51 protein-coding genes and 3 tRNA genes (1 of these 54 running past the window's edge) are annotated in these 57671 nt (G+C 58.9%); 14 read left to right on the forward strand and 40 right to left on the reverse strand.

The window, feature by feature from the left end; all coding sequences use genetic code 11:
• The first annotated feature begins 730 nt into the window (after positions 1 to 730).
• Positions 731 to 1150, forward strand: coding sequence for a hypothetical protein (locus tag L6966_RS03145; protein ID WP_237225333.1), 420 nt, complete (start codon positions 731 to 733; stop codon positions 1148 to 1150).
• Positions 1151 to 1223: 73 nt separating this feature from the next.
• Positions 1224 to 1562: a hypothetical protein gene (locus tag L6966_RS03150; RefSeq protein WP_237232860.1), complete on the forward strand. Its 339-nt coding sequence runs from the start codon at positions 1224 to 1226 to the stop codon at positions 1560 to 1562.
• Positions 1563 to 1654: 92 nt separating this feature from the next.
• On the opposite strand, the gene ald is transcribed toward L6966_RS03150, so the two are convergent.
• The 6 genes from ald to L6966_RS03175 all read right to left on the reverse strand — a co-directional run bounded on the left by ald (position 1655) and on the right by L6966_RS03175 (position 5422).
• A complete protein-coding gene (ald, locus tag L6966_RS03155; RefSeq protein ID WP_083090652.1) occupies positions 1655 to 2743 on the reverse strand; it encodes an alanine dehydrogenase in 1089 nt (362 codons plus the stop codon).
• A 170-nt stretch (positions 2744 to 2913) separates the two neighbouring features.
• Positions 2914 to 3582, reverse strand: coding sequence for an Abi family protein (locus tag L6966_RS03160; RefSeq protein WP_272878782.1), 669 nt, complete (start codon positions 3580 to 3582; stop codon positions 2914 to 2916).
• Positions 3566 to 3886 carry an Abi family protein gene (locus L6966_RS12080; RefSeq protein ID WP_272878783.1) on the reverse strand — a complete coding sequence of 107 codons (321 nt, stop codon included), beginning with the start codon at positions 3884 to 3886 and terminating at the stop codon, positions 3566 to 3568. The genes L6966_RS03160 and L6966_RS12080 overlap by 17 nt, the downstream gene beginning before the upstream one ends.
• A 180-nt stretch (positions 3887 to 4066) precedes the next feature.
• A complete protein-coding gene (locus L6966_RS03165) occupies positions 4067 to 4483 on the reverse strand; it encodes a DUF3151 domain-containing protein (RefSeq protein ID WP_237232861.1) in 417 nt (138 codons plus the stop codon).
• 41 nt (positions 4484 to 4524) lie between these two features.
• The gene (locus L6966_RS03170) at positions 4525 to 5145 is read right to left on the reverse strand and encodes a Fic family protein (RefSeq protein ID WP_237232942.1); all 621 of its coding nucleotides are present in this window, start codon (positions 5143 to 5145) and stop codon (positions 4525 to 4527) included.
• Complete coding sequence (locus tag L6966_RS03175) at positions 5123 to 5422, reverse strand: hypothetical protein (protein WP_237232862.1); 300 nt, start codon at positions 5420 to 5422, stop codon at positions 5123 to 5125. The genes L6966_RS03170 and L6966_RS03175 overlap by 23 nt, the downstream gene beginning before the upstream one ends.
• Before the next feature lie 292 nt (positions 5423 to 5714).
• Between L6966_RS03175 and L6966_RS03180 the strand changes: the two genes are divergently transcribed.
• Positions 5715 to 7814 (forward strand): PhoX family protein, encoded by a 2100-nt coding sequence (locus tag L6966_RS03180; protein ID WP_237232863.1) that lies wholly within the window; start codon positions 5715 to 5717, stop codon positions 7812 to 7814.
• Between the two features lie 219 nt (positions 7815 to 8033).
• Here L6966_RS03180 and fbaA read toward each other — a convergent pair whose 3' ends face one another.
• The 7 genes from fbaA to L6966_RS03215 form a co-directional block, all read right to left on the reverse strand.
• A complete protein-coding gene (gene fbaA, locus L6966_RS03185; RefSeq protein ID WP_083090583.1) occupies positions 8034 to 9059 on the reverse strand; it encodes a class II fructose-bisphosphate aldolase in 1026 nt (341 codons plus the stop codon).
• A gap of 292 nt (positions 9060 to 9351) precedes the next feature.
• The gene (locus tag L6966_RS03190) at positions 9352 to 10962 is read right to left on the reverse strand and encodes an SLC13 family permease (protein WP_237232864.1); all 1611 of its coding nucleotides are present in this window, start codon (positions 10960 to 10962) and stop codon (positions 9352 to 9354) included.
• Between the two features lie 215 nt (positions 10963 to 11177).
• Positions 11178 to 12680 carry an MFS transporter gene (locus L6966_RS03195; protein ID WP_237232865.1) on the reverse strand — a complete coding sequence of 501 codons (1503 nt, stop codon included), beginning with the start codon at positions 12678 to 12680 and terminating at the stop codon, positions 11178 to 11180.
• A gap of 121 nt (positions 12681 to 12801) precedes the next feature.
• Positions 12802 to 13458, reverse strand: coding sequence for a TrmH family RNA methyltransferase (locus L6966_RS03200; RefSeq protein ID WP_083090585.1), 657 nt, complete (start codon positions 13456 to 13458; stop codon positions 12802 to 12804).
• On the reverse strand, positions 13459 to 14040 hold the full coding sequence (gene pyrE / locus L6966_RS03205; protein ID WP_237225328.1) for an orotate phosphoribosyltransferase: 582 nt from the start codon (positions 14038 to 14040) through the stop codon (positions 13459 to 13461). It lies immediately after the preceding gene.
• Between the two features lie 141 nt (positions 14041 to 14181).
• Positions 14182 to 15606 carry an anthranilate synthase component I family protein gene (locus L6966_RS03210; protein WP_237232866.1) on the reverse strand — a complete coding sequence of 475 codons (1425 nt, stop codon included), beginning with the start codon at positions 15604 to 15606 and terminating at the stop codon, positions 14182 to 14184.
• A gap of 191 nt (positions 15607 to 15797) precedes the next feature.
• Positions 15798 to 16127, reverse strand: a complete 330-nt coding sequence (locus L6966_RS03215) for a rhodanese-like domain-containing protein (protein WP_237232867.1) — start codon at positions 16125 to 16127, stop codon at positions 15798 to 15800.
• Positions 16128 to 16333: 206 nt separating this feature from the next.
• On the opposite strand from L6966_RS03215, the gene pgm reads away from it, so the two are divergent.
• The gene (gene pgm, locus L6966_RS03220; RefSeq protein ID WP_237232868.1) at positions 16334 to 17971 is read left to right on the forward strand and encodes a phosphoglucomutase (alpha-D-glucose-1,6-bisphosphate-dependent); all 1638 of its coding nucleotides are present in this window, start codon (positions 16334 to 16336) and stop codon (positions 17969 to 17971) included.
• A 401-nt stretch (positions 17972 to 18372) separates the two neighbouring features.
• On the opposite strand, the gene mnhG is transcribed toward pgm, so the two are convergent.
• The 6 genes from mnhG to L6966_RS03250 are packed head-to-tail and all read right to left on the reverse strand — an operon-like array spanning position 18373 to position 25004.
• On the reverse strand, positions 18373 to 18729 hold the full coding sequence (gene mnhG, locus L6966_RS03225; RefSeq protein ID WP_083090590.1) for a monovalent cation/H(+) antiporter subunit G: 357 nt from the start codon (positions 18727 to 18729) through the stop codon (positions 18373 to 18375).
• The gene (locus L6966_RS12170; RefSeq protein WP_083090591.1) at positions 18729 to 19148 is read right to left on the reverse strand and encodes an MrpF/PhaF family protein; all 420 of its coding nucleotides are present in this window, start codon (positions 19146 to 19148) and stop codon (positions 18729 to 18731) included. The genes mnhG and L6966_RS12170 overlap by 1 nt, the downstream gene beginning before the upstream one ends.
• A complete protein-coding gene (locus L6966_RS03235; protein WP_237224964.1) occupies positions 19145 to 19753 on the reverse strand; it encodes a Na+/H+ antiporter subunit E in 609 nt (202 codons plus the stop codon). Before L6966_RS03235 ends, L6966_RS12170 begins: the two co-directional genes overlap by 4 nt.
• Positions 19750 to 21366 carry a Na+/H+ antiporter subunit D gene (locus L6966_RS03240; RefSeq protein ID WP_237224965.1) on the reverse strand — a complete coding sequence of 539 codons (1617 nt, stop codon included), beginning with the start codon at positions 21364 to 21366 and terminating at the stop codon, positions 19750 to 19752. The genes L6966_RS03235 and L6966_RS03240 overlap by 4 nt, the downstream gene beginning before the upstream one ends.
• Before the next feature lie 3 nt (positions 21367 to 21369).
• Positions 21370 to 21882 (reverse strand): Na(+)/H(+) antiporter subunit C, encoded by a 513-nt coding sequence (locus tag L6966_RS03245; RefSeq protein ID WP_083090594.1) that lies wholly within the window; start codon positions 21880 to 21882, stop codon positions 21370 to 21372.
• Positions 21883 to 21884: 2 nt separating this feature from the next.
• Positions 21885 to 25004 (reverse strand): Na+/H+ antiporter subunit A, encoded by a 3120-nt coding sequence (locus tag L6966_RS03250; protein ID WP_237224966.1) that lies wholly within the window; start codon positions 25002 to 25004, stop codon positions 21885 to 21887.
• A gap of 420 nt (positions 25005 to 25424) precedes the next feature.
• Here L6966_RS03250 and L6966_RS03255 point away from each other — a divergent pair, with 420 nt between their 5' ends.
• Positions 25425 to 26747, forward strand: coding sequence for a uracil-xanthine permease family protein (locus L6966_RS03255; RefSeq protein ID WP_237224967.1), 1323 nt, complete (start codon positions 25425 to 25427; stop codon positions 26745 to 26747).
• A 77-nt stretch (positions 26748 to 26824) separates the two neighbouring features.
• Here the strand turns inward: L6966_RS03255 and L6966_RS03260 are convergent, their stop codons facing one another.
• From L6966_RS03260 to L6966_RS03275, 4 genes are all read right to left on the reverse strand, one after another.
• The gene (locus L6966_RS03260; protein ID WP_237224968.1) at positions 26825 to 27634 is read right to left on the reverse strand and encodes a glycerophosphodiester phosphodiesterase family protein; all 810 of its coding nucleotides are present in this window, start codon (positions 27632 to 27634) and stop codon (positions 26825 to 26827) included.
• A gap of 210 nt (positions 27635 to 27844) precedes the next feature.
• The gene (locus L6966_RS03265; RefSeq protein ID WP_083090598.1) at positions 27845 to 28669 is read right to left on the reverse strand and encodes a Cof-type HAD-IIB family hydrolase; all 825 of its coding nucleotides are present in this window, start codon (positions 28667 to 28669) and stop codon (positions 27845 to 27847) included.
• Between the two features lie 10 nt (positions 28670 to 28679).
• Positions 28680 to 29204 (reverse strand): YbhB/YbcL family Raf kinase inhibitor-like protein, encoded by a 525-nt coding sequence (locus L6966_RS03270; RefSeq protein WP_083090599.1) that lies wholly within the window; start codon positions 29202 to 29204, stop codon positions 28680 to 28682.
• A gap of 125 nt (positions 29205 to 29329) precedes the next feature.
• Positions 29330 to 30274: a carbohydrate kinase family protein gene (locus tag L6966_RS03275; protein ID WP_237224969.1), complete on the reverse strand. Its 945-nt coding sequence runs from the start codon at positions 30272 to 30274 to the stop codon at positions 29330 to 29332.
• A 225-nt stretch (positions 30275 to 30499) separates the two neighbouring features.
• Between L6966_RS03275 and L6966_RS03280 the strand changes: the two genes are divergently transcribed.
• On the forward strand, positions 30500 to 31945 hold the full coding sequence (locus L6966_RS03280; RefSeq protein ID WP_237224970.1) for a glyceraldehyde-3-phosphate dehydrogenase: 1446 nt from the start codon (positions 30500 to 30502) through the stop codon (positions 31943 to 31945).
• Positions 31946 to 32056: 111 nt separating this feature from the next.
• Positions 32057 to 32860: an exodeoxyribonuclease III gene (locus L6966_RS03285; RefSeq protein ID WP_237224971.1), complete on the forward strand. Its 804-nt coding sequence runs from the start codon at positions 32057 to 32059 to the stop codon at positions 32858 to 32860.
• 191 nt (positions 32861 to 33051) lie between these two features.
• On the opposite strand, the gene L6966_RS03290 is transcribed toward L6966_RS03285, so the two are convergent.
• The 5 genes from L6966_RS03290 to L6966_RS03310 all read right to left on the reverse strand — a co-directional run bounded on the left by L6966_RS03290 (position 33052) and on the right by L6966_RS03310 (position 36033).
• A tRNA-Phe gene (locus L6966_RS03290) sits at positions 33052 to 33124 on the reverse strand.
• A 63-nt stretch (positions 33125 to 33187) separates the two neighbouring features.
• Positions 33188 to 33261, reverse strand: a tRNA-Asp gene (locus tag L6966_RS03295).
• Positions 33262 to 33311: 50 nt separating this feature from the next.
• Positions 33312 to 33384: transfer RNA gene (locus tag L6966_RS03300), tRNA-Glu, on the reverse strand.
• A gap of 374 nt (positions 33385 to 33758) precedes the next feature.
• Complete coding sequence (locus L6966_RS03305; protein ID WP_237224972.1) at positions 33759 to 34769, reverse strand: universal stress protein; 1011 nt, start codon at positions 34767 to 34769, stop codon at positions 33759 to 33761.
• Between the two features lie 406 nt (positions 34770 to 35175).
• Positions 35176 to 36033: an LGFP repeat-containing protein gene (locus L6966_RS03310; protein ID WP_083090604.1), complete on the reverse strand. Its 858-nt coding sequence runs from the start codon at positions 36031 to 36033 to the stop codon at positions 35176 to 35178.
• Positions 36034 to 36330: 297 nt separating this feature from the next.
• Between L6966_RS03310 and L6966_RS03315 the strand changes: the two genes are divergently transcribed.
• A complete protein-coding gene (locus tag L6966_RS03315; RefSeq protein ID WP_237224973.1) occupies positions 36331 to 37665 on the forward strand; it encodes a D-arabinono-1,4-lactone oxidase in 1335 nt (444 codons plus the stop codon).
• Positions 37666 to 37766: 101 nt separating this feature from the next.
• Here the strand turns inward: L6966_RS03315 and L6966_RS03320 are convergent, their stop codons facing one another.
• The gene (locus L6966_RS03320) at positions 37767 to 39173 is read right to left on the reverse strand and encodes an FAD-dependent oxidoreductase (protein ID WP_237224974.1); all 1407 of its coding nucleotides are present in this window, start codon (positions 39171 to 39173) and stop codon (positions 37767 to 37769) included.
• A gap of 173 nt (positions 39174 to 39346) precedes the next feature.
• On the reverse strand, positions 39347 to 39796 hold the full coding sequence (locus L6966_RS03325; protein ID WP_237224975.1) for a hypothetical protein: 450 nt from the start codon (positions 39794 to 39796) through the stop codon (positions 39347 to 39349).
• Positions 39797 to 40251: 455 nt separating this feature from the next.
• On the opposite strand from L6966_RS03325, the gene L6966_RS03330 reads away from it, so the two are divergent.
• The 4 genes from L6966_RS03330 to L6966_RS03345 all read left to right on the forward strand — a co-directional run bounded on the left by L6966_RS03330 (position 40252) and on the right by L6966_RS03345 (position 43991).
• Positions 40252 to 41034, forward strand: a complete 783-nt coding sequence (locus L6966_RS03330) for a hypothetical protein (protein WP_237224976.1) — start codon at positions 40252 to 40254, stop codon at positions 41032 to 41034.
• Positions 41034 to 41345, forward strand: a complete 312-nt coding sequence (locus L6966_RS03335) for a hypothetical protein (protein WP_237224977.1) — start codon at positions 41034 to 41036, stop codon at positions 41343 to 41345. Before L6966_RS03330 ends, L6966_RS03335 begins: the two co-directional genes overlap by 1 nt.
• 1242 nt (positions 41346 to 42587) lie before the next feature.
• The gene (locus tag L6966_RS03340) at positions 42588 to 43328 is read left to right on the forward strand and encodes a sensor histidine kinase (protein ID WP_237224978.1); all 741 of its coding nucleotides are present in this window, start codon (positions 42588 to 42590) and stop codon (positions 43326 to 43328) included.
• A gap of 12 nt (positions 43329 to 43340) precedes the next feature.
• Positions 43341 to 43991, forward strand: coding sequence for a response regulator transcription factor (locus tag L6966_RS03345; RefSeq protein WP_083090610.1), 651 nt, complete (start codon positions 43341 to 43343; stop codon positions 43989 to 43991).
• A gap of 87 nt (positions 43992 to 44078) precedes the next feature.
• On the opposite strand, the gene L6966_RS03350 is transcribed toward L6966_RS03345, so the two are convergent.
• The 10 genes from L6966_RS03350 to L6966_RS03395 all read right to left on the reverse strand — a co-directional run bounded on the left by L6966_RS03350 (position 44079) and on the right by L6966_RS03395 (position 55617).
• Complete coding sequence (locus tag L6966_RS03350; RefSeq protein WP_237224979.1) at positions 44079 to 45209, reverse strand: putative glycoside hydrolase; 1131 nt, start codon at positions 45207 to 45209, stop codon at positions 44079 to 44081.
• A 14-nt stretch (positions 45210 to 45223) separates the two neighbouring features.
• The gene (gene pelF, locus L6966_RS03355) at positions 45224 to 46966 is read right to left on the reverse strand and encodes a GT4 family glycosyltransferase PelF (RefSeq protein WP_237224980.1); all 1743 of its coding nucleotides are present in this window, start codon (positions 46964 to 46966) and stop codon (positions 45224 to 45226) included.
• 45 nt (positions 46967 to 47011) lie between these two features.
• Positions 47012 to 48214: a hypothetical protein gene (locus tag L6966_RS03360; protein ID WP_237224981.1), complete on the reverse strand. Its 1203-nt coding sequence runs from the start codon at positions 48212 to 48214 to the stop codon at positions 47012 to 47014.
• Positions 48215 to 48560: 346 nt separating this feature from the next.
• Positions 48561 to 50864: an FdhF/YdeP family oxidoreductase gene (locus L6966_RS03365; RefSeq protein ID WP_083090614.1), complete on the reverse strand. Its 2304-nt coding sequence runs from the start codon at positions 50862 to 50864 to the stop codon at positions 48561 to 48563.
• A 42-nt stretch (positions 50865 to 50906) separates the two neighbouring features.
• Complete coding sequence (fdhD, locus tag L6966_RS03370) at positions 50907 to 51785, reverse strand: formate dehydrogenase accessory sulfurtransferase FdhD (RefSeq protein WP_237232869.1); 879 nt, start codon at positions 51783 to 51785, stop codon at positions 50907 to 50909.
• Positions 51778 to 52077: a DUF6457 domain-containing protein gene (locus tag L6966_RS03375; protein ID WP_237232870.1), complete on the reverse strand. Its 300-nt coding sequence runs from the start codon at positions 52075 to 52077 to the stop codon at positions 51778 to 51780. Before L6966_RS03375 ends, fdhD begins: the two co-directional genes overlap by 8 nt.
• Before the next feature lie 145 nt (positions 52078 to 52222).
• Positions 52223 to 54121 carry a heavy metal translocating P-type ATPase gene (locus L6966_RS03380; RefSeq protein ID WP_237232871.1) on the reverse strand — a complete coding sequence of 633 codons (1899 nt, stop codon included), beginning with the start codon at positions 54119 to 54121 and terminating at the stop codon, positions 52223 to 52225.
• Between the two features lie 12 nt (positions 54122 to 54133).
• Positions 54134 to 54361 carry a heavy-metal-associated domain-containing protein gene (locus tag L6966_RS03385; protein ID WP_083090618.1) on the reverse strand — a complete coding sequence of 76 codons (228 nt, stop codon included), beginning with the start codon at positions 54359 to 54361 and terminating at the stop codon, positions 54134 to 54136.
• Positions 54362 to 54458: 97 nt separating this feature from the next.
• A complete protein-coding gene (locus L6966_RS03390) occupies positions 54459 to 55214 on the reverse strand; it encodes a Crp/Fnr family transcriptional regulator (protein ID WP_083090619.1) in 756 nt (251 codons plus the stop codon).
• A 52-nt stretch (positions 55215 to 55266) separates the two neighbouring features.
• A complete protein-coding gene (locus tag L6966_RS03395; protein WP_083090620.1) occupies positions 55267 to 55617 on the reverse strand; it encodes a DUF2218 domain-containing protein in 351 nt (116 codons plus the stop codon).
• Positions 55618 to 55849: 232 nt separating this feature from the next.
• On the opposite strand from L6966_RS03395, the gene L6966_RS03400 reads away from it, so the two are divergent.
• A complete protein-coding gene (locus L6966_RS03400; protein WP_237232872.1) occupies positions 55850 to 57325 on the forward strand; it encodes an NCS2 family permease in 1476 nt (491 codons plus the stop codon).
• A 136-nt stretch (positions 57326 to 57461) separates the two neighbouring features.
• On the forward strand, positions 57462 to 57671 hold the start of the coding sequence (locus tag L6966_RS03405) for a YchJ family protein (RefSeq protein ID WP_237232873.1). 213 nt of this gene lie beyond the right edge of the window; the window shows 210 of its 423 coding nt (coding positions 1-210); its start codon is at positions 57462 to 57464; its stop codon lies beyond the right edge, outside the window.

The following is a 57671-nucleotide window of genomic DNA, read 5'->3' on the forward strand; positions in this document are numbered from 1 at the left end:
AACCACAGAACCCCAACTCATCCGCGTCTGGCGCACCGAAGTCAGACTGGTCGATGGCACCTGCGCCCAAGAACCCACCGCCTGGGGCTGCCCCGACTCCACCGCCACACCCACACCCACCTGGTAAGAACCAAAGCACCCGGATTTCCGCGCGGCCCCTATGCCCCTGTACCCCTGTACTCCCCTGCACATGTTTGCAGGCTTCTCGTCTACGGCAAGAGGCTGGGCAAATTCCCAGGGAAACTTCACCCAGAAACTTTTTTCATAGGGTTCGCACAGGTTCCCTAAACTCCCTTCAAAGGTTGGGTTGCCATAGTTAAAGACATGAGGACGAGGAGAGAAAACCTCCACTCAAGAGACTGAGAATCTCACAGCGGCGATGGCCGCACCCTTTCAGAGAATGTGTGTAACCTCTGATGCTCCTCCCGTAAGGGATTAGGTGCGAAAATGTGTGTGTAGAAGAGAAGGCCGCAACCAGAAGGTTGCGGCCTTCTCTCTATCTCATAAAATAGTAAGCACTGACAGCTAGGGCGGTGGGCAGACAGCAAGGAGGTCACCGGCATGACAGCGCCCTCACAGACCGCCGAAAAGTTGGCTGCCAGGCTAACCGATTGCCCTGGATTCACACCAGCAGGCCCACCTCCCCCACTAAAAAATATGGGGGGGTAGCCCCTAGCCTGACAAAGGCCCACGATTCTACAATGGTAGAAATCTCAACGAGGAGACCACCATGACCGAACAGACCATCCAGTCCCGCCCGGCCGTACAGCAGGCATCCGCGCCCTACACCTACGAGGAGCGTATCGGCAGCAACTGGTCGCAAACCCTCACCAGCACAGCCCTCTTCACGGCTCTCTCAGCCAGCCTCATCTTCCAGGCCCACCTGCTCAATATGGTTCTTGTCTTCTGCTGCGTAGGTTTCGGTATCTACATCAGCCGCCGTCGAGCATCAGCAAAAAGAACCCTGCCTATCAGCTATGGTTTAGCCTCCCAGACGGTTTTCGCAGTGGCCGTCCTTGCCCTGCTCTACCCCGGCCTGGACGATCCCGCCAGCGCCGCCTGGCGCCTGCCCCTGCTTGCACTCACCACCCTGCTGTTCTACCGCTTCGTCACGCCCGGCTACCACCCCATGAGCAGGGAGCAGGGATGATAAGCATCCCATCATACACACCAGACAAAGACACCATTATCATCGGGGCTCCCCCCCCCCCCCCGCAGCAGCCTTGGTCACTGGTCTGGGCTACGGGTCTATAGCCTGGGGCATATACGCCGACAGCACCTGGCTGGGGTTTGTCTCAATCTTTCTCGGCGGTCTCGGCCTCGAAATGGCTCGTTTTCCTTGGCAGGGCAAGCATGTCTGGCAGGCAACCGGAATCCTCCTTCTCGGCCTGGCAGGTACCATGCTAGGAACCTTCCTCTTCTATTCCCTGCTCCCGGAGTCCATCGCACTCACGGCCTGGGGCACTGCGGCCCTCCACGCTGCACTCACCTATCTGCTCTACATCTTTATACGCAGGCTTCTACCGGTGCACCCACCCCACACAAGCAAGCACAGCACGTAGCTCCTGCACAGCAGGGACGCCCGCCCCGCTCCCCTGCCGCAGGGCAGGTAGGTGGGGCGGGCGTCCGCACCCTTGAAACTTGCGTCTAACGCCTAAGCGGCAGGCAGCTCGGGGAAGGCCTCAGCCACGCCGGCAAAGGTAATCTTGCCGGCATCGGTATTCAGCCCCAGGGCCAGGTCGGGGTTGTTGGCCAGGGCCTCGTCAACACCGGTAGCCAGCTTGAGCACGTAGGGCAGGGTTGCGTCGGTCAGGGCAATCGTCGAGGTGCGGGGCACAGCACCGGGCATGTTGGCAACGCAATAGTGACGGATGCCGTCCACCTCAAAAATCGGGTCAGCGTAGGTGGTGGGGCGGGAGGTCTCGAAGCAGCCGCCCTGGTCAATCGCAACGTCAATCAGCAGGGTGCCGGGCTTCATGGTCTTCAGATGTTCGCGGCGTACCACCTTGGGAGCCTTGGCACCGGGAACCAGAATCGAGCCGATCACCACATCGGCCTGAGTTATTTCACGCTCAATATTCGCGGGGGTAGAGTTCAGCACGCGCGCGCTGGAGCCGAATAGGTCAGACAGTTCACGCACGCGGGGGCCGTAGCCCTCAAGAATGGTGACCTCAGCGCCAGCGCCCACCGCCAGCTTAGCGGCGTGGGTACCCACGTTACCGCCACCCAGAACCACCACGCGGCCGGGGGCAACACCGGGCGCGCCACCCAGCAGAATACCCTGACCACCCTCGGTCGCCAGAGTGTACTGGGTTGCAGCCTGAGCCGCCAGGCGGCCCGCAACCTCACTCATAGGCAGCAGCAGGGGCAGGGCGCGGCCGCTCCGCACGGTCTCGTAGGCAATACCGCGAGTCTTGGCCCGCAACAGCGCCTCAGTCAGCGGCTTATCAGCGGCCAGGTGCAGGTAGGTGAAAAGGGTGAGATCCTCGCGCAGGTACTTGTACTCGGGTTCAATCGGCTCTTTGACCTTCACCAGCAGTTCAGCCTGGTTCCAGGCCTCGTCCTGGCTGACCAGGGCGGCACCCGCCCGCTCGTATTCCTCGTTAGAGAAACCGGCACCGGCACCGGCGTCCTTCTCAATCAGCACGTCGTGGCCCGCCTGAGTCAGGGCCAGCACACCGTCTGGAGTGAGGCCCACGCGCTGCTCCTGGGGCTTGATTTCGCGGGGCACACCAATGCGCATGAGGGGGTCTCCCATTCATTTTCGTCGCTGAAAACTATTGCGTTAGTCAGCCTACTCCCTTTTATTGAACAAAAACAAACCACCCCGGGTTTTCTTCATATTCATAGAAAACCCGGGGCGGACGGCGACTAGGCGAGCTCTTCCGGAGCAAAACTATGGGCCAATGCGAGCTATAGAGAAGGAAAAAGCATCCCCTCCTCATAGGCTGAATCGATACTGATAAGCTGCCATAGCTCAGTTGAGTACGTTTGGTTTCCCTGAATATGGTCAACCCAATCAGACAGCAGACGCAGAATATGAACGGGAGCTTCCACCGGTAAACCTGAATACTCTAAACCTTTTGCACCTTTCCACGGTGACTTTGCAACAGGACGGGTAAGACGCCTCCCCCACAGCCGGTTGTGGTGAGCGGCTAGATTCCGAAAGAAATTTACGTTACCAATAGCGCGTCTTAGCTCCTCAGCTCGTGTAAACCCTAGATCCTCCATCAACCGCTGTATCTGGTTAGTATCTTTCCAGGTGCTCACCATCTTAGAGAGATCCCCGAGAGACATCGCCTCAACCATTGCCCACAAAGGAACCTGCTGCCCCTGATTCACAAAGTGCTGAAGATACAGTTCTTCTCGATTCAAGGTGTCTTCAATGCTCCTCATCAAAGATTCACGGCTGCGAGTAAGACCCGCATGTTTAGCCTGCCAAGCGTCTAAGGGCATTCCACGAGGCGGCAAATTACTAGGGCGGGAGGGCTCATATGCGCTTCTCAAAAGATAGCGGGTAGGCCCATTCTCTGGCCCTTCAGCCAGACGAAAAGCTACCCGTGTTCTAATAACTTGGTTCAATCACCTGCACACCACGAAAAACCAGTAGCCGCATCTGATTATCGAGCGAGTAGACCGTTAGAAGCTGTTCGAGACTTGTGCCCGGCTTGAACTCGTCAGCCGGAGCAGGTTCCATAAACTGCTTAAAGTAGCCACTGAAACGGTAGTAATTCTGGTGCGCAAGGAAGTTAGCCAAAAGCGCCCGCTGTGAATCATCCAAAGGCAACCCACGCATCTCTAGTTTGGCTACCTGTTGGTCTATATCAAGCCATGGTTTGGTAGGCTGCGGAGGATGTTGTGATGCCAGATCTGAAGGCAGAATCATGTCTAAATTTTATAGAAAAATCCCCGTAGCGTACACGGCTAACGAATCAGCCAGTCCCAAAGGACCGTACGCAACGGGGATGAATGTTGCTCTATAGTCTACCCGATTTCTGTTCGAGTGTTGAGCCTACTCAAGGTAATCTGCTCAACATCTAGGGCTACGGGAGGACCTAGATGTAATCTAGGCCAGCTCGGCGGCGGCAGCCGGGTCGGAGTCGTCCAGGAATTTCTCGATACGCTCAGCCTCGTCCGCCTCACCAATAGCCGTAGCGGTCTGGCCCAGAATCAGCAGGGCCTTAAGGAAGCCCCGGTTGGGCTCGTGGCTGACCGGAATCGGGCCGTGACCGCGCCAGCCGTTGCCCCGCAGAGCGTCCAGGCCGCGGTGATAGCCCACGCGCGCATAGGCGTAGGCCTCAAGGGTTCTGCCCTCTTTCAGAGTTTCTTCGGCCAGCAGCGCCCAGGCCAAGGATGACTTGGGGAAGGCCTGCGCGAGATCAGCGGGGGCCTCACCGGCGCGGACGCGGGCCGTCAGCTCGGGCTCTTCGGGCAGGTAGGTGGGGGCGGGGCCATCCAACAGGTTCTTACCGGCAAGTGACATGGTTACTCCATTCAACTCAAATTCTTGTAACTACAAAAAGTCTACGCGTGCTCGGGAAAGAGCATCTCCAGCCCAGCTCTGCTGAGCCGGAAACGAAGGGGCCGAGAAGACGTCCTTTCTATAAGCTGTTGTTTCTCAAGTTCCTCAATATAGGCTCGCACTGTATTCCGAGACCTGTCCATGACCTGACTGAGAGTAACCCAGTCAAGACCTGCTCCCCCGCCAAAGAGATGGACTTGCCCTAGCACAAACAGAGAGTCCACGGCGCCTCGGGAGAGCTCCTCTCTTTCCTTGGGCAGGGCGTTAACGCGATCTGAAAGGCTACTCATGAGCTGCTTTTTAGCATAGAAATCACTAATAAGTTCCAATTGGGCGTCCCGGATAAAATCCAGCATCACCTGAGCAAAATAGGTGGCATCGCCCATATTCAAGGGGTCTTCCACCTCGCTAAAAGCCTTATAGTAGACAGCCTTTTTCTGATAGATGACTGCTGATAGGGTCAGCACGGTATAAGCCGAGAGCACCTCGTATAGCTGGGCACTCAGCATAAAACGCCCAAATCGACCATTACCGTCGTAGAAGGGATGTACTGCCTCAAACATGAAATGGGAGACTACCCGAGAGAGAAGAAAAGGAGCATCATCCTCTAAGTGCGTTAACATGGCCTGAAGCTGTAATTTCACGGATAATAAGCTCGTAAAGGTATCCTCTTTGAGCAGCTAGAGGAATATCAACAGCAAGTTGTCCAAGCGTTCGCTCGTTCAGGAGCACCTGCTCCTGTAAGACGAGAAGCTGAGGTGTGGAGGTATAGAAAAGTGAGTGATCGCCTACCTGAAAGGAAGTCTCAAAGCCACTGGCTTTCCTCCGACGGCCTTCTTCTTCGGCAGCTACAGCATCAAACTGGTGAAACACCGCTTTCAGGCTCTTGTACTTCTTCAAAGCCAACCCTTATCTCACAAAAATAGCTGTTTTTGGTATTTAGCTCCCATCATAGCCAGATGTATCTCCCAAAAACACCCCCTTCTGGGAGATAGCACCATCATCCAGAGCTCCTATCTCCCAAAAACCGCCCTTTTTGCGTTTCAGCAGGCGCGGGTGCCCTTCACCGGCTTTCACTCGCCGTTAACCGGCAGGAAACCTAGAGTGAGACATTAAGCAATCTACAGCTCCTACACTAAACCGTTGGGCATACACCCACGTCACACATTATTTATTCGCTTACCCAGAAAATGTGAGTACCCCCATGTCTCTTATCGGCAAAAATCTGCTGACCAACTTCTTCTCCTCACGCTCTTCACTCACCTGCACCTACAAGTGCGGTAACGCCTGTTTTGGTAGATGCAGCAACACATCCTCCAACGAATACTTCGGCGCTGTCACACGCCGATCTGCCCTGCGCACAGGCGGCCTGCTCACACTGGCCCTGGGCGGCGGCGCACTCGCCCCCACCAGCCCCGCAGCAGCCGCAGCAGCAGGCCCATCGACACGGTCAGGCCCCGGGAGCTCCTTTTACCAGCCGAGCAGCCCCGGCCTACAGTTCACCCCCGTCCTCCCCAACACCAGCGACAGCGTGACCGTCCCTGACGGGTACACCTACAACATCTTAATGTCATGGGGAGACCCCCTCTTCAGCGATACCCCCGCCTTCGACGTCAACGCCCAAACCGCAGCCAAGCAAGAACGGCAATTCGGGTTTAACAACGACTTCGCAGGGCTCTTCGAGCACCCCACAGACTGTACTCGGCTCGTCTATGTCTGCTCCCACGAATACACCACCGAGCCTCACATGCACCCGCACTACGACGCCGAAAACCCCACCGAAGAGCAGGTCAACATCGGCCTGGCAGCCCACGGGCAGACGATTCTTGAAGTGCAAAAAGACCCATGCTCGGGGAACCTGACCGCCCTAATCGATGCGCCACTCAATCGCCGTATCACGGGCAACACCCCCTTCACGCTCACTGGCCCAGCTGCCGGTAGCTGCCTCGTCACAACCTGCGCTGACCCCCGCGGAACCACCGTCCTTGGAACCCTGAATAACTGCTCAGGCGGCATCACCCCCTGGGGAACCTACCTCTCCGGTGAAGAAAACATTGACCAGTACTTCGCCCACCTTGAGGCGTTAGAGGGCAGAGCTCACGAAGGCACCCAGCGCATGGGTATCAAAGAGGGTGCAACCGAGCGTCTCTGGGAAAATTTTCACCCCCGCTTCGACCTGGCAGTCGAACCCAACGAGGTCAACCGCTTCGGCTACATCGTCGAGATTAACCCCTTTGACCCTGCATCCACCCCGGTCAAGCACACCGCGCTCGGCCGTTTCAAGCACGAGGCCGGCAACGTGCACGTGACGAACGACGGAACCGTGGTCTGCTACTCCGGCGACGATGAACGCTTCGAATACATCTACAAGTTCGTCTCCAGCCGCAAAATCATCGAAGGCGATACCTGCCACAACATGACCATCCTCGACGCCGGAACCCTCTATGTAGCGTCCTTGCAGGGCAATTCATGCCCTACAGAGATTGACGGCGCAGGCACTCTCCCCTCCGACGGTACCTTTGACGGAACCGGCATCTGGCACCCGCTTGTCACAGCCCACGAGGACGGCTCCGCAACCTCCCACGTCGCGGGCTTCACCCCCGAAGAGGTCTGTGTGTACACCCGCCTGGCGGCAGACCAGGTGGGGGCCACCAAGATGGACCGGCCCGAAGACTTTCAGACCAACCCTGCCACCGGCCTAACCTATGTGGCTCTCACCAACAACAAGTACCGCGGTGCCACCGGTGAGGATGCCTCCTTTAGCAAGGAGGACGTGACCGAATACGCGCCCATCCGCGAGAACAAAAATGGCCTGGTTATGGAGATTGACGACCAGCACGCAGGTACCTGCTTCACCTGGAACCTGCTTCTGGTCTGCGGTGACCCCGACGAAGCCTACAGCTACTTTGGCGGGTTTGATAAGACCCAGGTCTCCCCTATCTCCTGCCCCGATAACCTGGCCTTTGACCCCTACGGCAACCTCTGGATTTCCACCGACGGCAACGCTCTGGGCACCCACGACGGGCTGTACAGTGTTGAGCTTTCGGGTGAAAACCGAGGGCAGGTCAAATGCTTCCTCACGGTGCCTACCGAGGCAGAAACCTGTGGGCCCATCATCTGTGAGAATCGGGTGCTGGTCAATGTGCAACACCCCGGTGAAGGCGACGAGTCAACGGTAGAGAACCCTTCTTCCACCTGGCCTGATGGCCCCGGCAGGGTGCCTCGCCCGTCGGCGGTGGTCATCTGGCGTGAGGACGGCGGCAACATTGGCCTAGAGGCCCACAGCAACTAGCAGGCCACACCGCGGCGTCCACACTGTCTGCTGCCTCTGCGCTGCCCCGCGCGTCCGTCCGCGTCCCACCCGCGAATGTGCCACTTATTGCCGAATGTGCCGCCCTGTCTCCCCCACGTGGCAATAAGTGGCACATTCGGCCTTAAATACTAAAAGGTCGGCCCCCGCACACGCGGGAGCCGGCCTTTTAGAGTGCCAGGAGGTTCCTAGCTACAGGGGCTACTTGCCGGAGGTACCGGCGGAGCCGAGCTGCTGGGCAGCTTCAACAACGCGCGCAGCCATACCAGCTTCAGCAGCTGCACCCCAGACGCGGGGGTCGTAGGTCTTCTTGTTGCCGACCTCGCCGTCAACCTTGAGCACGCCGTCGTAGTTGCGGAACATGTGGTCCACAACGGGGCGGGTGTAGGCGTACTGGGTGTCGGTGTCGATGTTCATCTTGATAACACCGTAGGAAACTGCGTCTGCGATTTCCTGCTCGGTGGAGCCTGAACCGCCGTGGAAGACCAGGAAGAAGGGCTTATCGCCCTTGCCGTACTTGGCACCAACTTCGGTCTGGATTTCCTTGAGCAACTCGGGGCGCAGGTGAACGTTACCGGGCTTGTAGACGCCGTGGACGTTACCGAAGGTCAGGGCTGCCATGTAGGTGCCCTTTTCGCCCAGGCCGATAGCCTCAACGGTCTTGATGGCGTCCTCAACGGTGGTGTAGAGGGAGTCGTCGATAGCGCCTTCAACGCCGTCTTCTTCGCCGCCGACTGCGCCGATTTCAACTTCGAGGACCTGCTTGGCCTTGGAGGTGCGCTCAATCAGTTCCTGAGCAATCTGTAGGTTCTCTTCGAGGGAGATAGCGGAGCCGTCCCACATGTGAGAGTTGAAGATGGGGTCTTCGCCGCGGGCTACTGCCTTCTCTGATTCTGCCAGCAGGGGCAACACAAAGTCTTCGAGCTTGTCTTGGGGGCAGTGGTCGGTGTGCAGGGCGATGTTGACGTCGTACTGCTTAGCAACTTCGCGGGCGTAGGCCGCAAAAGCCAGTGAGCCGACAACCATGTTCTTCTTGTTGGGGCCTGACCAGTAGGCTGCGCCGCCGGTTGAAGCCTGGACGATGCCGTCTGAGCCTGCCTCTGCGAAGCCGCGAATGGCTGCGTTCAGAGTCTGTGAGGAGGTGACGTTGACTGCGGGGTACGCAAAGCCCTTGGTGCGGGCGTTTTCGAGCATTTCTGCGTAGACTTCAGGGGTTGCAATAGGCATGCTGACTCCTTGGTTGTCGGTGGGGCCACCCGGTTGGCAGCCACAGTGAGTTGGTGCCGTGCCCGGTGGGTTCTTGCAGCGCGGGGTTCGCGGTACAAGGACGCCGGTGGGTGGGCTCCTGCCTGCCTCTCAGTCTATCAAGGGGGCGGGGCTTCTGGGGAGGTTTCCCACATTAATTTCGGGCATAAACCCACAGAAAACAATGTACTTCGCAGGGGTATTAAGCACCCTAACACCGGTTTTTCAACAGAACCGGTGTTAGAGCGTTGGGTTTTTATGGGTTTAGCCCGGGCTAGAGGCCAAAGATCCAGACCGCCAGGGTCATGGTCACTGCGGTAATCACCACGATGCAGAAAAGATTGAGCCAGAGGCCTCCCTTGACCATCTGCCCGATGGTCACATAGCCCGAACCATAGGCAATCGCGTTGGGCGGTGTAGCCACCGGCAACATAAATGCACAGGTGGCAGCCAGGGCAACGGGAATGGCCAGCAGCATGGGGTCATAGCCCATACCGATGGCAATACCACCCGCAACGGGCAAGAAGGTTGCAGCGGTTGCGGTGTTGCTGGTCAGCTCAGTCAAGAAGATAACGCCAGCGGTCACCAGCAGAACAATGACGAGCACGGGCATCACGCCCATCTGCTCTACGGAATCACCGATCCACTTGGTCAAGCCTGAGCTGGTGAACTGCCCAGAAAGAGCCAGGCCGCCACCGAAGAGAAGCAGCACACCCCAGGGCAGCTTGGTTGCGGTCTCCCAGTCAATCAGGCGTACGCCCTTGTTGGCGGTGCCTCCCGCAGGTAGGGCGAAGAGGAGCAGGCCAACAGCTACAGCGATTCCCGCGTCGGTAATCGGGGTGCTCTCTGGCCAGATGATGGGCACAAAAATCCAGGCCAGCGCAGCGGCGATAAAGATGATGAGTACCCGCACCTCACCGGCGCTCATAGCCCCTAGCTTGGCGTATTCGTTGGCAATGAGCTTCTTGCCGCCGGGAATCTCATCAATCTCTGGCTTGAAGAGAACCTTGGTGAGCAGGAACCAGCAGAAGAAGAGCACCACCACAGAGAGGGGCACGCCCACCAGCATCCACTGACCAAAACCAATATGCACACCGTGGGTATCGGCCATGTAGCCAGCCAGTAGGGTGTTGGGCGGGGTGCCAATCAGTGTGCCCAGCGAACCGATGGAGGCAGCGTAGGCAATGCCCAGCATAAGGGCGGTTCCAAAATCAGACTTAATAACCGCCTGCTTGACTTCCTCGCTATCGGGGGTAGCGGCGTCCCCAATCTGAATCGCGGTGGTGCCTGAGGCCTGAGCGATCAGCATAAGCACGGAAACACCGATAGGAATCATCATCACAGCGGTTGCGGTGTTTGAGACCCACATGGAAAGAAAACCGGTTGCCACCATGAAACCCGCTACCATCATCGAGGGCTTGGTACCCATAATGGTGAGGGTCAGCAGGGCAATGCGGCGATGCAGGTTCCAGCGTTGCATTGCAAGAGCCAGCAAGAAACCGCCCATGAAGAGGAAGATGATGTTGTTGCCGTAGCTAGCGCCAATGTCGTTGATTTCGACCTCGGCGTTGAAAACCGGGAAAATCACCAGCGGTAGCAGGGCGGTGGCGGGAATGGGCAGGGCCTCGGTCATCCACCAGGCCCCCATGAGGACGGCGGTGGCTGCGGTCAGCCGCGCGGCGTCGGGCACCTCCTCGGGCATAATGACGTAGGTGAGAGCGGCTGCAAGCAGGCCACCGAACAGGCCAATCAGACGCTTCTTACGTTCACCGGGTTCGACCTCTGGGGCCTGAGAGCCGCGGGAGCGGTGAATCTGATCAATAGACTGTGTGGGGGCCGCACTATATTTCTGCAGATGGTCGCCTGTGATATGGGGCTTTTCCATCTCAACCTCACTTCGTTGTGTGTGTTGGTGCCGGGAGTCTACTAGCTCATTGCGAGAGCATGTTCTCCCGGGCAAAGTGTGTATACAGGGATTTCTTTACTGTACCTGATAAGCGCTGATGTGAAGCGCCCCGGCCACTTCTGTTACTTGCCCTGCCTCGGCTAGGGGCCCGGAGCGTCCCTGCACATAGCTCGACTCCACCAGCCCAGCCCGCGCTAGTGAGTGGCCTGGCGAACTTCGCGGCGACGGTCAGCGATAGTAAAGACCATCCCCAGAGTAAGGGTCACCAGAATTGAGCCAAAGGCGGCGATGATGCCGATATTCCAGTGGTAGCCCGCTTCAACCAGGCCGTATAGAACTGACGGGATAATAGCTGTGCCAATGGCTGTGCCCATCCGCTGACCCAGCGAGAGCACGCCACCAGCTACACCGCTCACGGCGGGTGACACAGAGGCCAGGGTCAGCGTCTGGTTGGGCGAGATGACCAAGCCACCACCTGCACCAATCAGAATCAGCGGTAGCGCCAAAAACCAGACCGGCAGCAGACCCTGCTCAACCGGGGTGATAGAGAACATGGTAGCCACGATTGAGATCATGGAGAGGCTAAACCCCACCATGACCAGTCGGCGGCCCATGCCCAGCACCCGGCGCCCCGCCCAGGGAGCGGCGAAAGCCGAGAGGATCGATGAGGGGATTGTAATTAGTGCGGCCATCAGTGCGCTCTCACCCAGGTGATTTTGTACGTAGATGGGGATGACCAGCCAGATACTGGTGTTACCCAAAAAGTAGAGGGTGACGATGAGAATGCCATTGCGGAAGGCAGGGGTGGTCACCAGGTCCATGTCGAGCATGGGTGGGCGGCCTACTCTCTTGTAGCGGCGCTCCCACCACATGAAGAAGCCGATCAAGGCCAGACCTACCGGAAGCGACGCCCATACCAGGGGGTTACCGCTGCGTTCTACAAAGGGAAAGAGGGTGGCGAAGATAGCTACTGCCAGGGTGACCATACCAACCGGGTCAAGGTCGAGACGGGAGCGAGCTGACAGTTGGGCAGGAGCCTGCGGGCGATCGTTGGGGATCCAGCGCTGGGCTAGGAGTAGACCGAGCAGGCCGATGGGCACGTTTATCATGAACATCATGCGCCAGCCCAGGGTCTCGCCAAAAATTTGTATCAGAAAGCCACCCAGCACCGGTCCTACGATTACAGCCAGGGCTACCACAGTGCCGAACATACCGTAGGCGCGGGCCCGGGTCTGGCCGGTGAAGCTGGCCTGAATGATGCCGGTGGTCTGAGGGTTGATGAGGCCTGCACCCAGGCCCTGGATCACACGGGCTGCGATGAGGACGCCGATGGTTGGTGCGAGTGCACTCAGCAGGGATCCTAGGGTGAAGAGCCCCACGCCGAGCATAAACATGCGGCGGCGGCCGGTGGCATCGCCAATGCGTCCGGCGGCGACCAGGGGCACGCCGAAGGCCAGGGCGTAGCCAGAGACAATCCACTGGGTGACGCTCGATCCTGCCTTGAGGGAGTGCCCGATGGGGGTGAGAGCCACGTTGACTACCGAGATTGCCATGAGCGCCATGAAGAGCGGAATCAGCAGGGCCACCATGAGTTTGCGAGCGCTGGTGTTGGGCGGCAGGTTGACCTGGTCCGGTGGAGCAGGGCGCTGCGCGGGAGCTTGTGCCGGTAGGGGGTTGGTCTCTGGTGGTATTTTCACTGCTGCGTTTCTTCTCTTGCGTCCGTGGCGTACAGTGCCATTGTAAACCCGCTTAGTTCAGCAATGAAACATTTGATGTGTAAAGTTTTGCAGAAATGCAAACTTTTCTTAGGTTGGCGCCCTAGCGGACGCGCTGGCCGAACTCGTGGCGGCGAATCCAGGCGTGCATGGCGATACCGGCAGCAGTTGCCGCATTCATGGAACGGGTGGAACCGTACTGCTCGATCGACAGGGTCGCCTCAGCTGCCGTGTGAATCCCTTCAGAGAGACCCGGGCCCTCCTGCCCGAAAACCAGCACGCAGTCTTTGGGCAGGTCGTAGGTTTCAAGCTGCTTGGAGTCGGGGAAGATATCAATACCTATAATCGCTAGCCCCTCCCCCTGTGCCCAGGCCACAAAGTCTTCAACGGTAGGGTGGTGGCGCACGTGCTGATAGCGGTCGGTGACCATAGCGCCGCGGCGGTTCCACCGCTTCTTGCCAATGATATGCACCTCTTTAGCTAGAAAAGCGTTGGCAGTGCGCACCACGGTGCCGATATTGAGGTCGTGCTGCCAGTTCTCGATGGCTACGTGAAAGGAGTGGCGTCGGGTGTCGAGATCGGCAACGATGGCGTCCATACTCCAGTACCGGTAGCGGTCAAGGACGTTGCGGCGGTCGCCCTCGCGCAGTAGCTCTGGGTCCCACCAATCGCCTTCGGGCCAGGGGCCCACCCAGGGGCCGACGCCGATTTCCCGCTCCGTGCTCTCGACTTCGGCCTCAGTTGCTTCTAGGTCTGCCACTTAGTCCAGGCCCAGGTCGGTCTTGGAGTAGGCGTAGAGGCAGGGCACGCCCGCAACTTCTTCAATGTGCTCCTTGGCGCCGGTAGCGCGGTCAACGATGACGGCGACGGCTACCACCTCAGCGCCTGCCTTGCGCAGGGCCTCAACAGCGGTGAGGGCGGAGCCACCGGTGGTGGAGGTGTCCTCAACGGCGACCACGCGACGTCCTTCAACTGATGGGCCTTCAACCTGGCGGCCCATTCCGTAGGACTTCTGGGCCTTACGCACGACAAAGGTGTCGATGGCGCGACCCTGGTCACCTGCGGTGCGCATGATGGCGTGGCCGACAGGGTCGGCACCCATGGTCAGGCCACCGGCGGCGTCAAATTCAATGTCAGCTGAGTCGAGCAGGTCAAGCATGACCTGGCCAACCAGGCGGGAGGCCTCGTGGTGCAGGGTGATGCGGCGCAAATCAACGTAGTAGTCAGCTTCTTTACCAGAGGCCAGGGTGACCTTACCGCGCACGACGGCTAATTCACTGATGAGCTCGCGCAGACGTTCGCGTGCTTGATCGATGGGGAGGGTGGTGGAGAGGTTAGTCATGCTTTTTAGTCTAAAGGACGCTACCGCCTAGCCGGGGGCAGGCAGGGCGAGTTACCGCCGGGTGAGCCGATTAGCGCAAGGACGCTCGGGCCCAGCTCGTCACAGCAAGCAGGCAGGTTGTACGCCCGCCCAGCCCACCCGCTACCTGGGCACGGCAGCCCGGAGTTTGGTGACCATCTCCTCATATTCAGCGGCCGGGTCAGAGTCCGCGACGATTGCCCCACCGGCTGCCAGGGTGAACAGACCGTCGGAGTGGGCTACTAGCGTCCTAATGACAATGGAGAGGGCGGCTGAGCCGTCGGCGCCCAGGTAGCCCAGGGCACCCGAGTAGACCCCGCGGGCCCGGCCCTCAAGCCGGTCGATGATAGCCATGGTGGCGGCCTTGGGTGCGCCGGTCATGGAGCCGCCGGGGAAGCAGGCGGCCACAGCCTCCAGGGCGGTGACGCCCGGGCGCAGCTGCGAGACAACGGTTGAGACCAGCTGGTGCACTGTCGAATAGGACTCCACCCCCATGAGCACCGGCACCCGCACGCTCTCGGGGTAGGAGACCATCGACAGGTCGTTGCGGAGTAGGTCCACGATCATGAGGTTTTCGGCGCGGGTTTTGGGGTCGCTGGCAAGCCAGGTGGCTGCCTGCTGGTCTTCGTGGGCGGACGCGCCCCGCGGCACGGTGCCCTTGATGGGCTTGGCTTCAGCGCGGCCCTCGGCAGTGACCGTCAGGAATTTTTCGGGAGAGGACGAGAGCACCGTAAAGTCATCGCAGCGTAGGAAGGCCGCGTAGGGGGCGGCATTGGCCTGCCGCTGGGCCAGGTAGAGACTGAGCAGTTCGTCAGCATCTAGCGGGGTAGCCAGCTGCACTGAAGTCTCGGCCGTCAGGCATACCTCATAGCTGTTGCCCTCAGCGATTTCAGCCCGAGCGCTGGCAATAGCGGCCAGATAATCGGTGCGGTCGGGCAGGGGAAAGTCAGGTAAAACCACCTGCGAAGCATATTCCTTTTTAGCTATACATATAGATGAAGTGAATATTTCTTGCAGTTTTTGTGCAGTGTCTTCAACCCAGTCAGCGGGCCCTACCAGCCAGCATCTCTCGCTGGCATGCTCAAGGATGAGGTAGTGGGTTGCTGGCATCCATAGGGCATCTGGGGTATGGGCTACCCGCTGAGGGTGCTCCCCGTGAAAGGCAGTGACCTCTAGGTCGGCATGGGTTTCGTAGCCCATGAAACCCACATAGCCGCCCAGCAGGACGCCGATGGGCGGGGCGTCCTCATCCTTGGTGACCGCAGGGCGCGGCGCAGCCTCCACAAAGTCGGGGAGCACCTGCCAGATGCTGTCGCGGTAGACCTGCTGGGGGCGGCCACTCACGTCAAGCAGGTCAACCTGCCCCGGCTGCCCGTAGCGCAGCACTCCCCCACCCAGGGGCGCCCCCAGGTAGGAGTAGCGGGACATGGGCGACTCGTCGCGGGCCGAATCCAGCCAGAAGGCATACGAAGACCCGCCAGCCAGCAGAGGAAAAGCGACGGCGGGTTCTACCGAAAAGTTCAGAGCACGACAGGTTAGAGAAGTCACCGACTCATTGTAACGGGGTAGGCAGGGGTTTTACCTGCCCAGGCTTGGTGTGGGGCTGGCGTCAAAGAGCTGCTAGGGCGGGGGTGGAAGTTCTACCTGCGCAAGCCTGGCTCGGGGCTGGCGTATAGGGGTGGCTTGCGCAGGTAAAACCGTAGCTAGCTGCCATCGAGCTAACAAAGGCCGGCGGGTAGCTAGCGAACCTGCGGGGTTTCGCCATTTTCTGAGACCATAGGTTTCTCAGCCTCCTGCCAGGCACCCATGCCGCCGATAACGTTGACGGCGTCGAAGCCGTACTGGGTCAGGTAGGCTGCGACGCGCAGGGAGCGGCCACCAGCGCGGCAGATGACGTAGACGTCCTCGTCGAGGGGAACTTCGCCGTAGCGCTCGGGCACCTCGCCCAGGGGGATGTGCTGGGCGCCTTCGATGTGGCCTTCTACCCACTCGTAGTCTTCGCGTACGTCCAGAATTTTGGCGTCTGCGGGGATTTCGTCGACGGTGACCTGGCGGATATCTTCGTTCATCGCTGAACCTTTCTTTCGTGGTGGTTCCTTCAGCCTATGCCGGGGGGTCTTAGGCTTCAAGGCTGGCCCCTTGGTTTAGCCTATAGCGTGCCCTGTCTGCGGCTTTTGAGCAGGGGTTTTCGTAATAAAACTTCCCTATCTTCTTTATTTTCAGGCAGGACGGCGGGGTGCGGTGTGTAGCCGGTTCTTCAGTGTTTAATGGGTCTATGTCTAACCGTGCCGGCACTCTTGCCACTCCAGAAGATCTTGTCAATATTGATGAGCTGCTTGCCGCCTACCGCGAGCGCACTCCCGACCTGAGCGACCCTGCCCAGCGTGTTGCTTTTGGCACCTCGGGGCACCGGGGTAGTTCGTTGAAGAGCTCCTTTAATGATGCGCATATTGCTGCGATTTCACAGGCGATTGCTGAATACCGGGCGGGGCAGGGTTTTACCGGCCCGCTGTTTATGGGTAAGGATACCCATGCGCTCTCTGGGCCCGCGCAGGATACTGCGCTGGAGGTTCTTGCGGCTAACGGTGTCACTGTGCTGCTGGATGAGGCGGACGGTTTTGTGCCTACCCCGGCTCTCTCCCATGCCATTATTGTGCACAATGCTAACCCTGAGTGTGGCGGGCAGGCTGACGGCATCGTTATCACCCCTAGTCATAACCCGCCCGCAGACGGTGGTTTTAAGTACAACCCTCCTCACGGTGGGCCAGCAGATTCCGATGCGACCGGCTGGATTGCCCAGCGCGCTAATGAACTTTTGGAAGGTAATAACGCTGACGTCAAGCGTCTGCCTCTAGAAGAGGCTAGGGCTGTTGATACGACCGGTACCTACGACTATCTGGGTGCCTACGTTGCTGAGCTGGGCGAGGTCATCGATATGGATGCTATTCGCTCTGCCGGCGTCCGTATCGGTGCAGACCCTATGGGTTCTGCGTCCGTTGAGTACTGGAAGCGTATTGCTACCGAATATGATCTGAACCTGACCGTGGTTAACCCCGATGTGGATCCCCAGTGGGCTTTTATGACCCTGGATTGGGATGAGAAGATTCGCATGGACTGCTCTTCACCCAACGCCATGGCCTCCCTCATTGCTAACCGCGATAAGTACGACATCGCTACCGGTAATGATGCGGACTCTGACCGCCACGGTATCGTCACTCCCGATGCTGGTCTTATGAACCCCAACCACTACCTCGCTGTAGCCATCGACTATCTCTATACCCACCGTGATGGTTGGGCAGCGGATGCGGGAATCGGCAAAACCCTGGTCTCTTCGTCCATGATTGACCGCGTGGCTGCTGCACTGGGTCGCACGCTGGTTGAGGTTCCCGTTGGTTTCAAGTACTTTGTGGACGGTCTTAGCGCCGGCACTATCGGCTTTGGCGGCGAAGAGTCCGCAGGTGCCTCCTTCTTGATGCGAGACGGCAGGGTCTGGACCACCGATAAGGACGGCATCATCCTCGCCCTCCTTGCCGCTGAAATTATTGCTGTTACCGGCAAGACTCCTTCCCAGCGCTACGCGGAACTGGCCGCAGAATACGGTGCGCCGGCTTACGCCCGTGTGGACGCCGCTGCTAGCCGCGAGCAGAAGGCTAAGCTGTCCAAGCTCTCCCCGGCGGACGTCACGGCCTCCGAACTGGCGGGTGAGGTTATCACCGCCAAGCTCACCGAGGCTCCCGGTAACGGAGCAGCTATCGGCGGTCTTAAGGTCACCACCGAAAACGCCTGGTTCGCTGCCCGCCCCTCCGGCACCGAGGATGTCTACAAGATCTACGCTGAGTCCTTCCTCGGCGCTGACCACCTGGCGCAGGTGCAGACTGAGGCGAAGAAGCTAGTGGATGGCGTCATCGCCTAATACCCAACTCCATTTCCAGTGGCCCCACCCGCTCTGATGAGCGCACCGGTGGGGCCTTTGTGTAGGTAAATAGGTTGGGCCCTATGCCTTAAGAAAATTGACCACCAAGTTTAACTAAGCTGGTTGAGAAGAGTATCGTTACCTAGCGAGCAGATACCTCAACCAACGACCGGGGCTTCTTTGGCCACCCCCGCATGCTAGCTAACCTTTTCTCCGTAGAGCTCTGGGAGCGTTTCTCTCCCCCTCCCCTGCCTCCCCATGATGGGCACCTTAGAACTTCAAAGGGACCGCACAGTATGCGGTCCCTTTGAAGTCTTCTAGTTCTCCTGTGACGTTCTACGGCCCCTGTGGGCGGCACCAACGGAAAAGCGGGGGCCGGGCGGACGCCCCGCGCTGACCCTCTAGTTGCCCTCCACCTCGTCAACCAGGGCGCGCAGGTCGTCATGGCGCAAATCGTCCTTACGGAAGTGCTTATTGCGGTAACCCGAGCGGCCCATCATATGCCCAGAGATAGGGATGGTGAGCATCTGAAGGAGCAAGATGACAAGCAACACCGGCAGCAGAGCCAGGGAGCGGAAGTGAAAGGCCACGGCCAGTAGCATAAGCATCAGACCGAAGACCTGAGGCTTGGTGCCCGAGTGCAGACGGGTCAGCAGGTCGGGAAAGCGAACCAGACCGATTGCCGCCCCCAGAGACATCAGCGCCCCCAGTAGCATGCAGAGCAGGGCCAGAACGTCACAAACGGTATCAAAATTCATTACTCCCCCTGGTCCTTGCTCACGCGTTCAGGGTGAGCGTGGCGGTGCCCCCGCTGATCGGCGTCCTCAGCCAACTCCACCGGCGCGTACCTGCTACTTTTCTTTGCACGGCGGCGGCGTAGCCCGCCCTCAGAGATACGGGAAACTGGGGTGGCCTCGTCTGCCTTCGAATTATCAGCAAAGCGGGCTACGGTCACCGAGCCCACAAACCCAATCATGGCTAGGGCAACTAGCAGAATCAGGAAGAACTGGCTGTTAGTCACAATCATAAGCACGCAGAGAGCTGCAGTCAGAATCGAGAGCAGCACGTCACTCGCCAGCACACGATCCAACAGAGCAGGGCCCTTCCAGATGCGGTAGACCGTGCCCCAGGTAGCCAGAGTCAGAATCAGGCCGGTGGCCCAAAAAGCCCAGGTCATGCGTGCTCCTCTCGGGATTTTTTCAGATCAGCTGCGCGCTCGATGGAGCGGTCAGCGGCCTCGTCCCTTTTGAGGGCCTCGTACTCCTCGCGGCTACCGGCAGCCTTAATAATCAGGGTCTCAAAGTGGTCAACCTGATTGAGAAACCTCTGAATCTCCTCATCAGTGGATATGTTGAGCACATGAAAGTAGAGCACTGACAGGGAGCGGTCAACCTCAACCACCACGGAGCCAGGAATCAGCGACATGGTATGCGAGACCGCGGTCAGCAACAGATCAGAATGGGTGCGCAACTGCACGGCTACCACCGAGTTACGCAGAGGCGGGCGGAAGGTGGCAGCTAACCACATGACCTCAAACGAAGCCTTAGCAATGTTCCAGATAAGTTCTAGAACGAAGCGAACCGCGTAGAAGATATTGAAGCGGTTCGACAGGTAGAGGGTGGGGAGCCTAAAGACCGACATGGTCATAAAAGCTAGCACTGCACCGAAAGCTATGAAAGGTAGCGAGAAATCCTGCCAGAGAGCGCACCAAACAAAGACCAGCCAGAGGAAAGGCGGGATAGCGTGAATCAGGCTCTCGCGTGAGAGGTTGGACTTTTTCACTGGTTCACCTCCTGGGAGCTATTACCTTCAATCTGCTGACGCAGATAGTCCTCACGGGTGGGGGCCTCATCCCCGAAGGCAGATTCGATGTAAATATCGGGATTAAAAAGGTTATCTGACGCATTCTCTGCCAGTTGGAAGAGGGGGCCAGAGAAGAGAGTAATGAGCACACCCACCACAACCAGAGAGACGGTAGAGGCCATCATAGAGGCCGGAATCGGCTTGGTCTCGTAGTGGGCTGGGTCATCAGAGTGTTCGGCCATAACCAGCTCGGGGGTGGGCTCCTCAGCCTCCTTAGCGGGTCGCCAGAAGGCCTTGTTCCACACACGGGCCAGGGCCAGCAGGGTCAGCAGGGAGACCAGGACGCCAATGCCAGCATTGAGATAGGCCAGGGCGCTACCGTTTTGTACAGAGGCTTCAATGAAGCCGACCTTTCCGATAAAACCCGAGAAGGGCGGGATGCCGCCTAGGTTGATGGCGGGGATGAAGTAGAGCAGGGCCAAGACGGGGGCTATCTTCATCAGGCCGCCTAGGCGGCGCACGTTGGTGGAGCCAGCTCTGCGCTCTACCAGGCCAACCACCATGAAGAGGCCGGTCTGGATCACAATATGGTGGGCGATGTAGAAGACCACGGTAGTCAGGCCCAGCTCGTTACCCAATGAAATGCCCCAGATCATGTAGCCGATATGGCTAATCAGGATGAAGGAAAGCAGACGCTTGATGTCACCCTGGGCCAGGGCACCTAAGATACCCACCAGCAGGGTCAAGCCCGCCACGACCCCCAGAAGTGTGTCCAGGCGCCCTTCGGGGAAGAGCAGGGTCTCGGTGCGAATAATCGCATAGACACCCACCTTGGTTAGCAGGCCCGCGAAGACAGCGGTCACCGGGGCCGGGGCCGTGGGGTAGGAGTCAGGCAGCCACAGCGATAGCGGGAAGACCGCCGCCTTGATACCAAAGGCAATCAGAAGCATCAGGTGCAGCTGCATCTGGGTGCCCTCGGGCAGGGTGCCCAGCTTCAGCGACAGGTCGGCCATGTTGATGGTGCCCACCGAGGCGTAGACAAAACCGATAGCGGTCAAAAAGAGCATGGACGAGACAACCGAAACCACCACGTAGGTCACGCCTGCACGAATACGCGGGGTGTTGGCGTTCATAGTAATCAGCACATAGGAGGCCATGAGCAGAATTTCAAAACCCACGTAGAGGTTAAAGAGATCCCCGGCCAGGAAGGCATTTGAGACGCCCGCCAATAGCAACAGGTAGGTGGGGTAAAAGACCGAGATGGGCACCTCGTCGTCCTCATCTTGCAGGTTCTGGCCGGTAGCGAAGACCAGCACCGCCAGCGAGATAGTCGACGAAACCACCAGCATGAGGGCCGAGAGCTGGTCGACCACCATGGTGATACCGAAGGGGGCCTCCCAGCCTGCCAGGTGCACGGTCTGGGGTTCTGCGCCCCACACTGCGGCCAACAGCAGAGCCTCAAAAAGGAGGGTTATGGTAACGGCAGCGAAGGCAATGACGCGCTGCACGCGATCTTTCTTGGAGACGAAGGTAATCGCGGCGGAGAGGAAGAGAATGATGATGCACAGGGGGGCGAGCTGGGCAATGTCCACGGGCTAGTCCCCCTTCTTTGACACGGTCGGCTGGGCGGCAGTTTGGCTGATTTTCTTCTTCTCTTCTGCTTCGTTGAACTCTTTTTCGCGGGTTTCCTCATCAGCATCGAACTCCGAAGCGTCGACCTCAGCAGCGGCGTCTTCTTCTCTATCGAAGGAGTCCTGCCCCGCTACGCGAATATCTTCGGCGTCATCGGTAATTTCATCGGCGCGTGAGAGGAGCCAGGAACGGTAGATAATGCCTAGAATCAGGGCTGTCACAGCACAGGAAATCACGATAGCCGTTAGGATCAGGGCCTGCGGTAGCGGGTCTGAGTAGTCTTCTGCGGCGATATCTTTGCTGTAGAAGGGGGCTAGGCCCGCCGGTCCGCCAGCGTGAAGAATCAGGATGTTGGTCGCGTTGGTCATGAGCATGAGGCCCAAGAGCACGCGGGTCATAGAGCGGTCAAGAATCAGGTAGACGCCCACGGCGTAGAGCACGCCCATGACCAGGATTAGACTGAGGTCGATAATCATGGTTAGGCCTTTCCTGCCTGAGCTCGGGCTTGCTTCTCTTTTTTGCGACGCTCAACTATGAGCTTGAGATCGATCCGTTCACCCAGGCTACGCAGGATATCGAGCACTAGGCCAATGACCAGCAGGTAGACACCGATATCGAAGATGGTGGCGGTGACAAAGTGGACGTGACCGAAGACCGGTAGCCAGAAGTCCAGCACGTAGCTGGAGAAGATGGGGTCACCCCAGAGGGCCGGAGCCAGGGCGTAGAGGGCGGCGATACCTAGGCCTACCCCCAGGAAGGTACCTGCGGAGAAGGGGGAGGCGGCGCGCAATTCGGCACCGCCACCAGCCAGGTAGCGCACGGCAAAGGCCAGACCCACCATGAGACCACCGGCGAAGCCGCCTCCGGGTAGGTTGTGGCCTGCAATCAGCATATAGAGGGAGACTATGATGAGGGTGTGGAAGAGCAGGCGGGTCATGACCTCCAGCAGGATGGAGCGGGACTCCGGCGGCAGGGTGCGGCCTGCCACGATGAAGGGGTCACGCTCCACCGAGGAGAATTGCCCTGCCACACGCTGGGCCACAGTAATCTGGGTGCGCTGGGCAAAGGAACTCTCAATCTTCTTCATGGCCTGGGTGTCGAGCCTGCGGGCAGAGGCCGAGTCTGCGCGCCCTTCGATAAAGAGCAGGGAGGCCACGCCGGTGGCTGCCAAAGCCAGCACCGAAATTTCGCCGAAGGTATCCCAGCCGCGCATATCTACCAGGGTCACGTTGACCACGTTGTAGCCGTGGCCAATCTCGTAGGCCAGGCGGGGCATCTCTAGCGAGATAGGGGCCAGGGAGCGGGAGGAGAAGGTGAACATGGCCAGGGCCATCATCAGGGCCGAGAAGCCCAGGGCGATAATGACGCGCAGAGTCTTGCGGGCTCCGTCCTTGCCGTCCTTGGAGCGGATGCGGGGAATTTGCCGGGGTAGCACGCGCATGGCCAGCACGAAGGCCACCAGCACGATAGTTTCTACCAGCAGCTGGGTGGTGGCCAGGTCAGGGGCGCTGCGCAGGGCGAAAAGAATAGCCATGCCGTAGCCGGTGACTGAGACCATCATGATAGCCAGGAAGCGCTTGCGCACAAAGACCACCACCAGGGCGGCCACAATCATAACGATAGCAATAGACCACTGGGCCGGGGATTCAGAGACACGCACGTTGGCCAGGGGCGGGGTTTCGTTGACGAAGAGGGCCGCGAAGGGCACCACCACGGCGGTTATCAGAATGACACCCAGGTAGAAGCCCAGGGAGCCTCGCTGAGTCATACCGGTGACCCAGACAGCCAGGCGGTCCAGCCCATCGACGGCGTCGCGGTAGACGATAGAGGCGCTGGGGGCCGAGGGCAAAATACTCTGTAGCTCTTCAATCTGTTTGCGGAAGATAAAGAGCAAGGTGCCAATCCCCATAATGACCAGGGAGGTCAGCAGGGCCGGGGTGATGCCGTGCCAGAGAGCCAGATGCAGTCCAAGCTCATCGGCACTCTCGGGGAAGGCTACCAGAAAGCGCTTGACGAAGAGGTGAACCAGTTCGGGGTAGAGCCCGTAGGCAATGGTTAGGGCGGTCAGCACGGCCGGGGCGAAAAGGAAGGTCATGGAGATCGGGTGGAAGGCTGTATCGGGGCTGAGCTTCTGGCCCCGGCGGCTGCGCCTCAGGGCCCGGGCGCTGATGTCAATATCGCCGTTATCGACCTCTTCAAAGTCAGCGGCGCCCTTTTCCACCCGGCAGTACTTAACACCCTCTTTGTGCATGTAGGCGTAGGGTTTGACCGCAAAAGCACCCCAGACGAAACGGGCCGAGTAGGCAAAGGTGAGCACGGAACCCAGGAGAATGGCAATCAGAGTGGTTGCCTCCTGCCAGCCGGTGGTGCGAGCAAGGTAGGTTTCCAGTACCGCCTCCTTGGCCACAAAGCCCGCTAGAGGCGGAATACCAGCCATTGAAGCTGCCGAGAGAGTAGCCACCGTGGCCAGCTTGGGTGCCCTGCGGTAGATACCCGAGAGCTTGCGAATATCGCGGGTGCCTGACTGGTGGTCGATAATACCGACCGAGAGGAAGAGGGCGGCCTTGAAGAGGGAATGAGCTACCATGAGAGCCATAGCCGCGTAGATGGCGTCCGGGGTTCCCCCTGAAATCACCAGGGCCAAGAAGCCTAGCTGCGAGACGGTGCCGTAGGCCAGAATCAGTTTCAGGTCGGTCTGCTTGAGGGCGGCCCAGCCGCCGAAAACCATGGTGAAGGCACCGAAGATAATCAGCGCGTTCTGCCAGATAACTACCTCGCCGTAGCCGGGGGCCAGACGCAACAGAATATAGATGCCAGCCTTGACCATGGCCGCGGCGTGCAGGTAGGCCGAGACAGGGGTGGGGGCGGCCATAGCGCCGGGTAGCCAGAAGTGCAGGGGGAAGATGGCCGACTTAGAGAGCGCACCGCAGAGAATCAGCACCAGGGCAACAGAGAGCAGGCCCATAGTCAGGGGGCCGGTGCCCTCCTGGGCTGCGGTCAGCACGGCGGGGCCCCGCTCCACCAGTTCGGCCAGGGAGTAGGTGCCCAGGCTGTAGCCCAGCATAACGATACCCACCAGCATAGCCAGGCCACCGGCGGTGGTGACGGTTAGGGCTTGCAGGGCCGAACGGCGGGCTGAGAGGCGGTGGCGGGAGTAGCCGATGAGCAGGTAAGAGAGGATGGTGGTGATTTCCCAGAAGATGAACATGAGGATAAAGTCATCTGCGGTAATCAGACCAAACATGGCTCCGGCGAAGCCGAAGAGGTAGGCGGCGAATTGGCCGTCGTCACCGGTGGAGTGTTTAAAGTAGCTTGCGCAGTAGAAGAGCACCAGGGAGCCCACGCCCAGCACAAGTAGGCTCATGACCCACGAGAGGGTATCCATGCGGAAGGTCAGTTGCATGTTTAGCTCGGGGATCCAGGTGTAGCTCTCGGCCCAGGGGGTGCCGCCGAGGATCTGACTTGTTTTGGTCAGCACTAAGGCAAGGACGGCTGCGGGAAAAGCTGCTAGCAGGTAGAAAGTAGAGGTGCCCATGCGGCGGTAGAGCCAGGGGGTCACTATGGACACAAGCAGGAAAAGCGCAAGAACTATGGTCACGTATCGGCCCTTGGTATGTGCAACGGGGTCTTTAGTTAAAGAGTAGGCCTACCCAGTTTACCTGTCGATGATGCCCGTCTCATAGAGCCTGTAATATTCCACTTACTTTGTGCATTCCGCGCGGTGCAACCCTTGATACATATTTTTTCCTTTTCAACGCGAGCGCGCTCCTGGGCCACAAGTTCCATTTGCTCAAGGATGCGGCGGCGGGCCCCCCGTCCTTCGGGAGGGTACTTGTGCTCCGGCTCCAATGTCCCTTCTTTTTGCCGAAAGTGCCACTAAGGCCGGCGCTTTCGGCAAAAAAAGGGGACATTCGGCTAGCTGAAACATCACATCTCAAAAATCCCCGTTGCACCCTGTTCCAGAAGCCACCCCACATACAATAGGTTCGATTTACCCATTACACCGCGAAAGTTTCTCATGTCTAACAGATTTGGCCTCACATGGCAGCTCCACGGTGACGGCAAGAACATCACCCCCGGCTCCGTCGTCCGCCCCCTTGAACGCCTCACCTGGGGCCGCACCATCGGCATCGGCGCCCAGCACGTGGTTGCTATGTTCGGCGCAACCTTCCTGGTGCCTCTGCTGACCGGCTTCCCACCTGCCACCACCCTCTTCTTCTCGGGTATCGGCACCATGCTCTTCCTGCTCATTACCGCAGGACGTGTGCCCTCCTACCTAGGTTCCTCCTTCGCCTTCATCGCGCCCCTGGCTGCTGCCACCAACCAGCACGGCCCCGGCGGCGCCCTGGGCGGTATCGTCATGGCCGGTACCTCCCTCTTCATTGTTGGCCTGCTTGTTCAGGTTGCCGGTACCGGCTGGCTAACCAAGCTCATGCCCCCGGTAGTGACCGGCTCCATCGTGGCGCTGATCGGCTTCAACCTGGCCCCCTCTGCCAAGAACAATTTCATGGCAGCGCCCGTTACCGCCCTGGTGACTCTGGGCTCCATCATCCTGATTTCTGTGCTCTTCAAGGGCATGGTTGGCCGCCTGTCAATTCTGCTGGGCGTTATCATCGGCTACATCACCGCCGTGCTGCGCGGCGAGGTCGACTTCACCGCCATTGAAAAGACCTGGGCTGAGCAGGGCCTGATCGGCCTACCCCACTTCCAGCACCCTGAGTTTCACTGGAACCTGGCTGGTCTCTTTATCCCCGTCATTCTGGTGCTGGTTGCCGAGAATATCGGCCACGTGAAGTCTGTGGCGCTCATGACCGGGGGCAACCTCGATAGCTACTCCGGCCGGGCCCTCATGGCCGACGGCCTGGCCACCACCTTAGCCGGCGCTGGTGGCGGTTCGGGCACCACCACCTACGCTGAAAACATCGGCGTTATGGCAGCAACCAAGGTCTACTCCACCGCCGCCTACTGGGTTGCTGCAATTTTCGCCGTCCTGCTCTCCGTCTTCCCGGTCTTCGGTGCTGCCGTGGCGTCCGTGCCTGCCGGTGTGCTGGGCGGGGCTGCTACCGTGCTCTACGGCATGATTGGCATGCTGGGTGTGCGCATTTGGGTGGAGAATCGTGTGGACTTCTCAAACCAGGTCAATCTGACCGCCGCCTCGGTAGCTCTGATTGTGGGCATTGCCGACTACACCTGGGATATTGGCGACCTGCAGTTCGCCGGTATCGCCCTGGGCACCGCGGCAACCCTGGTGGTCTACCACCTAATGGCTGCGCTCAACAAGGCCTCCAAGGCCCACCCCGAGCCGTTGACTCCAACTGAGGCCAAGGGCGACGTCCACTAACCCCTCAACCGACAGTTGGTACCATCTAAACTAGAAAAACCCACCAACTAGGTGGGTTTTTCTAGTTTAGATGGTACCTACCCGGAGGAGGCGAGGACGCTCGCGAGCAGGTCGCTGCGATTGGTGACGATTCCATCAACCCCCAGGGCAAGAAGCTGGCGCATGGTTGGCTCGTCATCAATAGTCCACACGTGCACCTGCACGCCTGCGGCACGGGCAGCCGCAACCAGCTTACGATCCACGATACGTAGACGCCAGCCTCCCAACTCCCGGCAGGCGGGAACCTGCACGGCATCGAAGGGTAACAAGAAAAACCTCGTGAATGGTTTAAGAACATTCCACAGACCTGGGTGTATGCGCGAAAAGGCATAGAAGAGGATGAAGGTGGACTGCGAGGCGCTCAGGGTAAGGCGAAGCCCAGCCCGACGGGCGGCGGCGTGCGCCTGCCTCAGACGACGCTCCGAAAACGAGGCAAGCCGCACCCGATCTGCTGACTCAGTAGCAACCAGTGTACTCACTACGGCCCTTGCCGCCCCGGCGTCTTTAAGATCGATATTAAAGCGGGTCTGTGGGAAGGCGCTAAGAGCCTTTTCGAGTGAGGGAATGAAACCACCTTCTGTTAGCTCCACACGGCGCACCTGCTCCCAGGTCATCTCTGCGACCCGCCCGTCGTGAGATGCCAGACGGCTAAGGGTAGGGTCATGAAAGACCACAGCGACACCGTCCGCAGTGGTGTTGACATCGGTCTCTATCCAGTCGGCGCCGGCATCGAGTGCACTCGAGAAGGCACCGAGGGTATTCTCGGCAGAGTGAAGGACTAGGCCGCGGTGGGCAAAGATTTCTGCGGGCGCAGGAACAGGGGGAGATGCAAATGCGTGTGAAGGCATAAATACAAGTATATTACCGACCGGTAACTTATAGGTTGTTGATTTAGCTCTCACAATGAATGAGGCTTACTCAAAAGCCCTCTGGTGCGGCTCCCCGAGCCCTGAAACGAAGCCGCTGGGGCTCCATTCAGCGCCAGCCTGAAAGCAGAAAACCGTGCCGAAGAGGCACCAAGAAGGGGGGGCATGGAGTCACCCGGCACAGCACCAGCCCTAGCTCTGCCGCCCAGCTAGGAAACCCTCAATGGTTTGCGCCACCCCGTCCTCTTCAAAACCGGGGCAGATGCGGCCCACGCGGTCCTTCAGTTCAGGTAGCCCAGAGGCCATAACATAGCCGTGACCAGCCCAGTCGAGCATCTCAAAATCGTTGGGCATATCACCGAAGGCCGCGACTTCACGAGGTTCAATGCCGTGTTCGAGCGCAAAGTCGGCCAGCGCCTGCCCCTTATTCAAGCCGCGCTGCGCAATCTCCACCAACGGCTGATAGGGTGCAGAGCGGGTTACCGAGGCGCGCTCCCCCACCATCTCGCGCACCTGATCTAACAGTGCGGCGGGAGTGGCCCCGTCCTTGTAAAGCAAATATTTAATCACTTCAGCTGCGGGGTCTAACATCTCGTTAATCTGCCCGCGCATCACTTTAGTCAAATCCTCCTGGGCATGGGGAGAGTAGTCACCCTGCACATATACACGGTCGAGAGTTTCAGCAATGAACAGAGAATTGGGAAAGACCGTTTGAAGCTCCCCGTGCAGTTCGCGCACCTGCTCGCCAGCTATGGGGCGGGTGGCAACAACCTGCCCTCGCGCGATATCGAACGTCACCGCTCCGTTAGAGCAGAAAGCATATGAGTTCTCGCCGTTCCACTCCTCGCCCAGCTGCTCAAGCACCGGGCCCATCCAGCGCAGTGGGCGGCCTGTAACAAAGATGATACGGACGCCAGCATCCGCCGCCGCGTGCAGAGCCTGCAACGTACGGGGGCGGAACCTGAAATCATCACCGATGAGGGTGCCGTCCAGGTCACTGGCAATCAGTTTAATCATGTTTCACATTCTAGTTCTCTTCTTCATAGGTGGCAGTCAGAAAAGCACGGGCAATGCCGTGGAAGAAGAGGTTGAAGTTGACTACGGCAGGTGTTGCGCCCTCATCAATGTCTAGCTTTTCCACGTCAACGGCGGTCACACAGAAGATGTAGCGGTGCGGGCCGTGGCCAGCGGGCGGGGCTGCGCCTAGAAAACCTCGGGTGCCGCCGTCATTGAGGTGACCGATGGCGCCGTCGGGCAGGTCCTCGGCTGCGCCGGTGGCGAGTTCGGTGACCGAGACTGGGATATTCGATACCGCCCAGTGCCAGAAGCCACTGGGGGTGGGAGCATCCGGATCAAAACAGGTGACCACAAACGACTTGGTCTCTTGGGGAAAGCCGCTCCAGGCTAGCTGGGGCGAAACGTCCTGGCCACCAGCACCCATGACGCCCGAAACCTGGGCTTTGGGCAGGGTCTCGCCTTCGGTGATATCGGCGGACGTCAGTGTGAAAGTAGGCAGTTCAGGTAGGTCAGCGTAGGGTTCACGGTTGAGCACGGCGCCTCCTCGTTGATGTAGCTCGTGGCCTGTCTGACCTAAGTCTACCGGTTACAGGTACTAGGTACACAAGGGGTGGGGCATCTCAAGAATAACCGCGCCCCGTGCAACCCCTGATAGAGGGCCTAGGCGCCCGGGAAGAGCGCGGCATTAAGCTCCTCACGGGTGGGGGGATTAGCGCCCTCACGCGAGACGGTAATGCCCGCCGCTACCGCCGCGAAGGCCAGAATCTCCTTGAGGTCATCCTTGCTCATCAGTTCGATAGCGGCACGAGCACCTGCCCCCCGAACGCCGCGGTCCAGCAGGGCTGCCAGCAGAGCTGCCATGAGCGAGTCGCCCGCGCCCACGGTATCGGCCACCTCTACCCGGTAGGCGGGTAGGGCCAGGCCGTCAGGTGAGGTCTTACGTGTCAACGCCCAGGGGCCCATCTCACCGCGGGTCACAACAACCAGCGAAGCGCCGAGGTCGAGCCAGGCCTGAGCTGACTGCTCAAGGGTCCGATGGGGGTAAAGCCACAGTAGATCCTCATCAGAGGCCTTAACCACGTTGGAGTAACGCACAATACTCTCTGCCCAGGCACGCGCCTGTGAGGCGTCAGGGACGATGGAGGGGCGGCAGTTGGGGTCATACGAGATAAGCGCATGAGGAGCCGCCTTCTTAATGGTCTCAAGCACCACGGTAGCGCCGGGCTCAAGCATGGCGCCGATAGAGCCCACGTGCACGGCGGTAGCCTCGCGGCCCACCTGCTCGAGGGCGGTCGCAGCGGCATCCAATGACCAGTCAATATCGAACTCGTACTCGGCAGCGCCACTTTCGCCAATCGTGGCCTGGGCGACCGAGGTCTTTTTAGCGTCCGCCCCAACAGGTAGCAGAACACCTGAGGCACGCAGGTGCTCATCAATGAGCTTGCCGTAGGTATCGTTGCCGTAGCGGCCAATGAACTGCGCGGTGTGACCCAGCCGGGAGGCGCCTACAGCGACGTTCATGGGTGAGCCGCCGGGGTGCGCGTGAGATTCGAGCCCGGGGCGCTGAACAACGTCTACGAGGGCTTCGCCAATGACAGTAAGCATGAACACAATTTTACCGGCTGACTGCCCCGGCAGGGGTTATGATGCGTCACAAACTGCACATGTGAGTGAAGAGACTATACACTGGTGCTGTAGCGCCACACCCCACCAATTGTTTCTTCGTAAATAATTGAGGGTTTGGCGTGCCCTGACACCAGCTACCAGCGCACCGACGCGCTACTAACCGATGAGTTCAATGACGCTACTCATCGAGGAAGAGGTCACACCATGACTATTTCTGCCGATAACGCTCACGAGCAGTGGCTGACAGCTGAGGCCGAAGCCGAGGCAATGATTCCCCTGATTGGCAAATTGAGTCGAGAGAACAACGTCGTTGTTTCCATTCACGGCCATAGCCTCATCAACAAGTCTGTGATTCAGATCCTCAAGGCCCACCGCTTCGCCCGTCAAATTGACGATGTTGAGCTGAACCCGGCTGATTCCCTGCGCGTCCTTGAGGTTGTCAGCACCTTTGAGCTGGGCGCCTGCTCCCTGGATCTAGCCAGCCTGCTACGCACCTTTGAGGCCTCCGGGGCAGCTGACCTCGAGTCCTTTCTCCGCCAGGAGCTGGCACCGGTCATCGGCAAGAAAGATCAGATCAAGGCTGCGTCGCAGGACGTCGTGCTCTACGGCTTTGGCCGTATCGGCCGCCTGCTAGCTCGCATCCTACTGGAGCGCTCCACCGGCCCCGGGCCTAAGCTGCGTGCGGTCGTCGTACGCAAGAACACCGACAACGACCTGTACAAGCGCGCCTCCCTGCTACGCCGCGACTCCGTGCACGGTGCTTTCAAGGGCACCATCCGTGTAGATCCCGAGAACTCCACCGTCATCGCCAACGGCACCCCCATTCGCTTCATCTATGCCTCTGACCCCGCCGAGGTTGACTACACCGCCTACGGCATCGAGAACGCTATCGTGGTTGATAACACCGGCCGCTGGCGTGATCAGGACGGCCTCTCCCGCCACCTGCAGGCCAAGGGGGCAGCGCGCGTCCTTCTGACGGCCCCCGGCAAGGGAGTGAAGAATATTGTGTGTGGTGTCAACGACAACATCATCGACGATAGCGACCTGGTGCTCTCGGCTGCTTCTTGCACCACCAACGCCATCACCCCGGTGCTAGCAGTGATGGACGAGGTGTACGGCGTCAAGCGCGGCCACGTTGAGACCGTCCACTCCTTCACCAATGACCAGAACCTGATTGACAACTTTCACAAGGGCGATCGCCGCGGCCGCTCCGCTGCGCTAAACATGGTGATTACCGAAACCGGTGCCGCAAAGGCCGTCTCTAAGGCCTTGCCACAGCTGGAGGGCAAGCTGACCGGCAACGCGATTCGCGTGCCCACCCCAGATGTCTCCATGGCTATTCTGAGCCTGCAGCTTGAGAAACCCGTGGGGTCAAAAGAAGAACTCAACAACCTGCTACGCGAGCGCTCCTTACGTTCGTCCCTGCGCCGTCAGATTGACTACACCGATTCTCATGAGATCGTCTCGACCGATTTTGTGGGCTCTCGTGCCGCCGGGGTGGTTGATGGTCTAGCCACCATTACCTCGGGTGACGACAACGCTATTCTCTACGTCTGGTACGACAACGAGTTCGGCTACTCCTGCCAGGTGATTCGCGTACTCGAATCAATGATTGGCGGCAAACTGCAGAGCTTCCCCGCCTCCACCTAAGGCACCTTCTAAGGTTCCGGGCACAAGGATGCCCACGCCCCACAGAGGTCTGCCTCGGCCCACCCCAGGCTGGGGCAGACCTCTTCTATGCGTCCTGCTAGGCTGGAAGCCATGAAAATTGCTACCTGGAATGTGAACTCTATTCGTGCCCGCGCCGACCGTGTGGAAGACTGGCTCGACCGCTCTGATGTAGATGTACTGGCGATTCAAGAGACCAAGGCAACAGATGAGACCTTCCCTTTTGAAATCTTTGAGTACTCGGGCTATGAGGTAGCCCACTTTGGGCTCTCGCAGTGGAACGGGGTAGCTATCGCCTCGCGTGTGGGGCTAGAGGATATTCAGCGTACTTTCGCAGGCCAGCCTGCCTTCGGCAAGCCCGATGAGGAACCGGCGGTGGAGGCCCGCGCTATCGGCGCCACCTGCGGCGGCGTCCGCGTGTGGAGCCTGTATGTGCCCAACGGGCGCGGTATTGACGACCCCCACATGCCCTATAAACTGGCTTGGCTTGAGGAGCTACGCAAGGACGCAGCGTCCTGGCTAGCCAAGAACGAGCAGGCTGAGTTTGCCCTGGTGGGTGATTTTAATATCGCCCCGCTCGATGAGGATGTCTGGGACATCGACTTTTTTCGGGCCAACCAGCTGACACACGTCACCGGGCCAGAACGCGCGGCTTTTCAAGCTTTTCTAGAAAAACCCCTGGGTTTGGTTGATGTGGCCCGCGATCACACCTCTGTTCCCTACACCTACTGGGACTACACCAAGTTGCGCTTTCTCAAGGACGAGGGGATGCGCATCGATTTTCAGCTCTACTCCCCCGCGCTAGCTGCGCGAGTGGTAGATGCAGAGATTGACCGTGAGGAGCGCAAGGGCAAGGGCGCTTCGGACCACGCCCCTGTCATCGTCGAAATCAACTAACCCCACGGATCACTCAGTTCTCATTTTGTGGGTAAACAACCCCGCAAAATGAGAACTGACTGGTCAATTAGGCCGGGAGGAGGGGGCGCCGGGCGTGCCCGTCATACCCTTGCGGGGGCTGGCCCGTTACAGGGAAGGAGGAATTAAAAGAAAAATCCACTCTCATGTAGAAGCCTAGAGAGTGGATTTCGTGGCTCCGACCGGCGTCGATCCGGTGACCTTACGATTTTCAGTCGCACGCTCTACCAACTGAGCTACAGAGCCAGGCATACCCTTAGATATGCCACAACCGCGTCTTCTCATAGGCGAGAACTTACGCGGTCGGAGCGACCCCGACGGGACTTGAACCCGCGACCTCCGGCGTGACAGGCCGGCGCGCTAACCAACTGCGCTACGGGGCCATACGTAAGAACTAAAGCTCTTACATGGCCGTGAAACCGAAGTTCCACAGTACCCCCAACGGGATTTGAACCCGTGTTACCGCCGTGAAAGGGCGGCGTCCTAGGCCGCTAGACGATAGGGGCTAGTTCGCTTGAACCGCAGACTTGATTCATCAGCCTGCCGCTCGAACAAGTAATACAATACGCGACTTCAAACAGGCGTGCAAATCGAAAAATACCCGCGGAACCCCACAGGTAGGCAGAAGATTGGTGGCTCACGCCACAAAACCAACACACCAACCGCCGCAATTACCGCTAAATCAACTAGTCATAGCCGCTTTTCGGCGGTCAGATACCCGCATCAAAAAATTTCCGAACTTTTTTAAAAAGGCGGCAGGGAAGCGCCGTCGGAGTCTGATTATCAAAATCAGACCTCGGCGGGAACCTCCCTGCCTTCGCCTTACACCTCTAGCCTCCTCCCCTACACGGGGCAGAAACCAGGGTCTCACCGAGTGCAGTTAGCCCCAGGTGATACCAGCGTCGGGGGCCTGATTGATGCGCGGGTCATCAATCTGGGGAACAATCATGACCGGCACCTGAGTGTTGTGCAAGATACCCTGCGAAGTGGAGCCCAGTAGCATACCGGCTATGCCGCCACGGCCACGAGTACCCACCACAATCAGATCAGCGGTCTTACCCGCCTCAAGGAGCACCTGCACGGGTGAACCGTCAATCAGCTTAAACTCAATCTCAAGGTTGGGAAAGTAGCTGCGAATCCATTCAGCGGCCCGCCGCTGCAAATCTGCAATCTCACGGTAGAGGGCCTCAAAGTCAACGGCTGCAGGCACCCAGTTGAGTGCACCGGTGTAGGGGGCGAGCGCGTTGACCAGGGTCAGTTTGACGCCGCGACGGTCGGCCTCGTCGGCCGCCTGCATCATGGCAAGGCGGGCCTCATCGGAGCCGTCAGAGCCAACAACCACCGACTGGCCGCCGCCCAGGAGCCTGGGGTCAGTCTCGATTTTCTCAGCGTAGGACTGGGGCACTGCCACGGTGGGGCAGTGCGAGTGGGCGGGTAGAGAAGTGGAGACGGTGCCCAGCAAACGGCCCAAGAAGCCGCCGTGCGAGCGGGACCCGACTACCATAAGTTCCGCTCTCTTCGAGAGCTCCAGCAGGACGGCGGTGGCGTCACCAGTCTCAACGGTTGCGCGGAGTTCCACACCGGTTTCGCCCACGCGGGAGTGGGCCTCGTCAAGAATCTGGGCAACGCCGTCGGTCAAGGCCTGCTCGTCAACCATGGAGTAGCCTGCATCAAAACCGGTACCGGTGAAGACGGGGAGGGAATAGGCCGTCACCATACGCACGGGCACCTTGCGAATCTCTGCCTCATGGACGGCCCAGCGCAGAGCGCCGTAGCTCTGCTCTGAGCCGTCAATCCCAACGATAATTTCACCGGCTGCGTTGGTCACGTCTGCAATGTTGTCGCGGCTGGCTACCGCTTTTTCACCGAAGGTGAGTGCGCTTTCGGTCATGGTCATCTCCTTAGCTGTGCGATGACCCCGCAGATGCGCCGGGTTGCCGGCGCTACCGCCGGGGCCTTACCCCCAGTCTAGCCCTCGGGAACTTCCTTGAGTGACTTATTTCGCATCATTACCGCACTTATTCATTTTTGAACTACGAGGCTTGTTCATAAGGTCTTTCTCGGAGCCCCGGGCTCGCGCTATCTGCCAGCCCGGGGGTGCCTCTACCCTTATGAATAAGTCTCTAAGGAGCACAAGGACGCCGCCACCCGTCCACCTTGCCGCGCGGTAGGGAGGGGGGAGGCGTCCTGCCGCTAACGAGCGTGCGCCATATCGCCGAGCGTGCACTAACCATGCGCACGCTCAGCGATATGACGCACGCTCGCCGAGAAACGGGGCCTAGCCCGCGCACCTAGCGCTAGCCCAAGGGGCTAAACACAGCGCCAGACGCGGTCACCGTCAGCACACCCCACTCGGTGTACAGCACTGAGGCATCACCCACCTGCTGAACTTCAGATGTGGGGAAGCCGAAAACGCTCACAGCTCCGTGAGCGTTGTAGTAATCACCGGCAGGGACGCCGGATTCCACAAAGTGCGCCCCGGTAGCCTCAGACCAGAAGATATTACCGCTCCCCTGGCCTGGGTGGACGAAGCTCTGGCGCGCCCCGTGACCCACCGGCTGCTCGTCGCTGACCGGAATTAGATTATCCAGCGGGAAGCCGCTCGCTACCGTCACCCCGCCAAAACGCCACAGGTCATGAATCGCACCGTGTACGGTGTGGGCACCGGTTACCCCGTTATAAAAGATGGAACCGTCAGAGAAGTGCTGGCCTGAAAAACCGGGCTTGCCCGGCCCGCCAACAGCCGTGAAGCCGTCATCGGTGGGTAGGCCAATCCAGGGGTGCGAGGGGTCAGAACCAGCACGAACAAGCTGTTCGTTATACTCCTCACTAATAGCGGTTCCACCGGCCATGAAGAAAGCGCCGGTCTCTTCGCTCCAGTAGATGGTTCCCTTTTCAAACACCTGGAAAACCGCTCCCGGTGAACGTGTAATCGTTGTCTGCTCAGACGAAAGCGGCTTGCCGTAGTAGGACTCTCCGCCGCCAAACTCATATTTAGCACCAATAGCGCCGCTCACCTGGGCATCCGGGGTGTAACCAGCCGGTGCCGCTCCTGCCGGAGTGAAGCCGACCGCCACCAGGGCTGAAAGCACCAGCGTCGCGGCACTGCGACGAGCGAGGTACTGGCCTGAAAAATTCTTATTCTTGGTGTTCATGGCATCCTTTCCAACACCGGAAGGCACCTCTCACAGTGCCCGGTCAACCGATGGGATACAGCCCGGAGCTGGCCCTGACGCCACAGCACCGGGGAGAGGCCTCCCGGCCTCTCGGAGCATTTCTCCAATACATCCACCCCACCACAGCTATCCGGGGGTAGGCAAGCAAAAAGAGGAAGATTTATTGAATCGTAAGCGAACCGTTACCGACCCGTGACACTGCAATCTCGTTCCCAGCATCTGCCCACCGTCTCGTGGGAAACTAGGGAATAATTACGTCAAGAATCGAGGTAGATTATGGCAGATAGACCCCAAACCGCCGCCTGGAACACCTGGGCGCGCCAGCACCGTGCTCACCCCACCGGCCTCCTTGCTCCCCGGTCAGTGCCCGAACTGCAAAAGCAGGTTACGGACGCCTCAGTAACGGGGAGCCGCCTTAAGGTGGTGGGGCGGGGGCGTAGCTCCTCAGCTATCGGGCAGCCTGCGGGTGCCCTGCTGACTTTAGAACACCTGACCGGCCTGGTCCGTCTTGATTCTGAGCGCCTGACTGCCACCTTTCTGGCGGGCACCACCGTGCGCGAGGCCAACCGGTTGCTGGGCTACTATAACCTAGCCTTCACCAACCTGGGGCGTCTCGACGATCAGACCCTAGCCGGAGCCATCTCAACAGGCTTTCACGGCACCGGCCTTGACTACGGCATCTTTGCCACCCAGGTGGTAGAGCTCAAACTGGTTGACGCAGGCGGCAACTTGCTGACCTGCTCGTCCACCGAAAATCCCGCAGTTTTTTCGGCGGCCCTCACCGGCCTGGGCGCCCTGGGAATTATTGTGGAACTAACTTTCGCGGTGGTGCCCCAGTTCCGCCTGCACGCCGCCGAGCGCGGGCACTCCTATAACGATATTGTTCACTCCTTTGAAGATCGGGCCCGTGGGTCTGACCATTACGAGTTCAGTTGGTTTCCCGGCTCACCCGAGGTGCGCACCCGCCGCCTGACCCGCCTGGCCCTGCTGACCGACGGCTACATGCCACCCGGTGCGGCCTTGAGCCAGGCTCGCCGGTACGGGGGCGACCACCTGCTCAACAACGGGGTGTTCTCGGCTCTCAGCTACACCGGGGCTAAGGTTCCGGTAGCCCAGCCGCTATTGAATAAGGTCTCGAACTGGGCCAAGGGCAACCGCCGCTACGCCGACTATTCGGCACGAGTCTTTACAATTCACCGCACGGTACGGCAGAACAATATGGAATACGCCTTTGATTTTTCCCAGTTCGCCGATGTGATGCGTGATGTGCGCTCACATCTGGCTCAGTACCGCAGCCAGATGGGCTACCCCCTGGTAGTGCGCACAGCTGCTGCTGACGATATTTGGCTCTCGCAGGCCTGTGGGCGAGAGACCTTTTATGTGTCTGCCCGGGCCTACTGGCGGCAGCCGCACGCTGAGCTCTTTGGTGCCCTTGAAGATGTCTTCAAGGCCCATGAGGGCCGCCCGCACTGGGGCCAGTTCCACACCCACGCCGCTGAGACCCTGGCAGAGCTCTACCCCCGCTTTGAGGATTTCGTGGAGCTGCGCGAAGAGCTGGACCCCGAGGGTCTCTTCCTCAACCCCTACCTGGACTGGGTGCTCATGCGCTAACCCTCCCTGCCCTCCCCAGTAGGTACCATTTAAACCAGAAAAACCCACGAACTAGGTGGGTTTTTCTGATTTAGATGGTCTTTTCTACAAGAAGCTGAAGGCTACTCGCCGCGTGAAATCGCGGTCATCTCGTCACGGTCAACTACCTTAACGCGGGCGCGGGGCTCGCCGGCAGCGTCCTTGGCCTCTGCACCCAGGGCCTTTTCGTGGTCGTCCAGGCGGTGCCAGCCTTCCCAGGTGGTGTAGCGAACTCCCTTGTCGTCGAGGAAGGCCTCAATGTCTGCGGGGTCGGCGGCCTCGGCGGTGTAAAGGTTCTCGCGGTCTTCCAGCAGGTGGGTGACGGTTTCGAGGGCGTCTGACTTGGTAGAACCAATCAGGCCGACGGGGCCGCGCTTAATCCAACCGGTGGCGTAGAGGCCGGGGACGGGCACGTCGCTGTCGTCGATGACGCGGCCCTCAACATTGGTGATGACGCCGCGTTCGCTGTCGTAGCCGACCTCAGGCAGCTCGGAGCCGAAGTAGCCGATGGCGCGGTAGACGGCCTGCACGGGGTAGTCGATGAATTCGCCGGTGCCGGTGACGCCGCCGTTGCCGTTGAGCTCGGTGCGTTCCATCTTGATGCCGGTGACCTTGCCGTGTTCACCGAGAATTTCAGCGGGTGACTGTAGGAAGTGCAGGTGCAGGCGGCGGGAGGCGGTGCCGGGGTTTTCCTTCTGCTCTTCGAGCCAGCCGGTCAGGGTCTTCATCATGACCTTGGTCTGGGCGTTGGTTTCCATGGCTTCGCGGGAGGCCTCGTCGAACTGGAAGTCTTCTTCGTAGAGCACGATGTCAACGTCGCGGGAGTGGGCCAGTTCGCGCAGTTCGAGGGGGGTGAACTTGATCTGGGCGGGGCCGCGGCGGCCGAAGACGTGCACGTCGGTGACGGGTGAGGCTTTGAGACCTTCGTAGACGTTGTCGGGGATTTCGGTGACGAGCAGGTCGTCGGCGTGCTTGGAGAGCACGCGGGCGACGTCAAGGGCTACGTTGCCGTTGCCGAGCACGGCAATTTCTTTGGCTTCCAGCGGCCAGGTGCGGGGATAGTCGGGGTGGCCGTCGTACCAGGAGACGAAGTCGGACGCGCCGTAGGAGCCGGTGAGGTCAACGCCGGGGATATCCAGGGAAGCGTCCTTGATGGCGCCGGTTGCGAAGATGATGGCGTCGTAGTGCTTGCGCAGGTCGGCCAGGGTGAGGTCGGTGCCGTAGTTGACGTTGCCAAAGAAGCGGATGTCGCCGCGGTCCAGCACCTTGTGCAGGGCGTTGATGATGCCCTTGATGCGGGGGTGGTCGGGGGCTACGCCGTAGCGGATCAGGCCGAAGGGGGCGGGGTAGCGGTCGAAGATGTCGATGGCTACGGGCACGGCTCCGGTGCGGACTTCTTCGCTTTTGGTGAGGATGTCTGCGGCGTAGATACCTGCGGGGCCTGCACCGATGACGGCGACGCGCAGGGCGCGGGGGGCTTCGGTTGACACGGGTTTTCCTTTCGGCGCCGGGCGTAGGTGGGCACGGCGGGTTGGGACTTTGGTTCTGCTCTAGTCTACCGAGTTTGGGGCGGACGCCGTCGCCCCGGTTACAGAGTAAGTCCTGGGGTTACCGCGGGTAGGGGCTGGTCGTAATAGATGTAACAGATGGGGGGCAGGGTGCTTTAGATGGCTCCGGCCTGGGACCAGCCAGCGTCTAGGCATTCTTGGGGAGCGGTGAAGATACCGGTTTTGTTTTTCTCGCTCTGGGCAAGGACCTCTGCCGGAATCTGGCTGTAGTGCTGCTGGTATTCTTCCTCGCTCATGTAGTCACTGGCTAGTTCTTGCTCAGCAAACTCGGTGGGGTCAGCCAGTGTGCCGCCGAAGCACATGACGCCGGAGTAGAGCACGTAGATATTGCCGGTGTCGATGCCCCGCTGAACATCTTCGTTAGAAATGGTGGGACCCTGGGTTGCCAGCTCTTCGGGGCTGGCGGTTGCTGTGGCAGGTGGCAGTACAGTGGTGGCGCGGACGCTCGGGGTGGAGCTTGGTGCCTCAGCTGTAGTGGACGCGCCGCTGGAGCAGGCCGTAAGAAATGACAGGGTCAAGAAAGAAAGGGTAAGAATGTTTTTCATAATTCTTTATAACCTACCCCACTTCCATGAAGCAAGATGGGGCTACGGTGACAAGTCACCTATCTAAAAGAGACTTATTCATACAAGGTAGAGGCACTCCGGGTTCACAGCGAAGCTGCTAGTTCCATCGAGCGCAAGCCCAAGGGCACCTAGAGAAAGGCCTTATAAATAATCCTCAAGTACTTAAGTACCAAGTTTCTCCACTCCCTTCCATACGAATTCCATGATGTGTTACATTATTTTCATCCAAAAGATTTATATGAGTCAGCCATCAAACCAGCTCAACACAATTAGCTATATCAGCCTGGACACCCCTCCTGGGTCTCAATTTTATAGGCTTTCTCCTTGTGAAGTATCCACAGGGCACATCCATTTAGGTTCAAGGTCATCAGGAGCTACCTAAAAGATACATCCAAAACTCCATATTTATTGCCATCCAAGAAAGGAAAAAAGTTATGAGGTTTCGAAAAATAATTTTAAGTGGGATTATTTCCGCATCTCTAGCTTTCACCCCCATTAGCTTTGCATCTACGCCTCAAGAGCCAATCACCGAAAAGAGTGTCCTTGAAGCTGTAGAAGAAAACACTAAATCACCCGGTGACATAGAGTCAATCAGCAGGCTTTCTCCGAGTGAATCTATTGAACTAGATACCAAGGAAGGCCTTGTTGAAAATAAAACAACAGACCAATCTGTAACTGAGATTCTTTCCATCGAAAGGACTGATGGCTTTCAAATAGTTGGCGTAATCAATGAAAACCATCGGGCAGATTCCGAAATTCGAGTCAACTTCCCTGGCATGCACTTGCGACAAATTGAGGGTGGCACTGTCCTGGTTTCGAATGATCTATACGGAGAGCCTGAATATATTATTGATCCAGCTTGGGCGGAAGACTCCATAGGAAAAGAGATTGGAACCCATTTCGAAATTCAAGGCAGTGAATTGGTGCAAGTCATCAACTCGCATGAGAGTGATTATACAATTTATGCAGATCCATATGTTCGTTCTGGAAAGCTGAGCTTCTGGCCGTACACCTCCTACTGGGAGTATGTACTGAGCCCTGAGGAAACAAGAAAGGTTGCACTTGGCGCATCGCTTTGCAGTTTAATTCCACATCCTGCTGCCACAATTCCATGTGGTGGGGTTTCTGCAATAGCAAACTACGCCCTATCAGGTGGAAACTGTCTGCTAATCCGATACTTTGGACCCCATGGGGTCCCACTCTCGGGAAGGTGTTAATGAAATTTTATATAATTCTCATTTCGATTATTTCCTACGTTGCCATTATTTTCTTGGGTGGAGGTGTTGAATCTTCAACTGCGAATATTTTAGTTCTCTCTTTGGCAACAGCTTGCACTGGGGCATTTCTTTGCCCTAAAAAAGAGGGCATTGGATATATTGCAATTGCCAGCATTCTGCTTATATTTGGTGTATTATTTAATGAATTGATATACACTATAAACATTGTCCTTGTTGTAGTTGCATCATTTTCTATATGGAGATTGCAAGTGGCAAATAGAAGTCACCTCTACGATGAGGGCTCCCCATAATGAGGCTTATTCAAAAGTAATCAGGCAACCCAGGCTCGCAGCAAAGCTGCTGGCTCGGATGAAATGAGCGGGTGCGAGCACACAAGAGCGAACGGAATCCGCCGTCAAGCGGGACGCCAACCGCCTGGATAAGCAACGATTTTTCGCGAAGCGAAAAAGACATCTGGCAATCATGCGAGTTAGGAGCGAACCAGGCCAGAGGGTTGGGCTTGTGCCCATTGAGGCTTATTCATAAGGGTAGGTGAAGCAGGTTCACAGCGAAGCTGCTGGCTCGACGGCTGGCGTGAATCGCCTCGTGAGCGAAGCGAACCAGACGAGAGGGTCGGCAGCGAGCGTGAGCCTGCGGAACCCCTTATGAATAAGCTTCATTGAAGCCCGCAGATTATTTTCCTCGCAGGCTCGGATGGAGTCGGCAGCTTCCGAGCGCGCGAGGAAAGAAAGGCTGACGACGGAATAGGCGAAGCCGCTGGGCTCCATCGAGCGTGAGCCTGCAGAACTGCTTATGAATAAGCTTCAGAGAGTTAAACACTTCTGTTGAGAGAGTCCCGCCAAGCGAAGTTAGTACTTAAGTACTGACTTCGCTCATGGTTCTTGAACTTTATTCAAGAACCATGTATTTCTACATCATAGAATACTGTCAATAACGAAGAGAATTCAGATGAAATTAGCTATAATATCACTACTGATTACACTAGCTTCCTTACCTTCACCCGTAACTCCCCTGTCAGATTTCAATAGCAACCACCAAGCATCTTTAGCCAGTCCTGCCGTCCTGTACTGGACATGCCCCCACGTGCTTGAGGTTCTACGACTTTGTAAAAAATAGAGACTCACATGAACCACCTCGAAATCGCCCGCAGCTTCCCTGCCATAAAGCCAACAGGGAAGCTGCGCCTTACCTTACTCTTCGTAACCGTTCTGGTGACCCTTGGCGACTTTCTACAGGTACCCCATCTTTCTGGAGCAGACCGTCCCTATAGCCTGGGGTCTCTACTACTTCTTACCCTCCTGCTTTACACTCTCTACGCGAAGAGAACCCTCACCCCCTATATCTTCTGCGCAGGACTCTTAGTCAGCACCATTCATATTCCTGATGATAGTTTCTTCTATCTAGGAATATTTTTTGGGGTTCCTCTAACAGTTTTTCTAGCTAGCTCAAGGCAGCTTATTTTATTAGGGATTAGCGTACTTTTATTTTTCTTCAGCGGGTTTGTAAATCAAGATTTTCTCAGCTGGCTCATCGTGTCATTAGCCTTCTGTGTTCTTCTATTTTTTGTTCCCCTAGCACTACGAATCTCCTGGGAGCAGAAAAAGATCCTGGCTCAGGAATACGCCGACTACAAAGAACAGGTAGCTGAATCCAACCGCGCCCTAGCCCGCGAACTCCACGACACCGTAGCCCGGCACATCAGCGTCATCGGCCTCACCACCGGCCAAGGACTCGACGCAACCGACCCCAGCGGCAAAGACGCCGCCCTGCACACCATCGAAGAACACAGCCACAAAGCCCTCACAGACATGCGCTTGCTCATCCGCACCACCCGAGGCGACACCGACCCCACAGCCCTACCCCAGACGTCCGCACCCACCATCAACCTCACCCAAACCCTAACCCAAGCCCGCAAAGACCTCACCGACCACGGCTTCACCCTGAACGAAAACATCACCATCACCGAAGCAGACCTACCCGACGGCGTGCGCCCCACCTTCCACAAACTCATCCAAGAAATCTGCCACAACGCCAAAAAATACGCCCAACCAGGGTGCACCATCACCGTCACCGCCAAACCCAACCTCACCGGCGTCACCGTCACCACCTCCAACCCCGCCGCACCCAGCAACCCCAAAAAACGCACCCGGGGCACCGGCTACGGGCTCGTCGGCATAGGTGAGCGCATCCGCGCCCTCGGCGGAACCATGCACTACGGAGTAACAGACACAACCTGGAACCTCACCGTTCACCTACCCCTCGCCACCGCCTAGAAAGCACCCACCATGCACCAACCCACCGTAGCCCTCATCGAAGACGATCCCGACTTCAACGAACTCCTTAGCCTCTACATCAACAACGACCCCGACCTCAACCTCATCGCCACAGGACGCAACGGGCAAGAAGCCATCACTATCGCCAACACCCTACGCCCCGACGTCTTCCTCATGGACCTCAACATGCCCGTCATGGACGGCATAGAAGCCACCCAGCAGATCCTGGCAACCCACCCAGACACCAAAATCATCGCCGTCACCACCTTCGATAGCTACAGCTACGTCAGCCAAGCCCTCGCCACAGGCGTCCACGGCTACCTACTCAAAAACTCCCGCGCCAAAGAAATCAAACAAGCAGTCACAGCAGCGGTTGAAGGGCGGGCCATCATCGACCGGCGGGCCCTCGCCAGCCTGGTCATCTCCATGAACCTCACCCAGCCACCCCAGGGCGACCCCTGGAGCGAACTCAACACCACAGAGCAGGCCATTACCAAACTCGTCTGCCTAGGGCACACCAACCAGGAAATCGCGCAGGAACTGAACTACTCACTCTCAACCGTCAAAAACACGCTCTCACAGGTCTACAAAAAGATGGGCGTCACCACCCGCACCCAGCTCCTGGTACACGCCGGGCACCACAACTTCCCGGTACTCGGTTAGGGAACCAGGCAAAACGCGGTAAACAACCCCGCAAGGGGCTCCTCACAAAGTCTTCAGTTACCTAGACACGAGACAGGTAGGCGCCACCTAGCCGAAACGATAAAGGACGCCGCTGTGGGCGGGTAGAACCAGCGTGGTCGGTGCCGCCACCCCGGCAGCAGACAAGAGCCCAACTGGCACAGCTAAAGCTCCAGAAGCGTGATCACTCAGGTTGACCGCGGCCCAGCCCCCACTAAAACTGCGCACCCAGGCTCCGCTCAGCTGCACTGCATCACCCTGTGGGAAGCCCAAATCCCAGCCCAGCTCCTCACGCCAGGGGGTCCCATTGTGGGCGTCATGGTCGCCGGCGCTCAAAGCAGACCAGTGCCCTGCCCCAAAAACCCAGAAGGCCGCCAGGGCTGCCAGAAAATTGGGGTGCGCGTCCCGCCCATCACTGGCTGCCCGCAGCAGGGTAAGCCGAGGACGCCGGACCCCTGCGGGGCGGGGCTGCCCCAGGGCTACCGGGCTGTGGTGGCCCATCATCTGCTCCACCTGGGCAAGGGCAGAAGGCTGATCCAAGAAATCGGTGACTGACCAGCCTAAAAAGACCTCTTCAAAGCCGCCGCCATAGGCGCTGTGGCGCTCCCATTTTCCGGGGTCCATACGAGATTCGGCTATGTTGGGCACCAGTAGCTTATCCCGAGCATTCAGCGCCTCACCTGCCTCTGCGATTAAGGCATCCAGCCCCTGGTGCACCTGGCTCATGCTGTGCGCCCCCTGAATGGGCAGGTTCAGGCCATAGTAGTCGCCGTAGGTGTCATTATCTGCCATCACTCCGTCAAAGGGCGAGGCGGCAAGCTCAGCGGTGACGTTCTCAACCCAACGCTTACGGTAGGCCGGGGACCAAACCTGCATCTGGTAATGCCCCGGGTAGCCAGTCCACTCGATGAGCTGACCGTCTAAACGGCGGGCAAACCACTGCTCCCCAGCCTGTTCCGCCTGCTGGGCTTCAGCATAAGAAACCCCAGATGTGAAGGGGCCTACCGTCTCATAGCTACGAGTTGACGAGAGGCACTTGTAGCAAAGCACAGTAATGGCGGGGTTCAGAGCCTTAAGTCGGGTAGCGGCCCAGGCATGCTGCGGCTGCAAAAGAGCAACGGTGTAGTGTCTGGCGGCAAACTCAATCTGTGCTTCCGTAATGGGTTCCCCACCGTAGCGTACCCACAAGCCCTGACTCATCTACTTACCTCCGGTTACGAGCTAACGGTTGAACGTTGAGGGGCCAGTTGCCCCTCCGGGCCTCGCTCCAAGAGGGAAATTTGCTGTTCCCGCTCGTCCGAGGGAATACTGCGCACCCCGTCAATGGGTACACCCCGGTGTTCAGGTTTGGTCTCCATCTTGCCTAGTTCCCGGTAAATCATGTTGTAACGATCCATCACGGTATGCAGCTGGAAGAACTTAACAACTCGTTCACGAGCATTAACGCAGAGCTGTTCGTAGAAGGCAGGGTTATCCATGATGCGCTGTAGCGCCCGAGCGAACCCTTCGGGGTCCCCCGCCCGGGTGAGAATACCGCAGCGCTCAATCACCTCACCGTCGTCGGTAACCAGCGCGTCATCAATGAGCTGAGACATGCCGCCCACGTTTGACCCGATGACGGGAATAGACGCGCTCATGGCTTCCAAGGCCACAATCGGCTGCCCCTCGTTGTAGCTGGGCATCACCAACGCATCGAATTCTCCCAGCTTCTCGCGCACATTCACCGTACCGTGAAAGGTGATGTAATCTTCAAGACCTTTAGCTGCAATCGCCTCGCGGCACTGCTCGTAATATCTGGGCAGGTGCTCGGTCGGCCCCAGGCAGTCAACGTGCAGGCTATACCCCTGATCTTTGAGCAGACCCACCGTGTCGATCAGGTCGAGCAGGCCCTTAATGGGGACCACGCGGGCGATGAAAACGAACTTCCAGTGGTGGTTTTTCCCCTGTAGCTCAATCTGCTGGCGGGCGGCACGGCGTAGCGCGTATGCCTCATTCACATCAGAGATGAGCATACCGTTGGGTAGGATGGCTGAGCGTTCAGGTAGACCGTGTAGGCCCCTGGCCTCTTCGATAGCTTTGGGGTAGAGGTAGGTAATCAGATCGGCGCTGGGGTAGCAAAGACGGCCCAGCTGAATCCACCAGCTGACCCAGGCACGTTGCTCGGGGGTGAGGTCGAAGGCGTCCTCGTCACCCACAGCCACGGGCAATGACATGTTGCGCTCTAGCAGGGTGTTTACCGTATCTCGCACATAGAGGTTGTGTTCGGTTAAGAAGAAACTGGTGCCGTTATCCCGCGCTGCCGCCGCACCAATAAGCGAGGCGTACCCCGTAGTGTGTGCGTGATACACCCGAGCGTAGGGCATACGCTCGTGCAGGAGGGCATAGGCCAGCGAGAAGAAGGTGCGCACCAGCCAGAAGGCATCAGAGAAACTCATACCCTGGAGAGGCATGCGGGTGAAAAACACCTGCATAAACTCCTTAGTCCCCAGCAAGGCCCAGCCGGGGAACTGCCTGCTCTTTTCAGAGAACATACGGTCGTAGACAGCCCAGAGCGGGTTGGGGTCAGCCTCCTGCGCTAGGGCCAGGAGAGCGTCGATTATCTGGTTGCAGGCAGCTACTCGTTGCTGGGAATTCATTTTTAGCTCGCGGGTGGGCAAGGTAAACCCGTCTCGATGTTCGTCCAGACTGAGATATACCATCTTCACCCACAACACGTTCTCGGGCATACCGTAGAGGTCTTTGCTGGGAGAGTCTGAATCCCAGCTGATGTGGATAATCCCAAAGGTAATATCAGGGTTAGCGGTGATAATGTCGTGCACCACAGCTGATAGCCCGCCCTTTAAGAAGGGGTAGGTGGATTCCATGACGAGCGCTACGTCAACGTCAGGGTAGTTAGAGTCAGTGTGTTTAGGCCCCGGCTCGGGCATTAACAGGCCTTTGTAGATATTCTCAGTCATCGTGGTTCTCTCAACAGTAAAAATGAACAGTGCATGAGGAAGGGCCTACCAGGCCACAGCGTGACGCCAAAACAGGTCGTAGGCGGGTGTCTTCCAGGTGCGGCGGAAGGCCACATAGCTCACCGCAACAAGCAGTATCTCTCCCGCCACAATTGCAAAATACGCGTGGAGGCCTGGAAAAAGCTGGAAGGCGAGCACGCACAGAAACAGGTGCCCCAGACCAATAAGTTGCGGAACAGTGTGAGACCCCAGGTAGTCAATCTGGTAGCAGAACACCGTCACAGCCAAGAAAAGCCACGAGGAAACAATGACGATCAGGGTCAGCGTGAAAGACTCAGACGAAAACAGGAACATCAGCGCAGCAACGATGACCGAGCTGACACCGGCAACCGTGAGCGTCTGACGGATCGAATTAACCACCCGCTTTTCAACCTTCTGAGAATAGCGCTCTACCTGCTGGTAGCCCATGGTCTGAATGACGGTGCGCAGGTTTCCCACCGCGCGGTCTACCTTGGCGGCCTCAGCAGCAAAGAAATAGTTGTAGGCAATCACGGCGGGCACAAGGCCCATGTACACCGCAACAACGTTCATGGTGCCGCCAAGCGTGATGAAGAGAATATACTTATCAGCCCATAAAACGGCGCCCAGTAAGAAACCGCGCAGCATTTCCCGGACGACCACATGGTAGTCGAGGTGTTTGAAAGCAACCAGGTAACGCAGATGGCCGCGCAACACAAAGAGCATGACAGCAATACCCATGAGCGGGGGTAGGAACCAAACCGTTGGGAAAATCAGAAGAGCCAGCGCATAGGCAATCCAGGCAAAAGCCCAGGTGTTGCGACTATCTGTAGGCAGATTAGCAATCACCAGCAACTGGCTAAAAATCACATTCAAAAAGCCCAGCACCAAGAAGGCAAAAAGCGTGGTTAAGCTCCAGTGGAAGGCAAAGAAAAAGGGTAGGGAAAAGAGCAGAAGAGAGGGGAGCACGGCGATGCTGGTAGTAACCCAGTATTCAGCGAACCGGCGCATACAGGCGTCCATATCACGCTCGCCCAGCAGATCCTCCATCGCCCGGTACACCGGCAGACAAACGCTCTGAGACATCCAGGGCACCGTGATGGCGACTGCCAGGATGATTTGGGGTAGTTGCACACCACCGACCATGATGTGGGCCATTCGAGGCGTCACCAGGGGAAAGATGGTCGTCAGCAGGATGAGAGGGGAAAGATAGAGCATGAACTGATACAAAAAGCGTGCTCTTTTGTACCGATATACGGACTTCTGGGTCCCTGAATGGAGGGGCGTAGACAAAACCTGATCTTTCTGATGATGCAAACATATCTCGCGCAGAGCTCTACTCCACGACCCCTCAGAATACTGCCCCAACCTGCTAGAAAACACCTCAGAAGCAGAGTAAGCGCAAATCACGGCATAAATGACTACAGATTTTGGTAAACAACCACTGAACAGCCCACGGAAATCGCAATGCGGTGCTGACAAGCACAACCACCCGCCCAGCCCCTAAATCCACCCCACACAAGGGGAACAACAGAAGCCCTGCACCTCCGGTGAGGCGGGGGGCTTATCCTGTTATTCACACCTCGGCTACCCTGCCCAACGGCTCCAGGCGCACCAGCACCGACTTATAGACCGGGGTGTTCGAACGCTTAGCCGCAGAATCCAGCGGCACCAGCACATTACCCTCGGGCAGGTAGACAGTGCAGCAGCCGCGGGCGTGGTCATACTCAACCACACGGAAGTTAGGAGCACGGCGCTCACCGTCCTCCCAGACCGAGACAATATCCACCAGGGAGCCGTCCTCAAGGCCCAGAGCAACGATGTCGTCCCTGTGCATAAAGACCACGCGGCGGCCCCCTCGCACACCCCGGTAACGGTCGTCCAGCCCGTAAATCGTGGAGTTGAACTGGTCGTGCGAACGCACCGTCGACAGCAGCAGATGCCCCTCGGGAGCCTCAAGTACCTTGGTCTCATTGACCGTCAGCCGAGCCTTGCCAGTGTCGGTGTTGAAGACGCGTTCGCGCGGGCCGTTGGGCAGGTAGAAGCCACCGGGCTTCTCAATACGCTCGTTGTAGCGCTCAAACCCGGGGATTGTGCCCTCAATGGCATCGCGGATTACGCCGTAGTCATCGATCATGGGCTGCCAAAAACCATCACCAAAGGTTTCACGGCCCACCGAGCAGATGATATCTACCTCTGACCTGAGATCCAGGTCGTCGTTAGCGGTACGCTTGCCGATAGAAGCAGAGACAATACCGAAGGAGTTCTCCACCGTGATTTTCTGCGGGCCGGACGCCTGCACATCGCGGTCGGTACGGGCCAGGACGGGCAGAATCAGGGCCTTCTCGCCGGGGTAGGCGTGCGAGCCGTTGGGCTTGGTCGAGAGGTGCACGGTCATTTCCTGGCTGCTCATGGCCTTCTCGCAGGCGGTGGTATCTGAAGCGACGCGCACCAGGTTGCCGCCCAAGGACATGAAGAACTGGTTCTTACCATCTCGCATCTGACGCAAGGCGTCCACGGTGTCTAGGCCGTGCTCGCGGGGCACGGGAAAGCCGAAGTAATCTTCAAGGGCAGCCAGGAAGGACTCGGGCATTTTCTCCCAGATACCCACGGTGCGGTTGCCCTGCACGTTGGAGTGGCCACGGAAAGGCGCAGAACCAGCCCCGGGCTTGCCCATGTTACCGGTGAGAAAGAGGAAGTTCATCATCTCCCGCAAGGTGCCCACCGACTCGCGGTGCTGGGTGACACCCAGGGTCCAGGAGACAATAGCGTTTTCAGAAGCCTCCACCAGGTCGGCAACCCGCGCAACCTGGGCAGCAGAGATGCCAGAGCCGCGTTCCAGCTCAGCATCATCCAGACCCAAAAGGTGCTCGCGCAGGGCCTCAAAGCCGTCCGTAAATTTCTCAATGAACACGTGATCAATGGCGTCGCGCCGAATCAGCTCTTTGTTGAGCTGCTGGAAGAAAGCGCGGTCACCGTCCAGCCTCACCTGCAGGTACTCGTCCGCCAATTTCTCGGGCACAATCATGCCCAGCGGCGACTGGGGCTCGCGGAAGGCCATCAGGCCTGTTTCGGGCATGGGGTTGAGCACCACCATCTTGCCGCCGTTTTCCTTCATCTTCTTGAAGCTGGTCAGCGAGCGCGGGTGGTTGGTGCCGGGGTTCTGCCCCACCGAGATGAGCAGGTCGGTGGTTTCGAGGTCGCTCATGGTGATTGAGCCCTTGCCCAGGCCAGCGACCTCTTTGAGGGCGACGCCGGTGGACTCGTGGCAGAGGTTGCCGCAGTCGGGCAGGTTATTGGAGCCCAGGCGGCGGGCTAGTAGCTGGAAGGCGTAGGCTGCCTCGTTGGAGGCGCGGCCCGAGGTGTAGAAAACGGCCTTTGTCGGGTCGGTTTTCTGCAGCTGCTCGGCAACCAGCTCAAAGGCACGCTCCCAGGTGACGGGACGGTAGTGGTCGTCGCCGCTGGAGCGGTCGTAGAGCAGGGGCTGGGTAATACGACCCTGCTTGCCCAGCCAAAAATCGGTCTTATCTCGCAGCTCAGTCACCGAGTAGCGAGCCCAGAAGTCAACATCGGCCCGGTCGGGAGTGGTCTCTTCGGCGATGGCCTTGGCACCGTTTTCGCAGAACTCCACCACGTTCATATCTTTCTGGTGGGGTTCGGGCCAGGCGCAGCCTGGGCAGTCCACGCCACCGGGCTGGTTCATCTTAATGAGGGGGAGCAGGCCGCGGGCCGGAATGGCGTGGGCCATAGCGTGCAGTACACCGCCAGGGCCAGCGGCGACCTTGGTGCGGTGCCCAACCTTGGGGTGGTCAAAAGCTGTAGCTTCTTCGCTCACGCGGCTAACAACAGGGACGTCTTCGTGCTTGCTTACCGTGCTCATACACCCCAGTTTAGCGCGATGTGGCCTGTGTTACCTGTGCGTTTAATCCAATGACCCGGAGTAAAGGTTAAAGCGGTTCTCGCGGGCAAAGGCAATGAGAGTCAAGCCCGACTCTTGAGCCAGGTCAACGGCCAGTGAAGACGGCGCCGACACGGCAACCAGCGCCGCAAAACCCGCCATCACTGCCTTTTGCACCAGCTCAAAGGACGCCCGCGAGCTGACCACCAGCGTCCTACCCGGTAGACCGGGGGCAGGAGGTTCTAGCCTGCCGTTCATGAGCAGGTGGCCCACCACCTTATCAACGGCGTTGTGGCGGCCGATGTCTTCGCGGGCAACCAGTAGCTCACCGTGTGGATCGAAGACGGCAGCGGCGTGAATGCCGCCGGTTTTCTTGAAGATCACCTGATGTTCGCGCAGGCGGAGAGGGAGTTCTAGCACCTGCTCGGGTGTAAGCGCAGTGGGTGGAATAGGGCGGGTGGCCTTACCCATGATGGAGTCAATGGAGGCCGATCCGCACACCCCGCAGGCCGAGTTGGTCACGGTCAGGCGCAGGGGTGCGGCCTTCTCAAAGAGGGGCAGGACGCTGCCTGACGAAGAGGGCTGGGGATTTTCGGGGGCTGTGCGGCTCACATCAAGCACATTGTAGGTGTTAGCACCATCGGGCCCGGTGGCCCCAGCGCAGTAGCGGGCGGTGCTGATTTCTGCCGCGCTCTTGATCAGCCCCTCAGCGTGTAGGAAGCCGTGGGCCAGCTCAATATCGTGCCCTGGAGTACGCATGGTGGTGGTGACGGTCTGCCCATCCAGTCTAATTTCGAGGGGCTCCTCGGCGGTCAGGGCATCAGCCCTCCGATCTACCAAAAAAGTGCCGTCATCTTTCAGCACATAGCGGGTGGCCGGGGCGGTACGGTTGAGCCTACCCATCGGCCCGCTCTTTATACTCATCAATGAGAATCTCGACCTGCTCCAAAGCTGCGCGGACGCCCTCCACCTGCTCATCAGCGTCCTGCCCCGGAGCCTGACCGGCAGCGTACCCCACCAGGAAAGCAGCCAAGGGGGCCGCGGGGCGCACCACCCCGTGCGCCACATGCTTGGTCATACCCAGAAGATGGGGCATGGTCTGCCCGATGAGGGCGGGATCCAGATTCAGACGATCCGCCAGCTGCGCCAAGAATTGGCGGGCAAGCTCGAGGTCGTGAGGGCTTTTTTCAGTCATAACGCTCCAACAGTGCAGCGGTCTAGTTTCAGTAATAAACATACACCCCACGCCCAGCAAACTCACCCCAATCCCGCTCTCACCAGCATGAGCCCTGCACCAGCGTGCAGGGCTCAGGGACTCAATACACAGGGAGTAGAAACCTTTACAGGCGGCGCGGCCGAAGCAGCAACATGGCTATAGCAATGACCAGCAAGACCGAAGCCTCGTGCACCAACATGCCAATTGCCATGGTCACCCCGCCGAAGAAGACACCGGCCACCAGCAAAGCCACAGTCAACAGGGCAAGGGCGATATTAACCTTCATGGTGCGCACCGTGCTCTTGGCCAGGCCCAGGGCATAGGGCAGGCGGTCTAAGCGGTCAGACATGAGCGCCAAATCCGCTGTTTCAAGGGCCGCGGGTGAGCCGGCAGCGCCCATAGCAACCCCCACATCAGCAACCGCCAGGGCGGGAGTATCATTCACCCCATCCCCCACCATAGCCACCGTGCGGCCAGCGGCCTGTAGCTCCCGAACCAGCTCCAACTTGCCCTCGGGCAGCATAGCCGCGCGGACGTCGTCCAGCCCCAACTGCTGCCCCACAGAGCGGGCAACGGGCTCAGCATCCCCGGTCGCCATAACCACCTTAATGCCGCGGCGGTGCAGCTCATCAATGGCGGCCTTAGCCTCGGGCCGTACCGTATCGGCAACAGCAACCAGACCAACCGCCTGCCCGTTCACACCCACAAACATGGCAGTCTTCCCCTGCACCTGAAAATCTCGTAGCAGGGCCTCGTCAGCCCCGGTCTCAAGCAGCTGGGCCGAGCCCACCGCCACCTGCACCGTGGGCACCTCAGCAGCCAGGGCAGCCCGGCTAGTACCGGCCGACCTCGTATCAGGCACCCGAGCGTCAGGCACCTGAGTAGGCACCCGGGCGAGCACGCCGCGTCCGACCACCGCCTCAGCCTGCTGAGGCAGCACAACCGGCACCCCGCGCTCCTGCGCCCCGCGCACCACCGCATCAGCCAGCGGGTGGTGGGCAGCGCTCTCAGCGGCAGCGGCTAAAGCCAGTACCTGCTCCTCGCTATACCCGGTATCAAGAGCCAGCACATCGGTGAGCTCCGGGGTGCCGTGGGTCAGCGTACCGGTCTTATCAACCACTAAAGTGTCAACCGCAGCGGTACGCTCCAGGTATTCACCACCCTTAATCAGCACCCCGTCTTTAGCTGATCGACCAATACCGGCTACCACCGAGACCGGAATAGAAATCACCAGGGCACCGGGGCAGGCAATCACAAGAATGGTCAGCGCCAGCTCAACATTGCGGGTCAGGACGCCGGCAAGCAAGGCCCCGATCATCACGGCAGGGGTGTAGTACTGGGAAAATTTCTCAAGGAAAGTCTGGGTTTTAGCGCGGTCGTCCTGGGCATCCTCAACCCGGCGGATGATAGTGGCCAGCATAGAATCACCACCGATCCCGCGGGCCTCAACCTGCAGGCTACCTGAGCGCAGCCAGGTGCCGGCAAAAACCTGAGCCCCCACCGACTTTTCAGCTGGCACAGACTCCCCGGTAATCGTGGCTTCAGCCACGGCACCGTGGCCCCCGGTGACTTCGCCGTCCACCGGAACCTGCTCGCCAGAGCGCACCAGCACGGTGTCCCCGGGGCTCAGCTGCCACAGTTCAACCGTCTCAGTTTCAACCTCGCCACCTTCTTGCAGGCGGATGCGGCGGGCAGTCTCAGGAGCTGCCTCCACCAAATCACTCAGAGCCTGCCGGGTCTTAGCCATGGTCGTGCGCTCTAAGGCCTTACCCACAGCAAAGAGGAAGGTAACAGCTGCAGCCTCCCAATAGTTATGAATGACAACAGCGCCCACCGCCGCAATCACTACCAGCAGGTCAATAGAAATCATCTTCACCCGCAGCGCGGCGATGGCCGAACCGGCAATCTGCCAGCCGGCCACCACGCTTGCTACGACCATGAAGAACTCATACCCGGTAACCCAGGCAGTCATAATAAGAGCAGCAGCCCCCAGGGCCGAGCCCCACATCCTAAGGTGTTTCATGGCCACCCTCCCCTAAATACTCGAAGGGCGGGCGGTGTAGCCCACCTCAGCCACAGCATCAACAAGCTGAGGGACGGTCACCTGCGCAGCGTCATAGTCAACCAGAATACGACCCGAGGAGAACTTGACTACGGCGTTCTCAACCCCGGGCAAACCTCCCAGCTTATTCTCAATCTTCTTGACACAGGAGGGGCAAGAGAATTCATCGGAACGGAGAGTAATGGAACGAGTGTCTGACATGGCTAAACTTCCTTTCTGTTTGCTACCTCTGTCGAGGTACTTTCAGATTAGAAGTTCGGGGAGGCAAGAACATTGACTCCCGTCAATTAAGCAAAAATTAGTTCTCCGCTACCCGGGCCAGGGCCGCCACGTCCAGCAGGGCCACCCACCGGCGTCCTGAATCAATGAGCCCCTGCTTCTTCCACGCTGCCATCACTCGAGAAGCCGACTCCACGGTAGTACCTGCCATACCGGCTATATCAGCGCGGCTCACGTCAGCGGTCAGGACGCGCACACCGTCAGCGCGGGTAGCCCCCAGCTTGGTATTCAGGTGCAACAGGACGTCAGCAACCCGCTGCGTCACCGGCAGGGTGGCCTGAGCGATTTCATTGTGCCGCACCCGGGCCAGGCGTTCCTGTTGGAGGTTGAGGATCTGCACGGCCAGGGCGGGATGTTCCTGCACCAGGTCTGCAAGCTCAGTGGCCGGCAGGTAGAGGGCACACAGGGGCTCAAGGGCCAGCACAGAGTCGGTGAGGACGCCCGGGCCCGAGTGCACAGGGCCCAGCACGTCGCCGGGGGCGGCAAGATCAAGGGTGAGACTGCGACCATCTGCGGTATCGTGCACGATCTTGGCCAAGCCAGCCATCACAATGTAGGAGCCCTCGGCGGCATCCCCGGCTCGCAGCACTGTTTCACCGGGGCCCCAGGCGCGGGCCTTGAGTCGGTGGCTCAGCTCTAGCAGGTCAGCCTCGGGCAGGTGCCCGGTCAGCGGTGAGCGGGTAAGAGCCTGCAAGCGGGTTGCCTGCGAGCAGTGATGAGCCCCGGCCTGACCACGAGAATCATGGCGGTGATGGGTGCAGGGGTTATCTGTCATACCTCTACTCTACGCCTCAGTATTCACGGGGCAGGCTGAGCCGCTACCGGGTCTAGTCACCGGGGGTAAAAGTGACAACCAGGCCGTCCTTCTCACCAAAGCGCTCCAGATGGCCACCCACTACCTGCTCCAGGCGCTCGCGCTTCTCGGCGTCCTCAGCATAGACGTGCAAAATCAGGCGGTCAGCGCCGTCAAGGGGTTGCACCAGAATATCTGCGTAGCCACCAAAGTTGCCATCGCGATTAAAAGTGAGGCGGTGACCGTCCGCAATTTCTTCAGCCAGAATCTTATGGCCAAAGTGGCTCGCTAATTGTTTGGCATAGCGGGCAGGACGGTCGGTGGCAACAAGGGCACGCGAACGGGCAGTCAGGGTTTCAAGAGCGGGATACGCAGAGTCAGACACGGCAGACCTTTCTTCTAGGTTAGGGTCACCTAATATTTTATGGTATGCGGCTGGGTCGCGCCAGAATTACGCCACCTGGTGATTCTCTTGCCTGGCGTCACACCCCTCCCTCTCGTCAGCGCCCACTCCCCCGGCGTAGACTGGACGGGTACATCAGCGCCGCCATCCACAGGGCGGCGCACTTTCATGATCTGGGCCACACACCCACACGAGTATCTACGGATTTTCACGAATGTCTTCTGAGAACACCGCGGCTCACAAACCCGCACCCGCACCCACCAGCGCCCTTGACCGCTATTTCAAAATCACCGAACGCGGCTCCACCCTCTCCACCGAAGTCCGCGGTGGCCTAGCGACCTTCTTCGCCATGGCCTATATCGTGGTTCTTAACCCCCTTATCCTGGGCCTGGGCCTCGACGGCGCAGGTAACGCCCTCGGCGTTGAACGCGTTGCAGCGGCAACCGCACTGGTGGCGGGTGTTCTGACCATCGGCATGGGCATTTGGGCCCGTCAGCCCTTCGCCATGGCGGCGGGCCTGGGCGTCAACGCCCTGCTGGCCTCCACCATCGCCACCACCCCCAACCTGACCTGGCCCCAAATCATGGGCCTGGTGGTGTGGGCCGGTATCGTCATGGCTATTCTGGTGCTCACCGGCTTCCGCCGCGCCGTTTTTGAGGCCGTGCCCGAGTCCCTCAAAACCGCCATCGTCGTGGGCATCGGTCTCTTCATCTCACTCATTGGCCTGGTCAACGCTGGTATCGTCCGCCGTATGCCCGATGCTGCCGGCACCACCGTGCCCGTCTCTTTCGGCGCGGGCGGCCACTTGCAGGGCTGGCCCATCTTCGTCTTCCTCTTCGGCCTCTTCCTCACCATCGCCCTCTTTATTCGCAATGTGCGCGGTGCGATTCTGATCGGTGTGATTGCCTCCACCGTTCTGGCAGTTGTACTAGAAAACGTCTGGCCTTCGGGCTCGTCCATGGATTCCCCTACCGGCTGGTCCCTCATGATTCCCGGCATCCCCGCCCAGTGGATCGGTCACCCCGACCTTTCCCTGCTGGGGTCTGTTGACATGGTCGGCGCTTTCTCCGCCTCTTCCCTGGGCACCCTGGGTGCCACCATGCTCATGTTCGCGATTCTGCTTGCAGTCTTCTTCGACGTCATGGGCACCTCGGTCGGGTTGGCCTCCGAAGCTGGCACCATCGACGAAGACGGCAAGATTGAGAACATCGATAGGGTGCTACTCATCGACGCCGCCGGTTCCGTACTCGGTGGTGGCTCCTCGTCCTCAGCCCATCAGATCTTCGTGGAATCAGCCACCGGCATCGGTGAAGGTGCCCGCACCGGCTTCGCCAACGTGGTCACCGGCGCACTCTTCCTGCTGGCCGTCTTCATCTCACCGCTGGTGTCGATAGTGCCCTTCGAGGCTGTTGCTCCCGCCCTGGTCGTCGTGGGCTTCCTGATGGTCCGCCAGGCCGTTCACATCGACTGGACCGACTGGGGCCTGGGTATTCCCGCCTTCCTCACCATCATCATGATGCCCTTCACCTACTCCATTGCCGACGGTATCGGTGCCGGCTTCATCGCTTTCACCTTCATCCGCCTGGTGCAGGGCCGCGGCAAGGAGGTGCACCCGATTATGTACATCGTCTCGGCTGCCTTCCTGGTCTTCTTCGGCATGGGCGTGATTGAGGGCTGGATGCATGCCTAGCCCTCAAGCGCTCTAGGAGGCCGAGCCAGGCATCCACCAACATCTGCCCCCGCTCTTTCTCTCCTTTCTACGGTAATTAGCACCGTAGAAAGGAGCGAAAGAGCGGGGTTTATATTTACCCGTTAGAGTAGTAACCATGCTCGAACCCGATACCCGCTGCCCCTGCGGTACCGGCGAAACCTATGGCGCCTGTTGCGGCCGCTACCACACCCGTTTTGCTCAGACCGGCGACCTGACAGCGCCCACGCCCGAGGCCCTCATGCGCTCCCGCTTCAGTGCCTTTGCAGTAGGCCTGCCCGGTTACCTACTGGCCAGCTGGCACCCCAGCACCCGGCCTGCGTCCTTA

The sequence above is a fragment of the Rothia nasisuis genome, from assembly GCF_928381405.1.
GTDB lineage: Bacteria > Actinomycetota > Actinomycetes > Actinomycetales > Micrococcaceae > Rothia > Rothia nasisuis.

Excerpts from the sequence above, each read along its gene's own strand:
- L6966_RS03145 (WP_237225333.1), top strand. The coding sequence starts at position 731 with ATGACCGAACAGACCATCCAGTCCCGCCCGGCCGTACAGCAGGCATCC.
- ald (WP_083090652.1), bottom strand. The coding sequence starts at position 2,743 with ATGCGCATTGGTGTGCCCCGCGAAATCAAGCCCCAGGAGCAGCGCGTG.
- L6966_RS12080 (WP_272878783.1), bottom strand. The coding sequence starts at position 3,886 with ATGATTCTGCCTTCAGATCTGGCATCACAACATCCTCCGCAGCCTACC.
- L6966_RS03165 (WP_237232861.1), bottom strand. The coding sequence starts at position 4,483 with ATGTCACTTGCCGGTAAGAACCTGTTGGATGGCCCCGCCCCCACCTAC.
- L6966_RS03170 (WP_237232942.1), bottom strand. The coding sequence starts at position 5,145 with ATGTTAACGCACTTAGAGGATGATGCTCCTTTTCTTCTCTCTCGGGTA.
- fbaA (WP_083090583.1), bottom strand. The coding sequence starts at position 9,059 with ATGCCTATTGCAACCCCTGAAGTCTACGCAGAAATGCTCGAAAACGCC.
- L6966_RS03190 (WP_237232864.1), bottom strand. The coding sequence starts at position 10,962 with ATGGAAAAGCCCCATATCACAGGCGACCATCTGCAGAAATATAGTGCG.
- pyrE (WP_237225328.1), bottom strand. The coding sequence starts at position 14,040 with ATGACTAACCTCTCCACCACCCTCCCCATCGATCAAGCACGCGAACGT.
- L6966_RS03215 (WP_237232867.1), bottom strand. The coding sequence starts at position 16,127 with ATGAACGAAGATATCCGCCAGGTCACCGTCGACGAAATCCCCGCAGAC.
- pgm (WP_237232868.1), top strand. The coding sequence starts at position 16,334 with ATGTCTAACCGTGCCGGCACTCTTGCCACTCCAGAAGATCTTGTCAAT.
- mnhG (WP_083090590.1), bottom strand. The coding sequence starts at position 18,729 with ATGAATTTTGATACCGTTTGTGACGTTCTGGCCCTGCTCTGCATGCTA.
- L6966_RS12170 (WP_083090591.1), bottom strand. The coding sequence starts at position 19,148 with ATGACCTGGGCTTTTTGGGCCACCGGCCTGATTCTGACTCTGGCTACC.
- L6966_RS03245 (WP_083090594.1), bottom strand. The coding sequence starts at position 21,882 with ATGATTATCGACCTCAGTCTAATCCTGGTCATGGGCGTGCTCTACGCC.
- L6966_RS03255 (WP_237224967.1), top strand. The coding sequence starts at position 25,425 with ATGTCTAACAGATTTGGCCTCACATGGCAGCTCCACGGTGACGGCAAG.
- L6966_RS03260 (WP_237224968.1), bottom strand. The coding sequence starts at position 27,634 with ATGCCTTCACACGCATTTGCATCTCCCCCTGTTCCTGCGCCCGCAGAA.
- L6966_RS03265 (WP_083090598.1), bottom strand. The coding sequence starts at position 28,669 with ATGATTAAACTGATTGCCAGTGACCTGGACGGCACCCTCATCGGTGAT.
- L6966_RS03275 (WP_237224969.1), bottom strand. The coding sequence starts at position 30,274 with ATGCTTACTGTCATTGGCGAAGCCCTCGTAGACGTTGTTCAGCGCCCC.
- L6966_RS03280 (WP_237224970.1), top strand. The coding sequence starts at position 30,500 with ATGACTATTTCTGCCGATAACGCTCACGAGCAGTGGCTGACAGCTGAG.
- L6966_RS03285 (WP_237224971.1), top strand. The coding sequence starts at position 32,057 with ATGAAAATTGCTACCTGGAATGTGAACTCTATTCGTGCCCGCGCCGAC.
- L6966_RS03305 (WP_237224972.1), bottom strand. The coding sequence starts at position 34,769 with ATGACCGAAAGCGCACTCACCTTCGGTGAAAAAGCGGTAGCCAGCCGC.
- L6966_RS03310 (WP_083090604.1), bottom strand. The coding sequence starts at position 36,033 with ATGAACACCAAGAATAAGAATTTTTCAGGCCAGTACCTCGCTCGTCGC.
- L6966_RS03315 (WP_237224973.1), top strand. The coding sequence starts at position 36,331 with ATGGCAGATAGACCCCAAACCGCCGCCTGGAACACCTGGGCGCGCCAG.
- L6966_RS03325 (WP_237224975.1), bottom strand. The coding sequence starts at position 39,796 with ATGAAAAACATTCTTACCCTTTCTTTCTTGACCCTGTCATTTCTTACG.
- L6966_RS03330 (WP_237224976.1), top strand. The coding sequence starts at position 40,252 with ATGAGGTTTCGAAAAATAATTTTAAGTGGGATTATTTCCGCATCTCTA.
- L6966_RS03335 (WP_237224977.1), top strand. The coding sequence starts at position 41,034 with ATGAAATTTTATATAATTCTCATTTCGATTATTTCCTACGTTGCCATT.
- L6966_RS03345 (WP_083090610.1), top strand. The coding sequence starts at position 43,341 with ATGCACCAACCCACCGTAGCCCTCATCGAAGACGATCCCGACTTCAAC.
- L6966_RS03350 (WP_237224979.1), bottom strand. The coding sequence starts at position 45,209 with ATGAGTCAGGGCTTGTGGGTACGCTACGGTGGGGAACCCATTACGGAA.
- pelF (WP_237224980.1), bottom strand. The coding sequence starts at position 46,966 with ATGACTGAGAATATCTACAAAGGCCTGTTAATGCCCGAGCCGGGGCCT.
- L6966_RS03365 (WP_083090614.1), bottom strand. The coding sequence starts at position 50,864 with ATGAGCACGGTAAGCAAGCACGAAGACGTCCCTGTTGTTAGCCGCGTG.
- fdhD (WP_237232869.1), bottom strand. The coding sequence starts at position 51,785 with ATGGGTAGGCTCAACCGTACCGCCCCGGCCACCCGCTATGTGCTGAAA.
- L6966_RS03375 (WP_237232870.1), bottom strand. The coding sequence starts at position 52,077 with ATGACTGAAAAAAGCCCTCACGACCTCGAGCTTGCCCGCCAATTCTTG.
- L6966_RS03380 (WP_237232871.1), bottom strand. The coding sequence starts at position 54,121 with ATGAAACACCTTAGGATGTGGGGCTCGGCCCTGGGGGCTGCTGCTCTT.
- L6966_RS03385 (WP_083090618.1), bottom strand. The coding sequence starts at position 54,361 with ATGTCAGACACTCGTTCCATTACTCTCCGTTCCGATGAATTCTCTTGC.
- L6966_RS03390 (WP_083090619.1), bottom strand. The coding sequence starts at position 55,214 with ATGACAGATAACCCCTGCACCCATCACCGCCATGATTCTCGTGGTCAG.
- L6966_RS03400 (WP_237232872.1), top strand. The coding sequence starts at position 55,850 with ATGTCTTCTGAGAACACCGCGGCTCACAAACCCGCACCCGCACCCACC.